This window comes from Methanococcus vannielii SB (assembly GCF_000017165.1).
GTDB classification, from domain to species: domain Archaea; phylum AGJL01; class Methanococci; order Methanococcales; family Methanococcaceae; genus Methanococcus; species Methanococcus vannielii.
Window position 1 is genome coordinate 979,722 of sequence record NC_009634.1, and the last position, 57,671, is coordinate 1,037,392.

The 57,671-nt window shown below is 31.7% G+C and carries 63 protein-coding genes and 2 tRNA genes (2 of these 65 cut by a window edge); 29 read left to right on the top strand and 36 right to left on the bottom strand.

Annotated elements, in window-relative coordinates; translation table 11 throughout:
• Both cobM and MEVAN_RS04930 read right to left on the bottom strand, forming a co-directional pair.
• Positions 1 to 496 carry the 5' portion of a precorrin-4 C(11)-methyltransferase gene (cobM, locus tag MEVAN_RS04925; protein ID WP_012065794.1) on the bottom strand. The gene continues 269 nt to the left of window position 1, outside the view, so 496 of the gene's 765 nt are visible here — the first part of the coding sequence; it begins with the start codon at positions 494 to 496; the stop codon falls past the left edge of the window.
• A gap of 70 nt (positions 497 to 566) precedes the next feature.
• A complete protein-coding gene (locus tag MEVAN_RS04930) occupies positions 567 to 1,772 on the bottom strand; it encodes an aconitase X catalytic domain-containing protein (protein ID WP_012065795.1) in 1,206 nt (401 codons plus the stop codon).
• A 99-nt stretch (positions 1,773 to 1,871) separates the two neighbouring features.
• Between MEVAN_RS04930 and MEVAN_RS04935 the strand changes: the two genes are divergently transcribed.
• On the top strand, positions 1,872 to 2,741 hold the full coding sequence (locus MEVAN_RS04935) for a coenzyme F420-0:L-glutamate ligase (RefSeq protein WP_012065796.1): 870 nt from the start codon (positions 1,872 to 1,874) through the stop codon (positions 2,739 to 2,741).
• Positions 2,742 to 2,778: 37 nt separating this feature from the next.
• On the opposite strand, the gene MEVAN_RS04940 is transcribed toward MEVAN_RS04935, so the two are convergent.
• Positions 2,779 to 4,461, bottom strand: coding sequence for a HEAT repeat domain-containing protein (locus tag MEVAN_RS04940; protein WP_012065797.1), 1,683 nt, complete (start codon positions 4,459 to 4,461; stop codon positions 2,779 to 2,781).
• Positions 4,462 to 4,787: 326 nt separating this feature from the next.
• Between MEVAN_RS04940 and flaB1 the strand changes: the two genes are divergently transcribed.
• Genes flaB1 through flaJ form a run of 11 tightly spaced genes read left to right on the top strand, consistent with a single transcriptional unit; the run spans position 4,788 to position 13,765 of the window.
• Complete coding sequence (flaB1, locus tag MEVAN_RS04945) at positions 4,788 to 5,435, top strand: flagellin B1 (protein WP_012065798.1); 648 nt, start codon at positions 4,788 to 4,790, stop codon at positions 5,433 to 5,435.
• A gap of 47 nt (positions 5,436 to 5,482) precedes the next feature.
• A complete protein-coding gene (gene flaB2, locus MEVAN_RS04950; RefSeq protein WP_012065799.1) occupies positions 5,483 to 6,151 on the top strand; it encodes a flagellin B2 in 669 nt (222 codons plus the stop codon).
• Between the two features lie 40 nt (positions 6,152 to 6,191).
• Positions 6,192 to 6,812 carry a flagellin gene (locus MEVAN_RS04955; RefSeq protein ID WP_012065800.1) on the top strand — a complete coding sequence of 207 codons (621 nt, stop codon included), beginning with the start codon at positions 6,192 to 6,194 and terminating at the stop codon, positions 6,810 to 6,812.
• 12 nt (positions 6,813 to 6,824) lie between these two features.
• Positions 6,825 to 7,388 (top strand): flagella accessory protein C, encoded by a 564-nt coding sequence (locus tag MEVAN_RS04960; protein ID WP_012065801.1) that lies wholly within the window; start codon positions 6,825 to 6,827, stop codon positions 7,386 to 7,388.
• Positions 7,378 to 8,391, top strand: a complete 1,014-nt coding sequence (locus MEVAN_RS04965; RefSeq protein WP_012065802.1) for a FlaD/FlaE family flagellar protein — start codon at positions 7,378 to 7,380, stop codon at positions 8,389 to 8,391. The genes MEVAN_RS04960 and MEVAN_RS04965 overlap by 11 nt, the downstream gene beginning before the upstream one ends.
• Positions 8,392 to 8,427: 36 nt before the next feature.
• Positions 8,428 to 8,835 (top strand): FlaD/FlaE family flagellar protein, encoded by a 408-nt coding sequence (locus tag MEVAN_RS04970; protein ID WP_012065803.1) that lies wholly within the window; start codon positions 8,428 to 8,430, stop codon positions 8,833 to 8,835.
• Positions 8,825 to 9,226, top strand: a complete 402-nt coding sequence (locus MEVAN_RS04975) for a flagellar protein F (protein WP_012065804.1) — start codon at positions 8,825 to 8,827, stop codon at positions 9,224 to 9,226. The genes MEVAN_RS04970 and MEVAN_RS04975 overlap by 11 nt, the downstream gene beginning before the upstream one ends.
• A gap of 38 nt (positions 9,227 to 9,264) precedes the next feature.
• A complete protein-coding gene (locus MEVAN_RS04980; RefSeq protein ID WP_012065805.1) occupies positions 9,265 to 9,717 on the top strand; it encodes a flagellar protein G in 453 nt (150 codons plus the stop codon).
• Positions 9,718 to 9,733: 16 nt separating this feature from the next.
• A complete protein-coding gene (locus MEVAN_RS04985) occupies positions 9,734 to 10,426 on the top strand; it encodes an ATPase domain-containing protein (RefSeq protein WP_012065806.1) in 693 nt (230 codons plus the stop codon).
• 12 nt (positions 10,427 to 10,438) lie between these two features.
• Entirely contained in the window at positions 10,439 to 12,079 is a 1,641-nt protein-coding gene (locus MEVAN_RS04990) for a type II/IV secretion system ATPase subunit (protein ID WP_012065807.1), read from the top strand.
• A gap of 9 nt (positions 12,080 to 12,088) precedes the next feature.
• On the top strand, positions 12,089 to 13,765 hold the full coding sequence (gene flaJ, locus MEVAN_RS04995) for an archaellar assembly protein FlaJ (RefSeq protein WP_012065808.1): 1,677 nt from the start codon (positions 12,089 to 12,091) through the stop codon (positions 13,763 to 13,765).
• Positions 13,766 to 13,853: 88 nt separating this feature from the next.
• Here the strand turns inward: flaJ and MEVAN_RS05000 are convergent, their stop codons facing one another.
• A complete protein-coding gene (locus MEVAN_RS05000) occupies positions 13,854 to 14,690 on the bottom strand; it encodes a UbiA family prenyltransferase (protein ID WP_012065809.1) in 837 nt (278 codons plus the stop codon).
• A 68-nt stretch (positions 14,691 to 14,758) separates the two neighbouring features.
• Between MEVAN_RS05000 and MEVAN_RS05005 the strand changes: the two genes are divergently transcribed.
• Entirely contained in the window at positions 14,759 to 15,580 is an 822-nt protein-coding gene (locus MEVAN_RS05005; protein ID WP_012065810.1) for a TIM barrel protein, read from the top strand.
• A 54-nt stretch (positions 15,581 to 15,634) separates the two neighbouring features.
• On the opposite strand, the gene MEVAN_RS05010 is transcribed toward MEVAN_RS05005, so the two are convergent.
• Positions 15,635 to 16,081, bottom strand: coding sequence for a UPF0179 family protein (locus MEVAN_RS05010; RefSeq protein ID WP_012065811.1), 447 nt, complete (start codon positions 16,079 to 16,081; stop codon positions 15,635 to 15,637).
• A gap of 108 nt (positions 16,082 to 16,189) precedes the next feature.
• On the opposite strand from MEVAN_RS05010, the gene glmS reads away from it, so the two are divergent.
• On the top strand, positions 16,190 to 17,989 hold the full coding sequence (glmS, locus tag MEVAN_RS05015) for a glutamine--fructose-6-phosphate transaminase (isomerizing) (protein WP_012065812.1): 1,800 nt from the start codon (positions 16,190 to 16,192) through the stop codon (positions 17,987 to 17,989).
• Here glmS and MEVAN_RS05020 read toward each other — a convergent pair.
• Entirely contained in the window at positions 17,976 to 19,262 is a 1,287-nt protein-coding gene (locus MEVAN_RS05020) for a phosphoadenosine phosphosulfate reductase domain-containing protein (protein WP_012065813.1), read from the bottom strand. The genes glmS and MEVAN_RS05020 overlap by 14 nt on opposite strands.
• A gap of 212 nt (positions 19,263 to 19,474) precedes the next feature.
• Positions 19,475 to 20,878, bottom strand: coding sequence for a single-stranded-DNA-specific exonuclease RecJ (gene recJ / locus MEVAN_RS05025; protein ID WP_012065814.1), 1,404 nt, complete (start codon positions 20,876 to 20,878; stop codon positions 19,475 to 19,477).
• A gap of 93 nt (positions 20,879 to 20,971) precedes the next feature.
• On the opposite strand from recJ, the gene MEVAN_RS05030 reads away from it, so the two are divergent.
• Positions 20,972 to 21,607: a hypothetical protein gene (locus tag MEVAN_RS05030; RefSeq protein WP_012065815.1), complete on the top strand. Its 636-nt coding sequence runs from the start codon at positions 20,972 to 20,974 to the stop codon at positions 21,605 to 21,607.
• A gap of 5 nt (positions 21,608 to 21,612) precedes the next feature.
• Here MEVAN_RS05030 and MEVAN_RS05035 read toward each other — a convergent pair whose 3' ends face one another.
• The 5 genes from MEVAN_RS05035 to MEVAN_RS08900 all read right to left on the bottom strand — a co-directional run bounded on the left by MEVAN_RS05035 (position 21,613) and on the right by MEVAN_RS08900 (position 24,902).
• Positions 21,613 to 22,293 carry a metallophosphoesterase family protein gene (locus MEVAN_RS05035; protein ID WP_012065816.1) on the bottom strand — a complete coding sequence of 227 codons (681 nt, stop codon included), beginning with the start codon at positions 22,291 to 22,293 and terminating at the stop codon, positions 21,613 to 21,615.
• A gap of 21 nt (positions 22,294 to 22,314) precedes the next feature.
• The gene (locus tag MEVAN_RS05040) at positions 22,315 to 22,539 is read right to left on the bottom strand and encodes a class III signal peptide-containing protein (RefSeq protein ID WP_012065817.1); all 225 of its coding nucleotides are present in this window, start codon (positions 22,537 to 22,539) and stop codon (positions 22,315 to 22,317) included.
• Positions 22,540 to 22,573: 34 nt separating this feature from the next.
• Positions 22,574 to 24,355, bottom strand: coding sequence for a DUF6541 family protein (locus MEVAN_RS05045; protein ID WP_012065818.1), 1,782 nt, complete (start codon positions 24,353 to 24,355; stop codon positions 22,574 to 22,576).
• A gap of 28 nt (positions 24,356 to 24,383) precedes the next feature.
• On the bottom strand, positions 24,384 to 24,617 hold the full coding sequence (locus tag MEVAN_RS05050; RefSeq protein WP_012065819.1) for a class III signal peptide-containing protein: 234 nt from the start codon (positions 24,615 to 24,617) through the stop codon (positions 24,384 to 24,386).
• A gap of 120 nt (positions 24,618 to 24,737) precedes the next feature.
• Positions 24,738 to 24,902: transfer RNA gene (locus tag MEVAN_RS08900), tRNA-Trp, on the bottom strand.
• A 55-nt stretch (positions 24,903 to 24,957) separates the two neighbouring features.
• On the opposite strand from MEVAN_RS08900, the gene MEVAN_RS05055 reads away from it, so the two are divergent.
• From MEVAN_RS05055 to MEVAN_RS05070, 4 genes are read left to right on the top strand one after another with little or no spacing between them, the layout of a single operon-like run.
• Positions 24,958 to 25,179, top strand: coding sequence for an AtpZ/AtpI family protein (locus tag MEVAN_RS05055; protein ID WP_232179323.1), 222 nt, complete (start codon positions 24,958 to 24,960; stop codon positions 25,177 to 25,179).
• A 9-nt stretch (positions 25,180 to 25,188) separates the two neighbouring features.
• The gene (locus tag MEVAN_RS05060; protein WP_012065820.1) at positions 25,189 to 26,268 is read left to right on the top strand and encodes an RNA-guided pseudouridylation complex pseudouridine synthase subunit Cbf5; all 1,080 of its coding nucleotides are present in this window, start codon (positions 25,189 to 25,191) and stop codon (positions 26,266 to 26,268) included.
• Positions 26,269 to 26,305: 37 nt separating this feature from the next.
• On the top strand, positions 26,306 to 26,512 hold the full coding sequence (locus MEVAN_RS05065; protein WP_012065821.1) for a 4Fe-4S dicluster domain-containing protein: 207 nt from the start codon (positions 26,306 to 26,308) through the stop codon (positions 26,510 to 26,512).
• A gap of 25 nt (positions 26,513 to 26,537) precedes the next feature.
• Positions 26,538 to 27,218 carry a hypothetical protein gene (locus MEVAN_RS05070; RefSeq protein WP_012065822.1) on the top strand — a complete coding sequence of 227 codons (681 nt, stop codon included), beginning with the start codon at positions 26,538 to 26,540 and terminating at the stop codon, positions 27,216 to 27,218.
• A gap of 17 nt (positions 27,219 to 27,235) precedes the next feature.
• Here the strand turns inward: MEVAN_RS05070 and comE are convergent, their stop codons facing one another.
• The 9 genes from comE to MEVAN_RS05110 form a co-directional block, all read right to left on the bottom strand.
• Entirely contained in the window at positions 27,236 to 27,802 is a 567-nt protein-coding gene (gene comE, locus MEVAN_RS05075) for a sulfopyruvate decarboxylase subunit beta (RefSeq protein ID WP_012065823.1), read from the bottom strand.
• Position 27,803: 1 nt separating this feature from the next.
• The gene (locus MEVAN_RS05080) at positions 27,804 to 28,472 is read right to left on the bottom strand and encodes a HisA/HisF family protein (RefSeq protein WP_012065824.1); all 669 of its coding nucleotides are present in this window, start codon (positions 28,470 to 28,472) and stop codon (positions 27,804 to 27,806) included.
• A gap of 240 nt (positions 28,473 to 28,712) precedes the next feature.
• Positions 28,713 to 30,017, bottom strand: a complete 1,305-nt coding sequence (locus MEVAN_RS05085; protein ID WP_012065825.1) for a formylmethanofuran dehydrogenase subunit B — start codon at positions 30,015 to 30,017, stop codon at positions 28,713 to 28,715.
• A gap of 24 nt (positions 30,018 to 30,041) precedes the next feature.
• Entirely contained in the window at positions 30,042 to 31,229 is a 1,188-nt protein-coding gene (vhuB, locus tag MEVAN_RS05090) for a F420-non-reducing hydrogenase associated-polyferredoxin VhuB (protein WP_012065826.1), read from the bottom strand.
• Between the two features lie 85 nt (positions 31,230 to 31,314).
• Positions 31,315 to 31,449 (bottom strand): F420-non-reducing hydrogenase selenoprotein subunit VhuU, encoded by a 135-nt coding sequence (gene vhuU / locus MEVAN_RS09045; RefSeq protein ID WP_012065827.1) that lies wholly within the window; start codon positions 31,447 to 31,449, stop codon positions 31,315 to 31,317.
• Positions 31,450 to 31,473: 24 nt separating this feature from the next.
• Positions 31,474 to 32,730 carry a F420-non-reducing hydrogenase Vhu subunit A gene (vhuA, locus tag MEVAN_RS05095; protein ID WP_012065828.1) on the bottom strand — a complete coding sequence of 419 codons (1,257 nt, stop codon included), beginning with the start codon at positions 32,728 to 32,730 and terminating at the stop codon, positions 31,474 to 31,476.
• 42 nt (positions 32,731 to 32,772) lie between these two features.
• The gene (vhuG, locus tag MEVAN_RS05100) at positions 32,773 to 33,636 is read right to left on the bottom strand and encodes a F420-non-reducing hydrogenase subunit VhuG (protein WP_012065829.1); all 864 of its coding nucleotides are present in this window, start codon (positions 33,634 to 33,636) and stop codon (positions 32,773 to 32,775) included.
• A gap of 100 nt (positions 33,637 to 33,736) precedes the next feature.
• Positions 33,737 to 34,141 (bottom strand): F420-non-reducing hydrogenase iron-sulfur subunit VhuD, encoded by a 405-nt coding sequence (gene vhuD / locus MEVAN_RS05105; protein ID WP_012065830.1) that lies wholly within the window; start codon positions 34,139 to 34,141, stop codon positions 33,737 to 33,739.
• Positions 34,142 to 34,335: 194 nt separating this feature from the next.
• Positions 34,336 to 36,312, bottom strand: coding sequence for a CoB--CoM heterodisulfide reductase iron-sulfur subunit A family protein (locus MEVAN_RS05110; RefSeq protein WP_012065831.1), 1,977 nt, complete (start codon positions 36,310 to 36,312; stop codon positions 34,336 to 34,338).
• Positions 36,313 to 37,112: 800 nt separating this feature from the next.
• Between MEVAN_RS05110 and MEVAN_RS05115 the strand changes: the two genes are divergently transcribed.
• From MEVAN_RS05115 to MEVAN_RS05140, 7 genes are all read left to right on the top strand, one after another.
• On the top strand, positions 37,113 to 37,649 hold the full coding sequence (locus tag MEVAN_RS05115; protein ID WP_012065832.1) for a CDP-2,3-bis-(O-geranylgeranyl)-sn-glycerol synthase: 537 nt from the start codon (positions 37,113 to 37,115) through the stop codon (positions 37,647 to 37,649).
• 222 nt (positions 37,650 to 37,871) lie between these two features.
• Entirely contained in the window at positions 37,872 to 38,066 is a 195-nt protein-coding gene (locus MEVAN_RS05120) for a symporter small accessory protein (RefSeq protein WP_012065833.1), read from the top strand.
• Entirely contained in the window at positions 38,067 to 39,668 is a 1,602-nt protein-coding gene (locus MEVAN_RS05125; protein ID WP_012065834.1) for a sodium:solute symporter family protein, read from the top strand. It begins immediately after the preceding gene.
• Between the two features lie 189 nt (positions 39,669 to 39,857).
• The gene (locus MEVAN_RS05130) at positions 39,858 to 40,340 is read left to right on the top strand and encodes a hypothetical protein (protein ID WP_012065835.1); all 483 of its coding nucleotides are present in this window, start codon (positions 39,858 to 39,860) and stop codon (positions 40,338 to 40,340) included.
• A 10-nt stretch (positions 40,341 to 40,350) separates the two neighbouring features.
• Complete coding sequence (locus MEVAN_RS05135; RefSeq protein ID WP_012065836.1) at positions 40,351 to 41,364, top strand: homoserine dehydrogenase; 1,014 nt, start codon at positions 40,351 to 40,353, stop codon at positions 41,362 to 41,364.
• A gap of 67 nt (positions 41,365 to 41,431) precedes the next feature.
• A tRNA-Sec gene (locus MEVAN_RS08905) sits at positions 41,432 to 41,521 on the top strand.
• Between the two features lie 28 nt (positions 41,522 to 41,549).
• On the top strand, positions 41,550 to 42,461 hold the full coding sequence (locus MEVAN_RS05140) for a hypothetical protein (protein WP_012065837.1): 912 nt from the start codon (positions 41,550 to 41,552) through the stop codon (positions 42,459 to 42,461).
• On the opposite strand, the gene MEVAN_RS05145 is transcribed toward MEVAN_RS05140, so the two are convergent.
• From MEVAN_RS05145 to MEVAN_RS05185, 9 genes are all read right to left on the bottom strand, one after another.
• Positions 42,458 to 42,916, bottom strand: a complete 459-nt coding sequence (locus MEVAN_RS05145) for a methanogenesis marker 9 domain-containing protein (protein WP_012065838.1) — start codon at positions 42,914 to 42,916, stop codon at positions 42,458 to 42,460. The two genes, MEVAN_RS05140 and MEVAN_RS05145, sit on opposite strands and share 4 nt — an antisense overlap.
• Complete coding sequence (gene arfB, locus MEVAN_RS05150) at positions 42,885 to 43,601, bottom strand: 2-amino-5-formylamino-6-ribosylaminopyrimidin-4(3H)-one 5'-monophosphate deformylase (RefSeq protein ID WP_012065839.1); 717 nt, start codon at positions 43,599 to 43,601, stop codon at positions 42,885 to 42,887. Before arfB ends, MEVAN_RS05145 begins: the two co-directional genes overlap by 32 nt.
• Positions 43,602 to 43,760, bottom strand: a complete 159-nt coding sequence (locus MEVAN_RS05155) for an RNA-protein complex protein Nop10 (RefSeq protein WP_012065840.1) — start codon at positions 43,758 to 43,760, stop codon at positions 43,602 to 43,604. It abuts the gene before it with no gap.
• An 8-nt stretch (positions 43,761 to 43,768) separates the two neighbouring features.
• A complete protein-coding gene (locus MEVAN_RS05160; protein WP_012065841.1) occupies positions 43,769 to 44,566 on the bottom strand; it encodes a translation initiation factor IF-2 subunit alpha in 798 nt (265 codons plus the stop codon).
• Between the two features lie 119 nt (positions 44,567 to 44,685).
• Entirely contained in the window at positions 44,686 to 44,871 is a 186-nt protein-coding gene (locus MEVAN_RS05165; protein WP_012065842.1) for a 30S ribosomal protein S27e, read from the bottom strand.
• A 22-nt stretch (positions 44,872 to 44,893) separates the two neighbouring features.
• Positions 44,894 to 45,175, bottom strand: a complete 282-nt coding sequence (locus MEVAN_RS05170) for a 50S ribosomal protein L44e (protein WP_012065843.1) — start codon at positions 45,173 to 45,175, stop codon at positions 44,894 to 44,896.
• Complete coding sequence (locus MEVAN_RS05175) at positions 45,132 to 45,719, bottom strand: hypothetical protein (RefSeq protein WP_012065844.1); 588 nt, start codon at positions 45,717 to 45,719, stop codon at positions 45,132 to 45,134. Before MEVAN_RS05175 ends, MEVAN_RS05170 begins: the two co-directional genes overlap by 44 nt.
• Positions 45,720 to 45,757: 38 nt before the next feature.
• Positions 45,758 to 46,507, bottom strand: a complete 750-nt coding sequence (locus tag MEVAN_RS05180; protein WP_012065845.1) for a DNA polymerase sliding clamp — start codon at positions 46,505 to 46,507, stop codon at positions 45,758 to 45,760.
• A gap of 97 nt (positions 46,508 to 46,604) precedes the next feature.
• Positions 46,605 to 47,495 carry a selenium metabolism-associated LysR family transcriptional regulator gene (locus MEVAN_RS05185; protein ID WP_012065846.1) on the bottom strand — a complete coding sequence of 297 codons (891 nt, stop codon included), beginning with the start codon at positions 47,493 to 47,495 and terminating at the stop codon, positions 46,605 to 46,607.
• A gap of 137 nt (positions 47,496 to 47,632) precedes the next feature.
• Here MEVAN_RS05185 and MEVAN_RS05190 point away from each other — a divergent pair, with 137 nt between their 5' ends.
• Complete coding sequence (locus MEVAN_RS05190; protein ID WP_012065847.1) at positions 47,633 to 48,595, top strand: PLP-dependent aminotransferase family protein; 963 nt, start codon at positions 47,633 to 47,635, stop codon at positions 48,593 to 48,595.
• A 168-nt stretch (positions 48,596 to 48,763) separates the two neighbouring features.
• On the opposite strand, the gene MEVAN_RS05195 is transcribed toward MEVAN_RS05190, so the two are convergent.
• The 6 genes from MEVAN_RS05195 to MEVAN_RS05220 all read right to left on the bottom strand — a co-directional run bounded on the left by MEVAN_RS05195 (position 48,764) and on the right by MEVAN_RS05220 (position 54,904).
• On the bottom strand, positions 48,764 to 49,108 hold the full coding sequence (locus tag MEVAN_RS05195; protein WP_012065848.1) for a roadblock/LC7 domain-containing protein: 345 nt from the start codon (positions 49,106 to 49,108) through the stop codon (positions 48,764 to 48,766).
• A gap of 12 nt (positions 49,109 to 49,120) precedes the next feature.
• Positions 49,121 to 49,597, bottom strand: a complete 477-nt coding sequence (locus MEVAN_RS05200; RefSeq protein ID WP_012065849.1) for a GTPase domain-containing protein — start codon at positions 49,595 to 49,597, stop codon at positions 49,121 to 49,123.
• Positions 49,598 to 49,604: 7 nt separating this feature from the next.
• Complete coding sequence (locus MEVAN_RS05205) at positions 49,605 to 50,630, bottom strand: H(2)-dependent methylenetetrahydromethanopterin dehydrogenase-related protein (protein ID WP_012065850.1); 1,026 nt, start codon at positions 50,628 to 50,630, stop codon at positions 49,605 to 49,607.
• Positions 50,631 to 50,680: 50 nt separating this feature from the next.
• The gene (locus MEVAN_RS05210) at positions 50,681 to 51,757 is read right to left on the bottom strand and encodes a class I SAM-dependent methyltransferase (protein WP_012065851.1); all 1,077 of its coding nucleotides are present in this window, start codon (positions 51,755 to 51,757) and stop codon (positions 50,681 to 50,683) included.
• Between the two features lie 4 nt (positions 51,758 to 51,761).
• Positions 51,762 to 52,082 (bottom strand): helix-turn-helix domain-containing protein, encoded by a 321-nt coding sequence (locus MEVAN_RS05215; protein ID WP_012065852.1) that lies wholly within the window; start codon positions 52,080 to 52,082, stop codon positions 51,762 to 51,764.
• A 167-nt stretch (positions 52,083 to 52,249) separates the two neighbouring features.
• Positions 52,250 to 54,904 (bottom strand): hypothetical protein, encoded by a 2,655-nt coding sequence (locus MEVAN_RS05220; RefSeq protein ID WP_012065853.1) that lies wholly within the window; start codon positions 54,902 to 54,904, stop codon positions 52,250 to 52,252.
• A gap of 177 nt (positions 54,905 to 55,081) precedes the next feature.
• On the opposite strand from MEVAN_RS05220, the gene MEVAN_RS05225 reads away from it, so the two are divergent.
• Together MEVAN_RS05225 and MEVAN_RS05230 are read left to right on the top strand one after the other, a co-directional pair.
• Positions 55,082 to 56,875, top strand: a complete 1,794-nt coding sequence (locus MEVAN_RS05225; RefSeq protein ID WP_012065854.1) for a hypothetical protein — start codon at positions 55,082 to 55,084, stop codon at positions 56,873 to 56,875.
• A gap of 66 nt (positions 56,876 to 56,941) precedes the next feature.
• Positions 56,942 to 57,671 carry the 5' portion of a MinD/ParA family ATP-binding protein gene (locus MEVAN_RS05230; RefSeq protein WP_012065855.1) on the top strand. Its footprint extends 65 nt past the window's final position, so 730 of the gene's 795 nt are visible here — the first part of the coding sequence; it begins with the start codon at positions 56,942 to 56,944; its stop codon lies off the right edge, out of view.

Sequence of the window (57,671 nt, forward strand, 5' to 3'; positions counted from 1 at the left end):
CAAGATAAATTGCCATTGTAGCGTTGTGTTTTGAAAGAGCGATTAGACTTTCTTTTTCGGGTTTTTTAGTTCGCCCTTCAGGTCTTGTAATAATTACAGTTTGTGATACATCTGGAAGCGTTAATTCGGATTTTAATGTTGCAGCGGCTGCAAAAAGAGACGTTACTCCAGGAATTATTTCTACATCTATATCATGCTTTTTTAATTCATCAATTTGTTCTTTTATTGCACCATATAAAGACGGATCCCCAGTATGAACCCTTACAACTGATAAATTATTGTTAATTCCATCTACAGCAACAGATATTACTTCTTCAAGTGTCATTTTTGCACTGTTATAGATTTTCGCATTTTTTATATTGTACTCTAAAACTTCAGGATTTACAAGGGAACCTGCATATATTAAAATATCTGCATTTTCAATTGCTTTTTTGCCCTTTATTGTAAGTAATTCCTTATCTCCAGGGCCCGCTCCAACAATAATCATTTTTTTCATAATTTCACCGAGTTATTATTTATTAATTCATTTAAAATTCATTTAAATTACTAAAATAAAAATTAATAAATTATTCAGTTGCTTTTTTTAAAATTTCGTAAGTTGTGCCATATATTACATTACTATTACAAAATCCGGGCAAATAAGTTGCAGCTTTTCCAGAATTTGTTGCAACGTTTTTATATCCCATATCTTCAATCGGGGCTACGACCATACATGTATCAATCACTAATTTTCCGCCTGCATCTTCTATTATTTTTGTATAGCCCATCCGGTCTGAAATTGCCTTCATGTGAATTGATGTACATACCCATACATCTATTTTAAATTTCTTATTTTCTTTTTTTATAAACTCTGAAACTTCCTTTATTTCATCAAGGCTACAGTGTGGGCATCCGATACATACTAAATCGGGTTTTTCAGAAGTTTTAAAGTAGTCATACTCTTTTTCAAAGTCTTTCTTTTCGATAGTTATTTTTTCCACATCTTCAATTAAAATTCCTAATTTTGCTTCCGGCGTTATATTTTCAACGTGATAAAGTGCAACTCCGCCACTTGCCGCAAGTGCTGCTCCGAGTGCTTTTAAATAGTCTGTTTTTATTGAATCGCAGTTTTTAAATTTAAAATAGGGAATTTTATTTTTAACAATTTTTCCAGTAATTCTTCCAAGTATTCCATAAAATGAAATTGAATCTTCTAATTCTATATCAACTTCAAAAATATGGGTTGGAACTCTATTTTCAGTTAAATGGTAGCCATAACATGGTGTTTTTCCAATAATTGCAGCTGCAAGTGCAGAAGGGCCCCCTTCTCGATTTGTTCTTGCACCAATTACTGAATTTACGTACGAAACTGCTGAAGATTCCGCCCAAGCAACGTGTGAACCAAAAATGGGCACGTTTCCCGTTAGATATGGGGTGCATGTGCAACTTATTTCAATTTCCATTTTTTTAAAACAATCTATTATTTCAATTTGTTTTTTTGCAAAATCTTTTGGAAAGTTCAACTCCTTATATCTATTTAAATCCATTCCCGCAGGATTTAGGGTTGTTGGCACACTTATTTTTATATTGTTATCTGCAAGGTCTTTTAAAAATTCTAAACCTTTTTCACCAATTGTTTTATAGGACACCCCTGAAACTTGGGCAGAATAAATATCTACCAATTTTTCCGCACCGTAAATATCGCCTAAAGACACTAATAAATTCATGCAAGTTTCTAAGGATTCCCCAAACTCGCCGTTATATATTTTTTCCTCTTCTCTTGTAAGATGCATGATTTTTCACCAAAATTATACCTACTAAAGTATATATCACTAAAATATAAAAGAATTACAAAAAATTTAAATTTTACGTAAAATTTTGTCGTGAAAAAAATGGAAATTACTGCAAAACCAATAAGAACAAGGTATATTGATAGGGGCGAGGATTTTATTTTGGAGTCTATTAGTTCGTTAAAAAAAGAAATTGAAAATGGACTTAAAATAAAAGATGGGGACTTTTTAGTTGTTAGCGAAAAGTTTATTGCAACAAGTGAGGATAACTTTGTAGATGAAAGTCTTTTTAAACCAAAATTTTTAGCTTATTTTACATATTACCTCTCAAAATACTGCTGGGGGTACATTTTAGGGCCATTACTTGGAACTAGAAAAGACAGGATTTTAAATTTACGTAAAATACCAAAAAAAGAAACATTAAGACATAAACAAGTTGTAATTGAAAATGTAGGGTTAATCTACGCATTAAAACCTGCATCAGAAGGAGGAATAGATTTAACTAATGTTCCTGGAACTTATGCTGCATTATTACCAAAAAATCCTGAAAAATCTGCTGAAAATCTTTATTTAAAAATTAAATCAGAGTTAGGGCTTGATTTAGTCATAATGGTAATAGATACCGATGCAACATACAAGTTTTTTAAGTGGTATGTAACAGCTCTTCCAATTGCAATTGATGGAATAATTTCAAAAATTGGGGTTTTTGGGTATATTTTAGGAAAATTTGGAAAGTTATTAAAAAATGGGGGACTTTGTGGGGCAACGCCTCTTGCAATTACTGGAAACAGTATCTATAAAACATATTCACTTGAAAAATTGCTAGATATTGCAGAAATTTCAGATAACTCACAAGTTCCATATACAAAGTCAATTCACGACTTAATGAAAAAATACAAAACATTTGAAGTCACTGTTGACGTTTTAAAGGAGATGGAACACAGCCCCTTAGTAGCTATAAGTTTTAATTAGGGCAAAAATAGCTTAAATAACTTAAAAATTGATAAATTTACCTTTTTTGTTCATTTAGAGTAGATTCTATTAAAGACTGAATCATTAGGTCGTGTGAGAGTTTATATATTTCGAATTCGTTTTTACTATCAATATCCAAAACTTCTAAAAGTTCCCCTGAAAGTGATGTTTCAACACATTTTTCTTTTGGTAAGATATAGACTTTTTTTCCATCTTCAAGTTCTACTTCAGTACATTCAGATTTTAAAGCAACAATTACTGGAGGTTCTTCTATTTTTGGGCGTTCTATTTTAAAGTTTTCATAAACAATATCTGATTTTTCAAACCTTTCTTGAATTAAAAAGCATAATTCTTCAATGTATTCTTTATTAAAGCTTTTTTTCCGAGCTTTAAGTTCTGATTCGATATCATTAAGTAAACTTAACGGATACTCTAAAATAACACTTCTTAAAAATTCCATGTTATTTTTTACTTTATCGATTGACCTTAAAATTATTTCAACAACTTTTACATCGATTTTTCCGGCCTTTACCATAGTTAAAGCGGCATCTTTTGACAGGTTCGCATCTGAAAGTTTTAATTTGATATTATTAATATATCTATTTACATATCTTTCATCATACTTTCCAAGGTTTCCAATAATTCTTAAAGCTGTTTTTGAAATTCTTATGTCATTACTATTTACTAATACGCATATTTTTTTGTAGTGCCTTACTACTGTACGTTTAGAATAAAGCGATAGATTGTAAAGTAACGTAATTGCAGGATAAACTACATCTAAATCATCATCTAATAGCGAATTTATATTTAAACCTTCAAACTTTTGAGGTTCTAAAAAACTAAGGCGGTTTAATGCTAAAATTGAGTATATTTTTAACTGTTTATCGTTTGAATGCACAAGTTCTATTATTTTTGAAATTGAGTCTTTAAACAATTCAGGATAATTTTTAGAAAAATTCCATATTGCACGAATCGAACTTCTTTTAACTTCTAAATTATCACTTGAAAGCGAATTTATAAGAATTTTAGCTGTTTTTTTATCGAGGGTAAGTTCATTAAAATTTCCCAAAACATTAATTGCAGTTGACTTTAAAACTTCGTCATTTGAATCAATACATGAAAATACATCATTTTGACTGTTTTTAATAATATCTGGATTAATTTCCCCAATACTATTTAAAATACCCATTAATACTGATTTTGACGTGATATTTTTACTTAAAATTTCTGAAAGGTTTATTTTTTCACTGCATTTTGAATTTAACATTATTTTTGAAATAGCGTATGCAGTAGCTATAATTACTTCAACGTTTGTATCATTTAAGCAGCTTTTAAGCTTTTCAAAATGTTCTTTTATAGGATTATAACATATTAGTCCAAAATCTCCTAAAAATTCAACTGCATTTTTCCTAATTCTCCAGTCAGGATTATCAAGCAGTTTTAAAATTTTTGGAATAAGTGGAAAAATTTCTTTTGGACTTGATTTTGAAATAACTTTTAAAGATGTAACTGCTGCAAAATTTAATTTAAAATCGCCTTCAAGTGCTTTTTCAAATTTTAAAAGTAAATGTTTTATTTTTTCAGGATTTTCAAAGCCGATTTTTCCAAAATTTAAAATGTCTCTAAAGTCTGAAAAATCAACTTCAAAATTTTCACTTTTAAAATTTTCTGCTATCTTTTTTGATTCTAAAAATTCAACTTGTCTAAATGAACCAATCATTTTTATCACGAAAACTTTAGTAATAATTTATTGGTTTTTTTTAGTTATATTTGTTTTTTGCATGTTATTATGTAGGTTAAGGTAAAAATTTAAAAATATTTTTAAAATAGGTTTAAAAAATAACATACATAAGTATCTACATAAACACCTACATAAGTAAATACACTCCTAAATGCTTAAAGAAGTGCAAAAAAAGTATATAATAATAAAAAACTACATATTTCTTCGGGAGTATCCCCATGAGGTAGCTACCTCAAAGGACGTAAACTAAAAATTTTCCTATCGGGAAATTCTAAATAAGAATTTTTGACCTTTGGAGGTTTAACATGAGTGTAAAAAATTTCATGAATAACAAGAAAGGTGACTCTGGAATCGGCACCTTGATTGTTTTCATTGCAATGGTATTGGTTGCTGCAGTTGCAGCAAGTGTTTTAATTAACACAAGTGGATTTTTACAGCAAAAAGCTGCAACAACAGGAAAAGAAAGTACTGAACAGGTTGCAAGTGGATTACAAGTAATGGGCGTAAATGGATACCAGGATGGAACTAATGATGCAAATGTAAGTAAAATGGCAATTTATGTAACCCCTAATGCAGGAAGTTCAGCAATTGACCTTACAAATTCAAAATTATTTGTAACCTACGATGGCCAGACCCACGTCTTAGCTTACGATGACGTTACAGACCTTACAACAGGTAATTCAGATATTTTCGATGCAATTAATGTTGGAACCCCTGCTTCTGAATTCCACGTTGCAGTACTCCAGGATAATGATAATTCAACTGGAAATGGAGTAATTAATAAAGGAGATATTGTAGCAATAGTAATTGAAACTAGCGACATTTTTGGCAATGACGGAATTCCTGAAAGAAAGAGTGTTTCTGGAAAAGTACAACCGGAATTTGGTGCTCCAGGAGTATTTGAATTCACAACACCTGCAACGTACACTAACAAGGTATTGGAATTACAATAAGTATAATTGGATATTAATAACACTAAACTCAAAAGAGGTAGAATTCTATGAAAATAACAGAATTCTTGAATAACAAAAAAGGTGCATCCGGAATCGGTACCTTGATTGTTTTCATTGCAATGGTATTGGTTGCTGCAGTTGCAGCAAGTGTTTTAATTAACACAAGTGGATTTTTACAGCAAAAAGCTGCAACTACAGGAAAAGAAAGTACTGAACAAGTTGCAAGTGGATTACAAGTTTTACAAATTATGGGTGTTCACGATTCAAGCAATATTACGAAATTAGCAGTATATATCGCCCCTAACGCAGGAAGTTCAGCAGTTGACCTTTCACAGTCAGTTGTTACATTATCAAATGGCGATGTAAAGTCTATCTTTAAATATGATACTACAGATGCTGCAGCAGATAAAAGTTACGGGGCCGTTAAAACGGGCGGTAGCTTATTTGCAGAGGCTACATTAAATATTTCAAATATGACAAATACTCAATTTGGAATTATTGTAATTCAAGATGCAGATGGCTCATGTAAGGCTGCAACACCAGTATTAAATAAAGGAGATATTGTAGCAATTGTTTTAAACTTAAATGAAACAATGACTGAACCTAGAACTGCAATTACTGGTTCAATCCAACCGGAATTTGGTGCTCCAGGAATCATCTCATTTACAACACCTGCAACATACTTAGATGGATCAACAGTTGTCCAACTACAATAAACTAAATTTTAGTTTATTTTTATCCTAGTAGGTGAAAATGATGAAAAAATTTTTAATGGATAAAAAGGGTGCTGTTGGAATTGGTACTCTTATTATCTTTATTGCAATGGTATTGGTTGCAGCAGTTGCAGCAAGTGTAATTATTAACACTGCTGGAAACTTGCAACACAAAGCTTCTGCTGTTGGACAAGAAAGTACAAAGCAGGTCGCAAGTGGATTACAAGTAATGAGGGTCGTTGGACATGCATCCAATAAAACCCAGCTCGATAAAATTGGAGCAATTGTAACGCCAAATGTTGGTGGAGAAATAGATTTATCTACTTCAATAGTAACGCTTTCAGACGGTAGTGCTAAACATTCTTTCGTATATGATTCTACAAAACATAAGTTAGTAGACAATGGGTCTGATAGTTTATTTAATGAAACATGGGCTACTGGAAATTACTTTGGAGTACTCGTACTACAGGATAGTGATGGTTCAGCTTCAGTTCCTGACAACCCGACTATAAATTACGGAGATAAAGTTATACTTACCCTTGAAATGGATATAAATGCAACTACAAAAGTTAGTGGTGAAGTTATCCCAGAATACGGTTCACCAGGAATTATTAACTTTAGAACGCAGTCAGTATTCATTGAAACGATAGTTACACTTCAATAATTGGTGATTATTATGCCCAATATCTCTGAAATTATTGAAGAGATCAAAAATAAAATAAAATTGGGCAAGAAGAAGGAAAATTTAGATGTTAAAGAAGCTGAAGATGACTTCAGCTTCACCCTTGAAGAAGATATAAATGCTGAATCAAACGACGATTTAGTTGCTGCAAACGAAGAACTTCTTGCCAAAATTGGGGAACTTGAATCAAAGTTTCCAAAAATTGAAATGATGGTCACAAACTTAAGAAAAGAAAATGAAAACTTAAGAAGCGACATTCAAAATATTAATGAAAATTTCCAAGACATGATGGCACTATATGAAGTTGTTTCAAATCAAATCAATCCATTTATCGGGATTTCAAAGATTACGGCAACAAGTATGGAAAAAGTAGAAAAAATGGAGACGGAATCCAAAAACCTGAAAAAAAGGGTCGAGGAACTTCAAAATGACGTTGTAATATTGGCAAACGTCTACTTAAACCAAAACCATATTGACTTGGATGGAGTTATTAACGAAGTGCTTGCGGAAGAAGAATTCTCTAAAGCAATTTTAGGAGAGGATTCCGATGATTGGTAATGTTAAAATGGATTATGCATCCGTTTCAGAAGAATATCTTACCGAGAGTGAAATGGAAGAATATCTAGACGAATTGCGTTCTAAGATTCCTTCGTTTATTATCGAACTCTTGAAAAATAACTTGAAAAACAGAAAATTAACAAGACCCCAGCTTGATAAAATCGTTGGAAGAGTTTCTGACCTTTATTTTGGTAAAAAACCTGAAGATAAAAAGGCTGCAGAACTTACAAATAAAATTAACGATTTGAGTCAAAAGTTAGATGCATTAATGAAGGTTGCAACAATTTCGTCTGCAACAAGAGTTTCTGATGACATTAAAAAAGAGCTTGACGACCTTGAAACAGTTGAAGAATTAGAAACTAAAAAAGTCGTTGAAGAATTAGAAATAAATCTAAAAGACAGTCAAAAAACCAGTTCATCTGAAGTCTTAATTGATGAAATGGATTCTAATAGCATAAAACTTGAAGAAGAACCTTTAATTGAATATAAAGAAGCACCTTTAAGTGAAGTTAAACCAGAACTTAATAAAAAAGTTGAAACTGAGCCAAAAGCTGAAATTAAAGTTGTGCCAAATGTTCCTTTGGAAGTTGAGGAGGGAATTAAAATGAAACCAGAATTAGCACCTGTAGTTGAAAAAGCATCAAGACTAGAGGAATTACCTGAAGACACACTTTCAACAATGCTCGTATTTAAATGGTTAGAATTTTTAATGAGTAGAGTTGGAACAAGTAACTTAATTGATATACTTGACTACTATAACAATTTAGGATGGATATCTGGAAAAGCAATCAGTAAATTAATGAAAGTATCTAAAAACATGAAGTACTTTCATGATGACATTGAATGGAAAGCTAACGAAAAAATGGCTCCAGAAGACCACGTTGTATCATTATTATACATTGAAAAATTAGCTGGAAGGCCAATTGCTGTTGAAGAATTAGAAGGAATGGAAAGAGAAATCAACAGGATTAAAAAATGGGCTGACGAATTACAAAAGATGTAACTATAAATGAATATAACTAACAAGGAGTGAACAACTATGAACACTGCAACACTGTCATCAATATTACTTGAAACCCAAAAACCTGCTAAGTTAGATGCAATTCCTGATGATGCATTTTCGTTAGTATTTGCATTCAAATGGTTAGAATACCTTTCTGAAAGAGTGGGTCAATCAAATCTTCCTGACATTTTGGAATTTTACTATAATTTAGGATGGTTATCAGATGATGCAATATCAGGTCTTTTAAAATTCTCAAAAGGAATAAAAGTAGATGATGATGATATTTCAAGTCCATCTGGAAAACTAACAATTGCTGACCATTTAGTATCATTATTGTTTATCGAAAGATTAAACGGTAAAAAAATATCAAGTGAAGTTTTAGACAAACTTGAATGGGAAATTAGAAGGATAAAAAGAGGAGCAGAGCAATATTATGGGATTTAGTTCAACTGCGGGACTAACGCTGTTACTGACTACGGTACTTATCTGCTCGATATATTTATACAGTACTGTAGACCTAACGTCCTTAAAAGTAAATGGTGCATATATTGAGCACTCTAGTTACTTGAAAAATAAATTAGATGAAAATATAAAAATTAGTGTTAGTAAGTTTGGCGAAAAAACAAACATTACCCTTTTAAATCAGGGACAACTAACTCATAGCATTAATGACTGGAATGTACTATATAACGGAACTCCCGTAAACTTTGATATAACAGGCGATTATTATCTAGTACCCCTGAACAATGTTACTATATCGATAAATGAAACATCGCCTGGAAGAATATCGGTAGTTTCAGAGTACGGTAACCGTTATTACCACAATTTAAATTAAAATCCTTATTTTTAGGATGTTGCGTTGGTGATTTAGAGATGGCATCCAATGTTTTTTCAGAAATAATTATATTTGTTAGTGTTTTAATAATTACGGCCGCAGTAGCTGGGCTACTTGCAACAAGTACTCACAAAATTTCCCTAGGAATAAGTAGTAAGGGAGATACTCTTTCAACGCAACTTTCACAGGACTTTGAAATAATAAATGATCCTGGAAAAATTCCAAGAGATTCAGTTAAAGGGGAAAGTACAATATATGTTAAAAATACTGGAAAAAACCCGTTTTCAATAAATCCTGATGTCATATCGGTAATGATTAATGGAGAAATTATGAGCATTTCAAATTCTGCCGTATTTCAAAGTTCTAGAACAGTTCTAAGGCCTTCTGAAGTTGGAGAAATTAATATTACGTATAATAACAGCGGCTACCATACTATAAGGGTAATTTCAGAACAAGGTGTTTCAAGAACGCTAAAAGGTAAAATCGATTAAATCGCTGGTGGTCATTTTGAAGCTTGCAAAGATAGAACTAAGTAGAGATGATGTACATAAAAGGCTTGGGGGAGGAATTCCTTTTGGAAGCATCATCTTAATTGAAGGAGAAGAATCTTCTGGAAAATCAATAATTTGCCAGCGATTAGCTTACGGATTTTTGCAGAATTCATATTCTCTTTCATACGTATCAACGCAACTTACGACCACCGAATTTGTAAAGCAGATGATGTCACTAAAATACAATATAAACAAAAAACTTTTAAGCGGAAACCTACTCTATATTCCAGTATATCCATTAATCTCTGAAAATTCAATAAAAGAAGATTTTATAAAAAAAATAATGATTACTAGAGCATTTTACGAAAAAGATATTGTTTTATTTGATTCTATATCAACACTTGTTTCAAATGATGCAAGTGAAGTTCAAATTACTGATTTAATGGCGTTTTTTAAAAGAATTGCTTCAATGAATAAAATTGTAATTTACACTGTAAATCCAAAAGAACTACCAGAATCAGTTCTTAGGATACTTAGAACTTCTGCAACAATTGTTATAAAAACTGCGATATTTTCATTTGGTGGAAGCGTTAAAAATTCCGCTAAAATCGAAAAATATAACTTTGCAAGAGGCTCATTCCAAAAAGTTATGGTATTTAGAGTCGACCCAGGACTTGGAATTGCTGTAGAAATATCCTCGGTAGCATAAAGGTGGTAGTAAATGGCTGATGATTTTAAAATTGCACAACAAACAAACCCCCACTTGAAAAATTACGTTGAAAAATTCAAAAAGGCATATATGAAGATTCCAGAATTTGTTCCAAGTCTTTCAAGGGATTTTAAAGAAATAAAATATCCGAATATCATTTATCCAATTGGAGACCCGATATTTATCCACCTTTATGGCTCCCCAACTACAAAAACAAGATATATTGCAATTGAACCAAAATTATCGGGTTCTGAAGAGCGTAATAAATATTTCAAAATTTTAGATAAGATATTAGAGTATGCACCATATAGTGATATTCCTGAAAACGATGAAGAGTTTGGAAAAGTTATAACAAAATTATTTGATAGCGTAACAAAATTAACTGAAAAAAAGGAAGTAAAAAAGAACGGAATTATTTCAAAATTAACTGATTCTGGAAAAATAGGTGTCAGTAAACCAGAAAGGGAAAAATACATCTACTTAATAAAACGGGATTTAATAGGGCTTGGAGCACTTGAACCAATTAAAAGAGACCCATATATTGAGGACATCCACGTAATAGGTTCAAAAAATTGCCAGTTAGTTCATAAAATATATGACATGTTACCATCAAACATCGAGTGGGAAGAAGAAGGTGACCTTTCAAACTACTTAAAAAACATGTGTGAACGGATTGGAAGGCCGGTTTCAGATGCAACACCGATTGTTGATGGTTCGCTACCTGATGGGTCAAGAATAAACATTCTTTATTCTTCAGACGTATCTTTAAAAGGCCCTTCATTTACCATTCGTAAATTTACCGATGTTCCAATAAGTATTACCCAGATTATCAGCTGGGGTACTATGTCTGCACAAACTGCAGCATATTTATGGCTTTGTTTAGAATATGGAATGAGTATATTTATCTGTGGTGAAACTGCATCTGGTAAAACTACCACCTTAAATGCAATTTTACCATTTATAAAGCCTAAATCAAAAATATTTTCATGTGAAGATACTTCAGAAGTAAAACCTCCAAATCCTGTATGGCAGCAGCTTTTAACCCGAGAAAGGGGCCCTGAAGAAAGTAGGGTAACATTATTTGACCTTTTAAGAGCTGCATTAAGATCAAGGCCAAATTACATTATTGTAGGGGAAATTAGATCAGTTGAAGGTGCAGTAGCATTTCAAGCAATGCAGACAGGTCACCCTGTAATTTCAACGTTTCACGCTGCAACGGTAAGAAAAATGATTCAAAGATTAACTGGTGACCCAATTAATATTCCACAAACTTTCATGGATAACTTAAATGTATGTCTATTCCAGCTTGCAGTTTATGCTAGGGGGAAATTTTTAAGGCGTGTTGTAACGGTTGAAGAAATTGAAGGATATTATAAAGAAGTAGATGGCGTAATTACAAGAGGCGTATTTGAATGGGACCCTCAAAAGGATATTCATAACTTTACAGGCTTAAATAACAGTTACATTCTTGAAGACAAGATTGCAACAGTTGCAGGGTATGAAGACCCACGGGAAATTTATGATGAACTTGATTTAAGAGTAAGAATTCTTGAAGAAATGATTGCAAGAGGAATATTTGGATATTACGAAGTTTTAGATGTTATATGGAGTTTTTACGAAAAAGGATTGGAAGGACTCCCATTCCAGGTTTAAGGTGTTTTTATGTTTTTTGACATACTTCCAAGAGTAGGTTTAAAACCAAAGGAGTATATTTTAAAATTCATACTTCCTGCATTTATAGTATCGTTGCTTGTAATAGTTCTTGGAATAACTTACTTTACAGGATACACAAGACTTATTGTGTTACTACTTCCTCTCCTTTTAATGGGTAGTGCAATAGGGTATCCATATATTGAACTTGATTCTCAAAGACAGAAAATTAATGAAAGACTCCACGTATTTATTACCAAATTTGGAGTTTTATCAATAACCGATTTAGAAAGAAAACATTTAATGCACCTATTATCTACTGAAAAGGAAGAATTAGGCCAACTTGCAAACGAATCACATAAAATATACGTGCTACTTAAAAGATGGAACCAGTCATTAGCAGAATCTTGCCGTTTTCTTGCAAATAGATGTCCGAGTAGCCAATTTGGGGATTTTTTAGACCGTATGGCGTATTCAATCGATAGCGGTCAGGAATTAAAGGAGTTTTTAAGTGGAGAACAGGATATTATAATGGAAGACTATTCAGAATTTTACAAACGAGCATTATATTCTCTTGACATGTTTAAAGAGATGTATGTAAGTGCTGTAACGTCCGTATCATTTTTTGTAACTTTTGCAATAATTGCACCATTTTTAATGCCTTATGACTTCGTTACAATGGTTACTGTCGCACTTTTAGGTTTCATACTAATTGAAGTACTTTTAGTATATGCAATAAAAAATAAACTCCCTTATGATAGATTATGGCATACCGGAGAAAAACCAACTAGAATCGACTTAAAACTTAAAAAATGGTTAACAATTTCCGTTTTAGGAACTGTGATACTTACTGGATTTTTAATATGGGGAAAATTTATTGGAGGAATCCCACAAATAATGAGTTTACCTTATCAAGTATTATTTGCTCTTGGAGTAACTCCTCTTGCAATTTCAGGATATATTGCACAGGTTGAAGAAAATATAGTAATTAGAAAAGAACTTAATTTTCCAGACTTTTTAAGGTCTTTAGGGGACTCCGTATGTGCTAAAGGGGGGGGAATGACTGAATCACTCCAATATCTTTCATCAAATGACTTTGGCCCACTTACAAAAGATTTAGAAGGACTTTATAAACGGGTTTCTATTCGAATAGACAGTCAGAAAGCATGGCGTTACTTTGGTTACGATACCTGTAGCTACCTTATACAGCTTTTTTCAGAAATGTTTGAACGCTGTACATATCTTGGAGGTAATGCGGGAGAAGCATCTAACATAATAGGTAAAAACTTTCGTAAAATTATTAATCTTAGAAGGTCAAAATATCAAAATGTGAACCAGTTTGCAGGCATAATGTATGGACTTGCTGGCGGTATGGCACTAACGCTTTATGCATCTTCCGGAGTAGCTTCAATGGTAAATGGACTTTATACAAGTTTAGAAGTTCCTGATACCATGTTAGGTATTGTAAATACCATTACTCCAGGAGACTTTACATTAATTTCGTACCTAATATACAGCGTTTTAGTAATTTATTCAGTAGTTTCAGGATATTTAATAAAACTAATGGATGGCGGACATTATCAAGTTTCATTACTGCATTTTGTTATAATGCTATGGGTTGCATCAATTGTTGGATATGTTACAGAAATCATGACCGAAGGACTACTTGGTTCAAGTTTACCAATCTAATTTAGTATGGTTTAGTATGGATTTGTTAAAATCTTAATCTAAAATACCTTTTAAAAAAAGTACTTGATTTAAAGTTATTAATTTAAAGTTATTTAAAAATCGAGCCGATAATAAACGCAATCAAAACAAAGTTTGTTATCAATTTTATATTTTTTGAAGTTTTTCTTGCTTGTTTTTTTGAAGGTGCGTTTAAAAGATTAAAAAACCCAGCTAAAAACATTAAATTACATATTAAAATCATTAAAAGGTAATAAATTCCAAAAATTCCTGTTAAATAGGGTAAAAAGCTTAAACCTATTGCAATAAGGAGTAACCCTAAAGAAATATAAATTGACTTTTCACCGTATTTTATTGGTAGTGAACTTACTTTTTCTTTTAAATCACCTTCTATATCCTCATAGTCTTTTATTATTTCTCTTGCCCACATTGAAAACATGGCACATGAAAATAAATATAAGGATACATTAACATTTCCTACCGCAATTCCCCCAAATATAAATACTGAACCTGTAAGATATGCAACAAGCATGTTTCCGATAATTTTATTTTTTTTATAAATTTTTGCGTATTTTTGTAAAACTACAGCATTTAATACCGCCATTAAAAAACAATATATATTAAAAAGAGATATTATAAGCCCGAATATCATTATCGAATATGAAAATACTTTTGCATCAGTTAAACTAATCCTTTTTGAAGGTATGGGCCTAAACGGCTTATTTATCCGATCTATTTTTAAATCATATATGTCATTTAAAGAATTTCCAAAGCCACATATAAAAAATACGACTAAAAATGCCAAAATCAGTGGAAATAATGCACCAAATGTAAAGTTAGATGCAATTAATCCTGAAATTAACGCTCCAAAGCCTGCCGTTAAACAATTTTTTAACCGGATAAGTTCAAAGTACGCCTTTAAATCCATGTAATTCACCCAAACGATATATAGTTTAAAACTAAGATAAAAAGCTGATAGTTAAAATATGTGATAACATGCTATACTTTGGAACCGCAGGAATACCGATAAATGCAAAAACTACTGAAGATTCATTTAGCTATTTAAAAAATATCAATCTTGATGCAATGGAACTTGAATTTGTAAGAAGTGTAAATCTAACCGAAAATAAAGCTAATGATTTAAAAAATAAGGCAGGCATAATATTAAGTGTTCATGCCCCGTATTATGTAAATTTAAATGCAAAAGAACCTGAAAAAATAGTTTCGAGTATTAAAAGAATCGTTGATTCGTCAAAAATTCTAAATATTTTTAATAATAAAAATCCTGAAAATAAAAATGTGGTTTTTCATCCAGGATATTATTTAAAAGAAAATCCAGACAAAGTTTATGAAAAAATAAAATTAAATATGTTAAAAATTATTGAAATACTGATTGAAAATAAATTTAACGTAAAACTAAGGCCTGAAACTACTGGAAAAACTACGCAGTTTGGAAGTTTAGATGAATTGATAAAACTTTCAACTGAAATTAACGTACTACCTTGCATTGATTTTTCACACGTTTTTGCAAGAAGTTTTGGAAAAATTAACGATTACAATTCATTTTACAGCATACTTTTAAAATTAGAAGAAAATTTAGGTAAATTGGGAATTAAAGATATGCATATCCATATTTCGGGAATTGAATTTGGAAACGGCGGTGAAAAAAATCATTTGCCAATAGAAAGCTCTAATTTTAATTATGTAGATGTTTTAAGAGCGTTAAAGGATTTTGATGCATCTGGAACTGTAATTTGTGAAAGTCCAAAGCTAGAATACGACTGTCTTATTTTAAAAAAGATTTATGAAGAACTTTAGTTTATTCTACGTATTTTATTTTATTTTATTTTATTTTATTTTTTTATTAACGCTCTATTTATTGGACTCATCCAAAGAAATTATTGAAACTTTTTTAAGGGAGTGTCCTTTTTGGCAGTCTATTTTTTCAGAAAATATTGAAGAAACCTTGTATTTCCCAGAAATTCCCTCAGGATGGCACGAAAGGTAATTTTTACAGCACACTTTATCACATAAAACATTGGCGTGTGTCAAAGTTACTCCTTCGAGTGCTTTTTTAGATTCAATTAGTATTGTAAATTCTGCAGGGGCTACTTCAACCACTTTTACGCCGTTTTCATGAACAGTACAGGGGTGATTTGCCGACCTAACACTTACAATTTTATACCTTGCCCCAACGTCTAAATTATTGTGGCATATCCTTTTAAATCTGCATGACTCGCATTCATTCAAATGACCAAGATAAATAAATTCATTTCCAGTTTTTGCAAGCTCGCTACCAATTAAAGTTATTTTCTTCATAATTCTCACCAATAATAAGCTCAGATAATTATTATTAAAAATATTAATCGAAATTATATTATATAAATAATGTCAAATAATATTAAGTCAAAAAGTTAGGTGTTATAAATGTGCGGAATAATCGGTTATATCGGGAATAAAAAAGCTTCAAATGTAATTTTAAATGGTTTAAAAAGGTTAGAATATAGGGGATACGATAGCTGCGGTATTGCTTCAATTTTTAACGATATAGAAGTTAGAAAAAATGTTGGAAAGGTACTTGAGGTTTCAGAAAAAGAAAATTTCCCTGAAATGAACGGTAATATTGGAATAGGCCATAGTAGATGGGCAACACATGGGAAAATTACAAAAGATAATTCTCACCCTCACTTTGACTGTACTAAAGAAATCTGTATTGCACATAATGGAATTATTTCAAATTATAAAGAATTAAAAGAAACATTGATACAAAATGGCCATATTTTTACGTCAGAAACTGATACTGAAGTTATTCCACACATAATAGAAGAAGAATTAAAAAAATTTAACGAATTAAATGAAGAAAATTACATTTTAGGAATTCAAAATGCAATTAAGAGATTAAAAGGAACTTACGCTCTATTAATCCTCCATAAAAAATTTCCAGATATGCTTGTTGGAATTAGGAATGAAAGTCCGCTTATTTTAGGAATCTCAAAAGAAGAATGTTTTATTGGAAGCGATATTTCTGCATTTTTAGACTATACTAAAACCGCAATTCCGTTAAATGACATGGATATTGCAGTATTTAATAAAAAAGGAGGGAAGAATATCGATTTAAAATTATTAAATAACGGAAAAATTGTAAAAAGAGATGTTTTAAAGCTTGATTGGGATATTGAAAGTGCGGAAAAAGGCGGTTTTGAACACTTCATGTTAAAAGAAATAATGGAAGAACCTGAAATTTTAAAAAATTCAATTGAAATTTCAAAAGGAGAAATTGAAGAACTTTCAAAGGCAGTTAATAATTGTGACAAAATTTACATCACTGCAATGGGAACGTCACTCCATGCGGGAATGGTCTTTGAATACTGGTTTTCAAAACTTGGAAAGTTAGTAATTCCTATTGATTCATCAGAATTTTTAATAAAAGGAATTGTTGATGAAAAAACACTTGTAATTGGAATAACACAAAGTGGGGAAACATACGATACTATAAAAGCGTTGAAATATGCGAAAGAAAAAGGTGCAAAAACTGCCACAATTGTAAACGTTCTTGGAAGTACTGCAACTAGAGAAGCAGACATAACTATAATGATGGGTTCAGGAATAGAAATTGCAGTCTGCGCTACAAAAACATTCATGTCCCAGTTAGTGATATTATACCGGTTATTTATCGAGTATGGAAAAAACATTGGAATAGACATGTCTAGTTATGAAAAAGAACTTTTAAATATTCCAAAATATATTTCTAAAGTTTTAAATGAACGTGAAAATATAAAAGAGCTTTCAAAAAATTTAAACGCTAAAAATTACCTGTTTGTATCAAAAGGAATAAATCTTCCAAATGCCCTTGAAGGTGCTTTAAAATTTAAAGAAATTACCTATTTACATGCAGAAGGAATGAGCAGTAGTTTTTTAAAACACGGAACGATTTCTTTAATAGATGAGAATATGGATACAGTTGCACTACTTCCTCCAACAAATTCAGAACTTTTTAGTTCCGTTACATCAAATATTGAGGAAATAATGGCAAGAAAAGGAAAGGTAATTTCAATATCCCCAATAAAAAATGACGAATTAACGATAAAAGTTCCAGATGTACTTGAAGAGATAAGTCCTTTTATTTATGCACCTGTTTGTCAGCTTTTAGCATACTATAAAGCTGTTGAATTAAAAAGAGATGTAGATAAGCCTAGAGGGCTTGCAAAAAGTGTTACAGTTGAGTAATTCTTTTTATTTTTTTCTTTCTTTCACCATTATATCCTAATTCATCTTCAAGTTCTACCATTTTTGGAGGAAGTTCTTTCCATCGCCAAAATCCTCTTAAAACTTCTTCTTTTGGATAATATTTTTTCAGATATTTAACCCATCTTTCAAAATGGTCAGGATATAGTTCTTCTACCCTTAAAAATTCGCTGTTTAATGCAGACGGGCATAAATAACACCCTATTCTTTCAAAACCTTTATCGTACATCGGATTATATAAAATATCATTTGAATAAATGTATGTCCAAATATCTAAAGAGTTCCAGTCAAGTATTGGAAATACGTTAGTCTGAAAATCGATAAATCCACTTTTTCGTTCGTAATCCAAGTTTGCACGTGCAAAACTTTCGTATTTTCTTGAACCATCAATCGTAAGAACTTTTCTATTCCCATACTTTTTTTTCAAATACCTTTTTAAAGGCATTAATTTACAGGCACTGTTGCACCATCGGTTATCTTTTGTTGGAATTCCCTCTTTTTCAAGATTATCCCAAAAATTGTCTCCATCAACGGTGTCAATTTCAATATCGTATTTTTTTGAAAAATCCTTAACGTATTGAATTGTTTCAGGATATTCTAATCCAGTATCAATAAATACAACGTCCATTTCAGGCATTACTTCTTTTGAAAGTAAAGTACATACTGAACTATCTTTTCCGCCACTAAATGAAACGTTTATTACGTATCCTTTCTTTTTATATTTTTCAATTGTTTCTTCAAGTATGTTTATTGAATTTTCAACCATTTCATTCATTCTTTCCTTATTTTTTTCTAAAAATTCAGGCATTTTTTCAATTTCAAGTTCCTTTTTCCTTGAAAGGTCTTTTAATTTTATACGGTCGTCTTTTCTAACGCCTACTCCTAAAAAATCACCGATTGTTATGCCCACATATTCAAAATCATTTTTTAAGAGCGCATTGTACTCCTCAGGGTTTTCCAATAGTTCTTCTTTTATATATTTTCCTTTAAGTCTTTTTTTCGTGTATTTCAAAGCGATTTTTGGTTCAGCTATCGTGTAAAAATAAGGAGATGGCACAAATTTCCATTCAAGGTCGTGTAAATCAAATTCAAGTGTTCCAATTTGATCATTTCCAATGTATACTCTTTTTCGATAGTCTAATCCAGAAAGTTTTTCTAAAAGAATTACGTCGTCTTTTTGAAAATTTTGGCCAGTTAATTCATTTAAAACTTTTAATTCATAATTAGATGCAAATTTCGTGTCTTCATCAAACATTTTTGGTTACCTGTTCTTTTTTACCATTTAAAATTTATCTAAGATTTATCTAAGATTTATCTAAGATTTATCTAAGATTTATCTAAGATTTATCTAAGATTTATCTAAGATTTATCTAAGATTTATCTAAGATTTATCTAAGATTTATCTAAGATTTATCTAAGATTTATTTAATTTTTAAGTAGGTACTTATCAAATTATAATTTATTTAACTATAGTTTTTCTTCTAAGTATTTAACAAAATCTCTGGTTTTTGGGATATGTGCACCACATGCAAATTTATGCCCTCCGCCACTTCCACCAACTTTTTTTGATGCATAGCTTATTGCACTTGCTAAATTTATGTCCTCTGCAAAAGATAAAAGCTTTGGACACCTTGCAGAAACCTTATAGCCATTATTCATTTCAGAAACTGCAAATATTGGTTTTGTCCAGTCTACCTTTTCAATTGAATAACTCATTCCAGCAACAATTCCAACAATATTTCCTTTTATCGCATTTTTATCAACTTCAAAATACTGGAATTTATCTTTTTGAATTATTTCTACGTCATTTTTCAAAAAATCCATTGCACTTGCAAGATTTTTTTTGTGTTTTTTAAGCATTTTTAGCATTTTATCATAATTTTTATCCCTGTCTCCTTTTAAAACTTCTAAGGGTACGCTATATTCATCATACCTAGAACAGCCATTTATGCATGTTGAAAACTCTTCAAGGTTTTTTAAACTCGTTTTAAATTCTTCAGATTTAAGTTCGTAGCTTTCTCCAAATATTACTTTTGGAAGATGTATTCTCCACGTTATTGGGAGATATCTACTGCATTTATGTAAAAATTCGGTTCCAATTATTTTTTTTTCATGAAAAGTTAGTTCACATAAGTAATTTTTTGGAAGAATATTCGTTCCATGCTTTTTATTTACCATATTTATAAAATTAATTATTCTTGAATCGTTATCTGTTAAATCTGTTCTAACATCTGTAAAATATTTAATTGAAGTAAATAAAGGCCTTGTGTGTTTTCCATAAAACTGTAAATCTGGTGATATTATAATATCTCCAAATTCTACTGCATCTTTTAAAATTACATCCTTATTTAACCCTATAAGGTTACCTTCAAGGTTTTGAACGTCACCAACAGCACCCAAAACTGCATATTTTGCTAAATCAGTAAATCTAGGATTACATACTTTTGCAAATAAGTAAGATACGCCTGCGCCACATATTTCTTTCCCCCCATCAATTCCATCATTATGGGGATTTACATTTATTATATTTTCAGGAATTTTTTCATTTGAAACTATGTGATGGTCTAAAATTATAATGTGAGGATTTTTTTTAATTTCAAATAGTTTTTCTTTTATTAAATCAATTTGTCCGCTTCCCAAATCTGCAAAAATTATTAAATCGTGTTCAAATGGGATTTCGTCTATTGTTTCGTAGTCAATTTGCCTTAAAAAAAGAAATTCTGCACTGATATTCAATCTTTCAAGAACTTTTTCCAAGATAATTCTTGAATTTAGTCCATCAGTATCGATATGGGTACAGACCAATATACTCTTATCACGATTTTTTCTAAGCGTTTTGACTGCTTTTTTTAAATTAGACAAATATTCCATTAATAACACCGGCTACGTAAATTATAACACTTTATATATTATAAACTTGATATATATGAATAATTGACCTTTAAAAACTGTTGAAGGATATTTATGGATTACCAGACGTTGTTTATTGTTTTTATTTCAGGAATAATAGGGTATTTATTTTTAAGGTATTCAAAATCTATTACGTTATACCATGTTGTACTTATCATAATGAGTATTATAAATTCTTATGTAGTTTTCCAAATAATTTTAAATTCTGGCCTTTTAATAAATATTATCCCAATTTTAGGATTTTCATTTATAACGATAGTAGTATTTGAAATTTCTAGGGCTTACTTTGATAATTCGCTTCATTTAGGGCTATCGGGATACAGTGACTTTAAAGAATACGGTCTTGAATACTATTTAGTTATAGTACTGTTTTATTCGGCACTATTGTTTGTATTTTTACTCTATATTGTTCCTTTAGGAAAATTAAGCATTCTATACCTATCGGCTATAATTTCAATAACTTCATTGCTACTTTTTGGTAGGAGTATTGTTAGATACTGGGCTTTTGAACTTTACCTTTTAGTTTATATAGTACTTACAGTGTGGCTTATTCTCTTAGAATTTATAGAAATAAACCACTATCCAGTTATAATTTTACCTTATGTCTTTATTTTACTATACTACTTTTCTATGCGGTCACTTATAAAAGAAAAAGCAGATAAAAGAACATTATTTAAAAGACGGCTTTAAAAAATTTATAAGTCGTATATTTCTAGATTTTTAGACTTTGTGTCATATATAAAAAAGCCAATAGATGATGGATTTACTATTAAAGATTTTCCAAGTTTATCTATACACCTACTTTCATGAATGTGTCCGCATACGCATAAAACAGGTTTAAATTCTTCAATTATTTTCCTAATGCTTAAACTTCCAACATGACCTTCAAAAGAGCGGTCTGCCATTGTATTTTTTGGGGGGGCATGGGTTAGAAGTATAAATTTATTTTTGATGTTTTGTTCAAAGCCTTTTATCGCATTTAAGAATTTTAAATAAATTTCTTCTTCGCTGTATTCATTTGGACTATTTATTGGAGTTATGTTTGAGCCACCAATTCCAATTAAAAATAAATCGTCAATTTTTAATATTTTTTCGTCAATATTTAAATTAAACTCGTTCATTTTTTCAATTGTTTCTTTATCATCCCAGTTTCCGGGAATTAAAAAAATTTTCACTGAATTATTTAAATTTTTTAAAAATTCAAGTAATTTTAAATTTTTTTTAAAAAAATCGTCTTGATTGTTTTCTTGATTGTTTTTAACAAAGCTGTGCTTTGTAAAATCCCCTGAAATTAAAATAGCGTCAGGTTTATATCTTAAAAGCTTGTCAAAATTAATTATACGGCCATGTATATCAGTTAATCCAATTATTCTCATTAAAATCACAAAAAAGCTATTTTATTTAGTAGCGTTTGTAAGGGCTTTTGTAGCATCTGCTATTGCATCAGATAATGCTTTTGTAGTTGAATTTGTACTTTCAAGTACTTTTTCACTTGAATCTTTAACACTTCTTGCATAGTAATATGCTGCAATTGCTGCAACTGCTACTGCTGCTGCAACTAAGATACCGATTTCCATTGAAACCTGACCTTTATTTGAAAAAAGTTTTTCTAAAAATTTCATTCTTTCACTTCAAAAAATAATTTTGTTATTTTAATTATATCACTTCAACAATATATACATTATTCTTTTGGTATCTTATTTTAAAATAATCCTCATTTTTGAAAAAATCGGTACAATATTTCCCTAAAATTTCAGAAACATATACATATCTGATATTATTTTCTTTGCAGGTTTTTGAGTAGTTATCGTGGTCTTTTTCATCTATAAATTTTGCAATTTCATATAATGTAGTATCCCCTATTGAAAAATTACCACTTGAAAACTTAGTATAATAAAATGCAGGCTGATTACTCGTATATATTGGTAAAAATTGGCCTGCATCTTGTCCAAAATTTAAAAATGTTTCATTAAATATTTCATTTTTATTTATCCAATCAAACGCCATTAAATCGTCCCCGGAAACTACATATTGTTCTTTTAAATATTCCGGTATTATTTGCGAATTTGCGTATGCTGATGAGAATATTATACAAAGACTAATTAAAATAAATAATACTTTTGAAAAATTTTTTTTAAGCATATTGAATATAGAATATGCTCCAAAACCGTAAAATATAGGCATTATCGCCTGAATATTATACATCATCCTGTTTGATGCATACATTGTGTTAAAAAATGGAATATTAAAATGGATAAAATGACTGTTTATTAATATTGCAAGTAGTAATACTGGAAATATAGCCAAATAATAAAGTTTGTTTTTTAGTAGACTATATATTCCAATTAAAAATAAATAAGTTAAAAATATGGAAATTAAAAACGTAAGTTCGTTATCAAGAGCTACTGTATATACTGGATGCTTTGTAAATAAATAAAATATTCCAAAACCTGCAAAAATGTTATGTATGATTACATTTAATGGTTCAGAAATAATATTTGAGCTTTTGCTGTATGAAATTATTTCTTTTGAAAGTTTTTTAGAAATCAGTATGAATGAAATTAATGATGAACCAAAAAAATATATTAAATAATTTTTTATCGAAGTATAATTTTTAAATATGGTTTCATGTATTAAAATTGAAACAATGAATAAAAATATCATTAAAAATGGTATAGTGTGCGTATAAGCTGTGGCCATAAGTACAAATGAAAAAAGGAATAGATAAGTAGTCTCTTTTGAATTAAGATACCGTATTAAAAAAAATACTGAAATTAAAAATAAAGAGTAAGCAAGATAATTTGGATAGAGTACATAAATAATCCCGTAAAAAACACTTCCAGATATTACAAAAGGTGCTGTAAAGTATCCTAATCCTTTTTTTATGGCCTCACCAATTAAATAAAAACCTGTTACCATTAAAATAAGCATAAAGTACATTAAAAAATTAAATGCGCTTGGAATGTCGCTTACTTGAGTTAAAAAAAGATACGTAAATGAATGGTATCCTGATGGGTAATTAATATAATTTAAGTAAGGAATTTCTTTAGTTTCGTAAAATATATTTTTTTCTTCAAAAATAGCTTTTAGTTTATAGCTGTGAAATTGCGTATCTGTTTTATTTAAAGGATTTTCTGGAAATATCATAAATCCAGTAAAAATTGCAAAAATTGAAATTAAGATTACGAACAGGCCGGAAATTTTATTTATTTTTAAATTTTTAACTGAAATTTTTTTAAAATTTAATATATTAAAAAAAATTAAGGGAAGTAAATAATATATTTTAATTAAATTAATGTCAAAAACAGACATTAAATATGATAAAATTACAATATAAGATACAGCTAAAAACGGAGTTGTCAGTAATCTTTCTTCGTTTTTTAGGGGATTTACCAAGTATAAAAGTACCAGAATTGTTAAAAAATAAAAAATGTCCAAAAAAACACCAAAAGTAAAAAATGAATATTTAAGGTGTAAAGGTAATAATATTAGTTAAATTACCTGTTGCCTTTCCTGCAATATCCGTTAAAGTACTTGTTGTACTACTAGCTTGTTGACCTGTGTCAACTTGTGATTCCCTAACATTTTTCGCATAAAAGTATGCTGCAATTGCTGCAACTGCTACTGCTGCTGCAACTAAGATACCGATTTCCATTGAAACCTGACCTTTATTTGAGGAGAGTTTTTCTAAAAATTTCATTTCAACCACCTGAACAGTGTTATATAAATTCAAAGAAGTATATTAAATCAAAGATATATATAATTATTCATTTAAAATTTGACAAAATAGGAATTAATAAAATCAATTGTCTAAAAAAAGTGGAAGTACTGGGATTTGAACCCAGGTCCAGGGATTTCTCCTGCATCGGGATTTAGTCCACGCAACAAAATAGTTTTGTGCGCCTTAAAAAGCATCCCTGCTTTTTAAGAAGTCCATATAGGCACTTGGAGTCCCCGATGATGGGCCAGTCTACACTATACTCCCGTAACTTACATTATAAGAATAAAAAAGGATATATAAATAGTTTACGATTTTTTAAATGTTTGGAAAAATGATAGACCTTGCTTTTGAAATAGTTCTTCCGATAGCCTTTGGAATTATAATAGGTTATATACTTAAGAATGCATATAGTAACAACTGCTTTGTATTAATTGGATTTTTTATAGGAATAGTTATAGCTGCATTTAGATTCTATAGATTTATGAAGAAACACCAAACGCAGTTGAAAAGTAAAAAAGCGAAGAAAAAAGTTTTAATTTAAATTAGGGTGATGATTTTGGAATTAATCGTAAAAGAAGAGTCAAAGACAAATTATGAACATGGTTGTGAGCCATATAAACGAGATATTAAAACGCTTTTAAATACTGGCGTTGTTGTAATTGATAAACCATCTGGCCCAACGTCTCATGAAGTTTCTGCATGGGTTAGAAACATGTTAAAATTAGAAAAAGCAGGCCACGGCGGAACTCTTGACCCAAAAGTTACAGGGGCACTCCCAATTGCTTTAGGGGGTGCAACAAAGTGCGTATCAATTTGGCATATTCCCCCAAAAGAATACGTCTGTTTAATGCAGTTACACGACGATGCTAAATTGGAAGATATAAAAAGAGTTTTTAATGAATTTACTGGAAGAATTCACCAAAGGCCTCCTTTAAAAGCTGCTGTAAAGAGAAATTTAAGAATTAGAAAAATTTATGAAATTGAAATTTTAGAGCACTTTGAAAGAAAAGTACTTTTTAAAACAAGATGCCAATCTGGAACATACATTAGAACACTTGTAAGTGATGTAGGAGAAGCTTTAGGGACTTCTGCACACATGCAGGAACTTAGAAGAACCATAAGTGGCCCTTTTAATGAAAATGAAGCAGTTTATTTACAGGATTTACTTGATGCATATATATTTTGGAAAGAAGATGGAAATGAGGAAGAGTTAAGAAAACTTGTAAAACCGCTTGAATACGGATTACAGTATTTAAAAAAGGTCGTTATAAAAGATAGTGCGGTTGATGCAGTTTGCCATGGTGCTCAACTTTACGCATCAGGAATATCAAAAATTGAAAAGGGAATTGGAACTGACGAATTAGTTTTAATTGAAACATTAAAAGGCGAAGCTGTTGCTGTTGGAAAACCCTTAATGAATACAAAAGACATGTTAAAAGCAGAAGAAGATGTTGTTGTAGATATTGAAAGAGTAATAATGGAAACTGGAATTTATCCAAGAATGTGGAAAAAAAGAAATAAGCAAGGTAAACCTACCCCTAAAAAAATTGATGCTGTAAAAAAAGATGTGAATAAAGGATTAAATAAAGATGAGAAGAAAGATATAAAAAAGAATCAACTAAAGATATAAAAAAGATATTAATAAGAATAAAAAATAGGTGTTTATCGTGGAAATTGTAATCGATGAAAACTACTGTAAAGGCTGCGATATATGTATCGATGTCTGCCCAAAGTCAGTCTATAAAAAATCCGAACAGTTAAATAAAAAAGGAATTTACCCTCCAAGGCCAGTAAATAATAATGAATGCGTATACTGTAACCTCTGCGTTTTACAGTGTCCCGATCAAGCAATATTTATTGAAGCTAAAGAATAATCAAGACACTTTTTTCGTGAAAAAAATGCATGGAATTGCAACAAAACTTTCAAAAATAAATTATGACTATGAAAAATTGCTTGAAATAAATAATTCAGTTTCTAAATCTTTTGAATACCATGTAATTGATGCAGAAACTAGTTTAATAGATGAAGAAAACCTTGAAAGTTTAAAAAAAGCTGTTTTAACAATTCAAAGTAAAAGAAAAGATGCTTTTGAAATTTTAGAAAAATATTCCTCTTATAACTTTGATTTGTGTATTGTTTTAGGAAATAATGCTTATTTATCTAAAAAAGAAGCGTTATTTAAAAAAGAAAGGATTTTAGAAGTAATTGATAAAGCTCTTAACTATAAGAATAATATATGGGTTGGAACTGAAGGCGTTGAAAAAATTGTAAAAGATACGGTTGAAGAAAATAATTTAATCTCTTATTACGTAAATGGATGCGAAAATCCAGATATTTTATCTAAAAAAGCTGTTTATTTACCATATTCTATAAAAATAACTGAAAATATACTTTTTTCAATGGAAGACTACCTTAAAAGGCGAAAAAACTATATTGGAAATTGGAAAGACTTTTTAATTTCGCTAAAAGATGTAAATGTAAATTTAAAAGAACTTTATAGATTTAAAGACCACATATTAATAGGTTATCCAATAATACAAGATTTTGAAAACATTTTAAGTTTTAAGAATAAAATTTAAAATTTAGATTTACTTAATTATTCTTTTTTTAATGAATTCATAAATCTGTGCTTTATTTCAGTTGGAACAAGTGTTATATTTGGAACGTTTTCATTGTGTGCCCTTGCTTTTACTAAAATTACATTTGTGCCACGTTCGTTTAAAACTTTTTTTAAAGCGTTCCTTAGCTCAATTTCATTTATAACTAATATCGAATCAATTGCGCATGCTTTTGAAACTTGGTATAAATCAGTGCATGAACTGTGTGTTTTTTGGTTTCCAGTTGAACCGTATGCACAATTATCTACAATAAATAGTAAAAAGTTTTTTTCTGTCGTTTTTCCAATTGTTGCAAGAGAACCCATGTTCATCAAAACTGAACCATCACCATCAATTGCAATTACCTTTTTTTCTATTGAAAGTGAAATTCCATGTCCGATAGATGATGACAAACCCATCGATCCTAACATGTAGAAGTTTTTTTCCCTATCCTTTATTTTAAAGAGTTCTTTACTTGGAATTCCGATGTTACAAACGACTATTTCATCGGTTACATATTCCATTAAAATTTTAATTGCGTCATATCTTGTAAGTTCAAATTCCATACTATTCCCCATATTTTTGAATGATTTTTTTTAAATCAAGCGTTCCATTGTGAATTGTGGTTCCAATTAAAACTCCAAAAACTCCAATATCATTTAATATTTTTAAATCGTGTTCAGATTTTATTCCTCCGCCAACATAAATTGGATTTTTAGTTTTTTTAACTATATTTTTAATTAGTTCAATATTTACCCCATTTTGAGTTCCAACTGCTGAAATATCTAAAATAATAAGTGGTGTTTCAATATTTATCCTACTTAATAGTTCATCTAAATCGTGATTTAAAAGTATGCCATCTTTAAAATCAAGGCTTAAAATTATATCTTTTTCATTTAATAATTCATAATCTTTTAGCGTTTCTGTACCCAAAATTATTTTTTCAAAATTTCCCTTAACATTTTTAAAATCATTATAATCTTTAATTCCAACATCTACAATTTTAAAGATATTTAACTCATTAATAGTTTCAAAATTATTTCCAAAGTTCATTATTGAATCTAAATCCGCAATATAAACTTTTTTTGCCCCGTTTTCTTTGTAAATTGAAACTACATCTTTTGGAATTGAAGAACCTAATATAATTGAATTTATTGGAAAATAATTATTTCTATCTCCGCTCTTTCCAGAAACCGCTAAACCATTTTTTAAATCAATAACCGGAATAATTTCCATTTTAATCACTCGAAATAGCTGTTTAATGTAAAATCATGTAAGAAGTAATAATTTAAAAAAAATTATATAAAAAATGTTTAAAAACTTTTGTATTTTTTAAATTACGTATTTTTTCTGTAAATTTTGGAAAAAAACAAGCGAAAAATAATTTTAATAAAAATAGTTTTTTGTTGAACGGTCCTTTAAAAAGGTTCCCTATTCAACGTATCTGTCTTTTCAGGTGTAGGATACCTAATTTAGTTATAACATTTTGTCGACGTTTTTAATTAACATCTTAATTATTTCTGCGTCAGAAAGTACTCCTTCTGGAGCTTCAACGACTTTTCTAAGTTCAATCGGAACTCCATCCATTCTGTATGCAGTTCCAGTTACTTCTAACCCCGTTATTGCAGGCGGGATTATAATGTTTGAAATCACTGATGAAGGCGTTTCGTGAGGATCGATACATACTAAAGGTATTTTAGCCATGTGCTGTACTGCCTTTTGAGGGAAGTGCGCACCTGCATCTGATGCAATGTTTATCATCATATCAGTTTCCCCCCTTTGAAGAACATCGTTTGATGCTGTTTCTCCAGGGTTGTACCTTGGGTATCCTCTTGAAAAGTCTACACCGTAAGGGTATCCAGTAACCCATGTAGATACTTGGTTAAACCCGTTAACGTTGTAGTGGCCCCTCATCGGAGTTAATGTAAACTTAGTGTATGCGTTTAAATCAATTATTAGCTGGATAGCGTTGTCGATAATTCTGTGTTTACCTCTACTCATTGTAACACCCATCGCAAAGAAGAGTGAACCAAATTGAGCGCCTTTACAGATATCTACAGCTGCATATATTGTTTCAGTTGGAACTCCAGCTACTTGATCGGCTTCAATTTTAAAGCCTCTTAATGCAGCCCTTAACGCACTTACAAGTTCGTAATCCTTATGAGGTTCTACTTTGAGGTGAACGTCAGCAAGTTTTGCTGAATCCGTTGTTCTAGGGTCTACAACAATTACTTGCCTATCTTTTCGCCCTCTGTCCCTAAAAAACCCTCTAGGGTATACGGAGTACCTGCTCATGTGCCTTGGGTGAGCATGCATTGGGTTTGAACCCCAGAACAAGACAACGTCTGCTCTGTTTTTAGTTTCTCCTAATGTTGAAACAGGGTATCCTACATCCTGTACTGCTAAAAGTGAAGGTCCGTGTCAAACACTTGCCGTGTTATCCAAGATTGCCTTTGTCTTTTCTCCTAATAATACACCTAATTGTTGTGCATGGCATTCTGCTGAACTCCACCCGTAGATGAGAGGTAACTTTGCTTCGACAAGAAGTCTTGCGGTTTCTTCAGTTGCAGTTTCGTAATCTACTTTTTTAAATTCATCTTTTTTATTTTCTCTCATTAAAGGGGATTCATATCTTACTGCCCCTTCAAAGTGCATGAATTTAGCATTTCCGATTCTGCATGCATTTCTCGTCCCAACAACGTGATTGTGATCCACCATAACTTCAATGTCGTCACAAAGGGTTCCACAAAATGGACACACTACATTTTTAAATGTTTCCACTATTATCACCCAAAAAGGGAATATTTATTTCAATATCAATGCTTCTTTTTTGGCCTTATTACATGCTTCAATGCATTTTAAACACATTACACAGTAGCCTTTAAGAGGCATGTTAGCTTCACCGGTAAGTTCCAGTGTTTTTTGTGGACATATATTTATACAGTCACCACATTCATTACATAATGAAGGGTTAAATTCCACTCTTGTGTATTCCTTACCCTCATGAGCAATTTTACCCATTTTTAAAGCACTTGTTGGACATTTAATCGCACAAGCACCGCATCGAATACACATTCTGTATTCGTTTGCTTTATCGGTCTTTTTCTTTGAAGGTAATTCAAGTCCTTTAGGATTTACAACGTTAATTGCTCCTGTCGGGCATTTAACTGCACAAGGTCCACAATATGTACATTTTTCTTCTAACCACATTAGTCCGTCTTCGGTAACGGGCTTTGAAGGTGCATATTCAACTTCTAATTTTATTACATCTACTGGACAGCTTTCTACACATAAACTACATGCAGGACATGCGACTGGCAATTTAATGCTTAAATTGTTAGCATCATATTCTATCATTGAACCAGGGCAGACTTCAACACATTTTTCACAGCCAATACATTCTTCAGAATTAACTGTAAATGATTTGATATTTTTCTGTCTTTTTTGGGGTTTTTTTCCCGCAACAAAGATTGCATTCCAAGGGCATGTTTGTGAGCAGATTGTACAGTAAATACATTTATTTGTATCGATTACCGCAGTGTCTTCAATTGATATTGCATCAACTGGGCATTCTGGAACGCATACTCCACACGCTACACAGTCTTTTGTAACTGCGATAGGCTCATTTGGGATTATTACGTCTTTTTTAGGTTTATCGATTTTTCCAGGAAGTGAAATTATTTCAACAGGACAGATATCTACACACTTCTCACAAAGTACGCAATGGCCTTTTGAGTAAGGAAATCTGCCGTCTACTTTTTTAATTCCTGTAGGACATGCCTTTTGACATGCGCCATCTTTATCACATTTGGTTCCATTGAACACTAATTTTCCGTCTCTTTCAGTCAGCGCCCCTGTAGGGCATGCATTTGCGCATGAAAAGCATTGAATGCATGTCTTGAAGGGAGCGATCTCTATTGCCTCAGTAGGACATGCCTTTGCACAGGCATTACAAACAAGGCAAGCATCCTCTTGAATAAATATTCCTGCCAAATGACAACCCCCTAAAAATTTTTAAAATGTATGGGGCCTTCTAATGAAGGTTCCCTAGCCTCCCAAATTGGGTTCGGTTAGAGAATTATTCTTCTTTAACTACTTCAAGGATGATATTTCCTTTTTCATCCTTTACTATCATGTGCGCTGCACATGAGTATCATGGGTCATACGCCCTTAATACAATTTCGATCAAATTCAATTTTGTTTCATCTACCATTGTTACCACCAAGAGGAACTTCAATTATTTGAAGACCACACTTGCAGCCTGCTGGATTGCTTTTTCCATTGTAGGTACATTGTGTGTCGTTGCTACAATCATGTTTGCCTTTACAACAATTCCGTTGTCATCAGTTTCATAATTGTGGAATAACGTACCTCTTGGAGCATATACTACTCCGACACCATTTCCTGCTTTTGGTTGAACCTCTGCTTTGATGTCGGTTGAGGTAATTTCTGGGTCTTCCAATAGTTGTTTGGTTCTTTCGCATGCACTTAGTAACTCTATAAGTCTTGCTTGGTTGTATGCTAAGGACTGGTTTGCAGGCTTTCCAAAAGTTTCTACAAATTCTTTCCTAGCTTCCTCAGCAAGTGGCGTAGCCATTGAGTCACATACGTTAATCATTGCAAGTGGACCTACCCTATAAAGACCATCAGGATACCCTACTTTTTTATTGTACGGATACTTTACATAGCTATGGTCTACAGTGTGTTCACCAAGGTAATCAGTATATTCTGAAGGTTTGAAATCCATGGTTTCTTTTCCGTCAGGTGACATGAATCTTAACGTGTCGCCGTAGAAATTGTGTTTACCATCTTTTACTAAACCTAAATACCAGGTATCGATTACACCAAGTGTTTTTATTGTATCTAAGTATTTTTCGTTGAGGGACTTCATTATAGCGAGTCCTTCTTGGCCAAATTCAATCATTGCATCCATTTCAGTTAGGATTTCGTCCCTTTTTTCTTCGGTGAAAACCTTAGCTTGTCCGCCAGGAATACCAGTTACTGGGTGAATTGGTCTCCCACCTACGGCTTCAACGATCGTTTGTCCAAATCTTCTCATTGCGATTGCTTTTTTAGCAACTTCTGGAGCTGCGCCAATAACTCCAATAATATTTCTTACTGCAGGGTCTGCATCGGGGCCAAGTACAAAGTCAGGAGCTGCCAAGTAGTAAAAGTGTAAAGCGTGTGAGTGAATCATGTTACCCAAGTGCATTAATTCTCTCAATTTTTCCGCTGCGATTGGGATTTGTGCCCCCCACGCTGCATCTACTGCTTTAACACTCGCTAAGTGGTGAGCCGTCTGACAAATTCCACAAATTCTTGGAACAATCCTTGGTACTTCCTCTGCAGGTCTTCCTACAACGAATTGCTCGAAACCTCTAAGGGCAGTAATGTTTAACTTTACATCCGTTGGTTTTCCGGAATCGTCTAAGGTTATAGTAACCTTACCGTGCCCTTCTAAACGGGTTAGAGGTTCGATTGTAACCTTACCCATAGAGTCACCATCCTTAATCTCAATTTTTAATAATTAAGATACTTATTTCTGAACTTTTTTAGAAATTAATGCTGCAGGTAAAGAAAACCTGTTAAGTAGCCCTACTTTATCAGGAATTTCTAATGCTGGGGCCCCTGCATTTGCGTATGTATTTGCAGTGGACGCTGATTGGTCTAAAACTGCATCAGTTTTGCCATAGCAGCCCCTACAAGGCATGTTTGCAGAAGGACACATTGCACCACATCCTGATCTTGTACCCATACCTACGCATGTGTAACCCTGTTCAAAGAGACATGTTTCATTGTCAGGTGTTCCTTCAAATGACCTTTTGAATTCTTTTGGGAATACATTTTCTTTTTCCCTCGGACATTCGTCACATACAATTTTCTTAGGTAATTCAGGATCTTTTCCATTCAACAATGCAACAATTGCTGCTGCATTTAATGCTGGTTTTGGAGGGCATCCTGGGAGGATATAATCAGCCTTAATTACATCAGTTACAGGTTTTACAGTATCTAATAATTTAGGTATTCCATTTTCAGGAATTACGCCAGGATTATCCGTTGTTTTCGTGTAATATGGCGTAGTATTTATCTCTTCGGTTTTGTACAAATTTGCAAGTCCGGGGATGCCACCGTAAACTGCACAGGTTCCCCATGCAATCACTACTTTTGATTTTTCCCTAATTTCGTGCATTAAGTGCTCGTCGTGTTCGTTTCTTGCACCGCCTTCAATACAAAATACGTCAACTTCGGGGATTTCTTTTACGTCTGCAACTATTGGAGCGTAAACTATGTCCAAAGCTGGAAGAACGTCCAATAATTGTTCGTGTAAATCAAGTAGTGATATATGGCATCCGGAGCATCCGCAAAGTTGTATTAAGCCCAGCCTAACTTTATCTGCCATTTAATCACCTTGTGATTGATAAAAATTCCCTAAACGGAGGGCAGTCTTTTTACGAGTCCGTTTGGTTTCTCGTAAAATTCATTCTCTTTTTTTAGCTTATTTAAGCTTTGAAAGGATTTGGTCCTAGTTTTTTAACTCTTTCGGTCATTTCTTTAACTGACTCGGTAAACTTAACTGCATCAGCACCAGACATGAAAAACATTTCAAGTCTTTCGCCGTTGATTCCAAGTTCATCTAAGAGCTGTTTTCCAAAGTTAACCCTTTCTTCAGCTTTGAAGTTTCCAGTTTCGAATGCGCATTCGTTTGGCTTTCATCCTGCAACAAATACTGCGTCAGCACCTTTTTCAAATGCTCTCAATGCATAGGTAATGTCAAATTTACCTGTACATGGAACTCTGATTGGCCTAACTGATGCAGGGTATTGCATTCTGCTTGTACCTGCCAAATCCGCTGCACCATATCCTCACTGGTAACATACAAAGGCCATAATTACGGGTTCAGCCATAATATCCCTTTTTCAAGTTTTTTCATTTTTAAGAGATTAATCCTGATTCATCAAAACTCCCCTGGTATCTACCTTCGGGTCGTTTGTCACCTGATATTAACTTTAACACCATTTCCTAACTTTAATTTGCTGAGAATTTAATATTCATATATTTTATTTAATAATATTTCCATTCCAGGTTCTTTGTGCTTAAATTATTTTTCTAACATCTTTACTGCATCGAGAATACCATCGATTGCACCAATTATCTGTTCGTCTCGGTAGTATCTTAACTGCATTGCACCGCTTGGGCATACTGCAGCACATGAACCACAACCCTTACATGCAACGTCGTCTGAAATTGCTACCAAGTGACCTTCTTTTTCTTCATAAGTAATTGCGTTATATGGGCACATTAAAGCACAGACTTTACAGCCACCGCATACTTCTTCGTTAACTGTTGCCCGAATCATTTCAATCTTGAACTGACCTTGTGACATCGGGATTGCAACAGCACTTGCGGCACCTTTTGCCTGAGCTACTGTGTCAGGAATATCTTTTGGTCCTTGAGCGACCCCTGCAATTGCAATACCGTCAACTTTCGTGTTAACAGGCGCTAATTTAGGGTGTAATTCTTTAAAGAATCCTTCTGGGCCCCTATCTATACCGAGCATCTTTCCTAATTCTGCGGCATCTTTTTTAGGCTCTAAACCTGCGGATAGAACAACTAAATCAGCGTCAATCTCTAAAATTTCCCCCATAAGGGTGTCTTCTACCCTTACAGTTAAGTTTTTAGTTTCAGGATCTTCGATAATGTTAGCCGGTCTTCCCCTAATGAATTTAACTCCAAACTGGTCCTGAGCTCTCTTGTAGTACTCTTCATACCCCTTACCAAAAGCCCTGATATCCATATAGCAGACATATACTTCTGCGCTTGGGTCGTGCATTTTCATTAGCTGTGCATTTTTCAATGCAAACATACAGCATACTCTTGAACAGTATGGGTTTCCTACTTTCTCATCTCTTGAACCTACACACTGTATAAATACAGTTCTGTGAGGGTGTTTACCGTCACTCGGTCTGATTTCATGCCCATGGGTTGGCCCAGCAGGATTAATCATCCTTTCAATTTCAAGAGTTGTGATTACGTTTTCGTAAACTCCATATCCATATTCTTCTTTTCTTCTAGCATCAAACTCATCATATCCAGTTGCGGTAATTATTGTACCGACTTTTATTTTGAGCTCTTCTGGCTTTTGACCGTATCTTACTGCGTCAGCACAGCAAACTTTTGCACAAAGTCCACAATCAATACAATGTTCTTTATCGATTGTGTAAAGTAACGGAACCGCTTGAGGGAATGGAACGTATATTGCTTTTCTTGTACCTAATCCTAAATCAAATTCATTAGGCACTTCAATTGGACATGCTGAAGCACATGCACCGCAACCGGTACAGGTTTTTTCATCAACAGACCTTGGTTTTTTCTCGATTGTTACTTCGAAGTTTCCGATGTAACCATCAACATTTTTAATCTCAGCAAATGTAATCAATTCAACGTTAGGGTGGTTAGCTACTGACACCATTTTTGGTGCAAGAATTCACATTGCACAGTCATCTGTTGGGAAAGTCTTTGCAAGTTGCGCCATCCTTCCCCCAATTGACTCATCTTTGTCTACAAGATAGACTTTAAAGCCTTGGTCACCAAGGTCAAGCGCAGATTGAATACCTGCAATACCTGCACCGATAACCATACAGCTTTTATCTACTTCTACAATTTTTTGAGGAACGTCTTCTAATTTCTTAGCTCGTTCTACCCCACCAGCAACTAATTCACATGCTTTTTTAGTTGCTATTTTCACATCGTTCATGTGAACAAATGCGTCATGTTCTCTGATATTTACAAACTCTAAATAGTACGGGGATAAGCCCGCATCGTGTAGGCAACCTCTAAAGGTTGGCTCGTGGATCTTAGGCGTGCATGCTGCAACTACAATCCTGTCCAATCCGTGCTCTTTGATCGCATCCCTAATAAGGCCTTGACCTGGGTCAGCACACATGAACGGGTAACTAGCTGAAACTACTACACCGTCTAATTTAGAAGCGAAATCCTTTACAACTTCACAATCCACTGCACCATTGATGTTTGCACCACAGTAGCAGACGAAAACCCCTACTTTGGGGTCACTCATGGATTCACCTCCACATATAACAAGTAAGGTAATTGGTATACATTTATACTACACTCACCTCATTATAAAAAGATACATTCTTGAAATTCCTAATACTGCCCATTAATATTAGATATTATAATATGGGGCCTAAAACTAATTAATTCAATAATAAAAAAATATTTTCTATAATTCTAAAACCCCCATAAAGATTTGTATTATATGGGCAATTAACAATATTAATTAGGCGATGTAATGTCTTTGTAATAATATATAATATTAAAATAAGTATAATCGTTATTGAATAATATTTTAAAAAAGTCATTGATTAAGCAACCATAAAGTTTAAATATATTAAGTTTGAAGGTATACTTTGCACGGTGTGGGACAGTAGTGAGATTATTATTTTAAACCCCCCTCATACCCCCACTTCACTACTGATAACACCGTGTAGGAGATTTATATCTCCTAATCCCATTCCCACCCCTCATATGAAAAATACGCTTTTAATTACCTTTAACAAGTTATAATAAGTTTTAACAATTTACAAAAACATTAAAATTATAAAAATTAGAACATAACCCCTCCCCGTTCTATTTTTAGAGTAAATCATACTTTACATAACATAAAACCACCCCCTATTTCTTACCCCTCTAAACGTTTATTTCTTTTTTTATTTTAAAATTATTAAAAAATTTATTATTCTTTTGTTATTAGTTTAAAATTCTAAACTTTAAAAATAAAAACTTTTTATTTAGTAATCTATAAATACTGTACGAAATACTATTTTAAGAGTCAGTTCTCTATGTGCGAGGGATTTCATGGATTTAATTAATTTATTATTTGTATCATTTTGGTTTATATTGCCAGCATACACTGCAAATGCAATGGCATGTATTTTTGGTGGTGGAAAACCTGTTGATTTAAATAAAAATTTCATAGACCAAAAAAGATTGATAGGAAATGGTGTAACGTACAGGGGAACCTTTTTTGGAGTATTTTTTGGAATCGTTACTGCAATTATACAATATTTAGTCTCAAATTTAGGTTTTAAGTTTATTTTATCGTTTAATTTTACCCTTATTGAATATGTAATTATTGGATTTTTACTTTCATTTGGAGCCCTTTTTGGAGACATGTTTGGAAGTTTTTTAAAACGAAGATTAGGGTTTAAACAAGGACAGTCGGCACCAGTACTTGACCAAATTACGTTTATTGTATTTGCATTAATCTTTGTAAGTTATTATTACCTAGTGCCGTCCAAAATTTCGATAACTCTCTTAATATTGTCCCCGGTAGTCCATATTTTATCAAATATAATTGCATATAAGCTAGGGTTAAAAAAAGTATGGTGGTAAATCCCCTTATTACATATATTTCTTTTTTTGAATATGCCCTAAAACCTTTACATATTTATATAAAAAATCCCAAAATGTTTTTGAGGTAAATGCCTCTAAAATATATTAAAATGTTTTTAATATAGTATTTTGGGGTTATTCGTTATTTTATAAGTTAAATAAAGTTTAAACACATTTTTTGCACTTAATTAATTCTTAAAATTAAATCTTAGGAGGAATTATATGTTGGGTATAAAAGACCCCGTGGTGCTACTTGCATACTTACTCTGTATTGGAAGTACGCTTTTATGCATTATTTACGGGGTACTTAACTGGAACAAAGGTTCTGAAACTGAACCTGAAGAAATTCTTGAAGGTCAAAAATGGGAATGTGAAGAAGAGAAAATGGAAAAGGATGAACTTGGAACGGTGGTATAAATGGACATCGTTCTTTTAAACGTCGTAATTTTAATATATCTTCTAGTTGTAGGTTATCTTGGATACAAGGGTTGGAAAACTACAAAATGCGCAGAGGATTACATGGTTGGAGGTAGAAAAATCCATCCCTTTGTAATGGCAATGAGTTATGGTGCAACATTCATAAGTACTGCTGCAATTGTGGGATTTGGAGGAATTGCTGGAATTTATGGCATGAGTTTACTGTGGTTGCCATTTTTAAACATTTTTATAGGGGTTTTAATTGCATTTGTTTTTTTCGGTAAACGAACCCGTAAAATGGGGCATAACTTAGGTGCACTAACATTTCCAGAATTACTGTCGAAAAGATTTGAAAGTAAATTTATACAGTGGTTTTCTGGACTTTTAATATTTTGTGCAATGCCGATATACGCAGCTGCGGTTTTAATTGGTGCTGCACGGTTTATAGAAACAACTCTTGGAATTTCTTTTGAAATAGCTTTGCTAGTATTTTCTATAATCATTGCTGCATACGTTGTAATGGGTGGTTTAAAAGGGGTTATGTATACAGATGCATTTCAAGCGTCCATTATGTTTTTAGGGATGCTTTTTTTACTCTATAAGACTTACTCAATTCTTGGAGGAGTTACTTCTGCTCATTTGGAAATTACGAATTTTACGCCATTAATTTCTGGAAATCTTATTGAGATTGGACATTTGGGACTTACTTCAATGCCAGAATTTGGTTCGCAGCTCTGGTGGACGATTGTTTCGAGTATAATTCTTGGAGTAGGTACCGGAGTTTTAGCACAACCTCAACTTGTTGTAAGATTTATGACGGTAAAAAGTAATCGAGAGCTAAATAGGGCCGTTTTAATAGGTGGTATCTTTATTTTCGTTGCAACAGGTACATCATATGTTGTAGGAGCACTATCAAACGCTTACTTTATGAATACTGAAGGAATACTATCAATTGCTGCAACTGCAACTGAAACATTCCCCAAAGGAAATGTAGACAGTATAATACCATTATATATTAATAAAGCCATGCCTGAATGGTTTATCTACGTATTTTTGGTATCATTACTTGCAGCTGCAATGTCAACTCTTTCAAGCCAGTTTCACGCTCAGGGAACGTCTATTGGTAGAGACGTTTATGAAACAATAACTGGAAAAAAAGGAGGAAATTCTGTACATATAACTAGAATTGGGATTATTTTTGCAATTGTAATTGCAGTAGTTTTAGGATACGTTCTTCCCGGTGGAATTATTGCCAAAGGAACTGCATTATTCTTTGGACTATGTACTGCAGCATTTTTACCAATATATGCACTTGGATTATTCTGGAAAAGAACTACTAAGGAAGGTGCCATTTCAGGACTTTTATCCGGAACCTTTTCAAGTATTTTCTGCCTAGTGTTCCTGCATAAAGCGGAAGCTGTTCCGTTAGGTATCTCAAAAATGCTATTTGGAAGAGAAGTTTTAATTTCTTCGATGCCTTGGCCTTATGTTGACCCAGTACTGATTGCATTTCCAATTTCATTTATTGTAACAATTTTAGTAAGTCTTTTAACAAAAGCACCGTCTAAAGAACATTTGGATAAGTGTTTTAAGGGAATTTAAATTCCCGTTTTTTTAATACCCTCCGTTTTATTCTTTTTTAAATATTTTAAAATAGTTATCTAACTTTAAGGTATGCTTATTTTTTCAAAAACTGCTCTTTAACGGATGTTGATGTATATATAGTTGTTTTGCATAATTGAAGACTATTGAAAATATGTTGGTTGTAGCCGAATTATCAATGGTGAAAAAATGATATTTCTTGATTTAGAGCTTAAAGATTCCCCTGGAGAGCTTTTAAAAGCATTGCAGCCAATTTCATCTGCAGGAGCAAATATTTTTAGTGTAATACATCTTCGTGAAAATAAAACTGATGATGGAAGAGTTCCAGTAAAAGTCGTACTTGAAAAGCTAAATGAAGATATTTTAAACACTATCGTCTTAGACCTAGAAAAATTAGATGTGGTCGTTGCTAAAATTAATGAAAAGGTTAAAAAGATAAATTTTGATGTTGTTGTAATTGGGCATATCGTTGATACGGACGTACTTGATACGATAGACCGGTTAAATAAAATAGGGCTTGTTGTAGACTTAAATCTTACTATGCCAACTCCTGAAGCGGAATCTTCTGCAAAAATGAGGGTAATTGTTGATAGTGAAAATTTAAATCAACTATATGAAGAATTTGAAAAAATATCAAAAGAAAAAGGTTTGTTATTTATTAAATCATGCTAGGGGATATTTTATGAAGATTATACTTGTAGGATTTGGAGTTATTGGAAAAGGTGTTTTAAAGGTAATAAACCTTAAAAAGAACCACCTTCTTGAAAAATACGGGCTTGATTTGAGCGTTGTTGCAATTTGTGATAGCAGTGGAGCTGCGATAAATAAGGAAGGTCTTGATTTAGAACTTGCTTTAAAAATAAAAGAAGAAACTGGAAAAATTGCGAGTTATCCAGAATTTGGACAAAATATCGGAATAATTGAGGTTATAGAGTCAGTTCCCGCAGATATTGTTATTGAAGTAAGCCCAACAAATATTCATACCGGAGAACCTGCAAAATCGTACATGTTAAAAGCTTTCGAAACTAAAAAACACGTTGTTAGTGCAAATAAAGGGCCTTTAGCACTATTTTTCAAGGAAATTACGGGAGTTGCAAAAGAACACGGGGTAATTTTAAGATATGAAGCATCAGTTGGCGGTGCTACCCCCATAATAAATCTTGCAAAAGAAACACTTGCAGGAAATCGTGTAAAGTCAATAAAAGGAATTTTAAATGGCACTACAAACTATATATTAACAAAAATGGAAAAAGAGCAGCTTGATTTTAATACTGTTTTAAAAGAGGCTCAAGAACTTGGAATTGCTGAAACAAACCCTCATCAAGATATAAGCGGACTTGATACTGCTGCAAAGCTCGCAATATTGGCAAATTCAATTATGGGGCGAGAAGTAACAATTAATGACGTTGTTCTCGAAGGAATTACTAGAATAACTCCTGAATCTCTTTTGATGGCAAATAAAGGGGGCTATGCGATAAAACTAATTGGGGAGGTGACTGATAAAAAACTTGAAGTTTGTCCAAAATTGGTACCTATTGACCATCCTTTAAACGTAAAAGGGAGTCTTAACGTTGCAATGTTTAATACTGACCTTGCAAACGATATTGTAGTCGTAGGGACGGGAGCAGGTGACGTTGAAACCGCTTCTGCAATTTTAAGTGATATTTTAAATATTCACCAGTCATTAAAAAAATAAAACTCATTTTCTAAATTCTATATAGAATACTTTATATACTTTTAAAAATAGTTTATAATTACTTCGTGGCACGGGGTGCTTATCTTGGTAGATGAGGGCGGACTTCAGATCCGTCGAGTTCCGTCGGAATTCGGGGTTCGATTCCCCCCCTGCGCCGTTTTTTATGATTTCATGGTGACTTTTACATGGAAAAAATTTATTCTAAAAAAGGAGGAATCCTTGAATTAAAGGAATTGATTGCTATTTTACACGATTTTACCGGGATAATCTACCTAAATGATGCAAAACTATTTTATATCAATTCAAAACTAGTATTTTCAAGCTATAATCGTAGAAAAATAGATTTAAAGGGGCTTCTCAATGAATTATCAGATAATTTCCATATTGAAGTATTTAAATCAGGATATAATGAATTAAATAAAGTTTTAGATTCTGAAATTTCAAATTGTACGGCTGAAAATGTAAAAACCCGTATTGAAATGGATGAAGAAGTATTCGTGGATATTTATAATAATATCGAAAAATATGCCGGCCAAGGGCTTTTTAAAATTAGTTTAATCCCTAGAAAATATAAAGAAGAACAAGGTTTAATTATTTTTTCAAACAAAGATGAAATTCTTGCAATTTACTTTAAAAAAGATAAAATCTTACAAGGTTTAAAGGCATTAAATAAAATAAAAACAACTTTTGCAGTAAGCGATGTTAAATTAGTTTCTGAAAAAATATCTAAAAATGATTTTAATCGAATTTTAAAAGAGTATTCAGAATCCCTATTAAAACATTTTGTATCTTACGAAGAGTTAATGGAAACGGTAAAATCAAGGGCCCCAAAAATAGTAAAAAATGATTCATTACATAATGTTTTTTCTAAAGGGCCCGTAATTATTGAAATTGTGGAAAAAAATGCGTTTATTGTTTCAAAAGATGAAGTTCCCGTAATGGCATTTTTAGAAGAATATGAAGGAGATAAAGCATTTCGAATGATAAAAAATTTCTGTATATTAAATAATACTGAATTTAAAATATATGAAATAACGGAAAATGAATTTAAAATGCTGAAAGAATTTAAAAACGCTAAAATAAAAGAAATTTATTAAGAAATAGTTATTTTTGCAATTTCGTAAGCCTTTTTTAAGTCTCCCGTTTCTAAAATAGCTTTTTCTGCAATATCTTTTGGAATTCCTTTTTCAGTAAGTGTTTTTACGCCTTCTTTTAAAAATTTGGTTTTTTTGAGTACTTCAATAGACAAACTTTTTTTAAGTTCCATATATTCGTCTTCACCCATTTCTATTGCAAGCATTGCACTATCTCTAAAAGGACATGGTTTTGTAATTTTGCAGCACCATACAAGACTTCCAAAGCAGGTATTCTTACCATATTTAAGCCGAGTTTCATTTCCAAATTCCTGCTTAATTTTTGAAAATTCGTCGTTAGTCATTTCTAAAGACTTTAAAGCGTTATGTAATGGGCAGTATTTTACAGGAGGGCAGCAAAATGCAAGTCCCCGTAAATCTCCACCCCTACAAACGTGTGATGGGGAGTCTTCCCACATTTGAATCACCTTCGCTCATTTTCTTCACTATTTCAACGTGATTATTGATTAAATTTTTTAAAAGAGTTTTACCGTAATTTTTATCAAGAAAAATTGCACCTTTTTCTTCTAAAATTTTTGCTTCGTTGTCAATATCAGTATTTTTCAGTCTTGCTTCTGTTAACCCTATCATCCCTATTTCAGGATAAGTTTTAAATGAGTGAGTTTTCATTTTATCCTCGGAAAGTATTCCAACAGCATAGCCAATTGCAATTTCTTCGAATGCAGCGTGCGTAAAACATACGTTTTCCAAAATTACGGAAGTTTTTTTATCATTTAACTCTGAAATTAAATCCTTAATAAGAGTGTTTCCGCCATGGCAATTTATTATTAAAAACTTGTTGATTCCAATTTTTTTGGAATGTTCAATCATAATCTTTATGTATTCGACTACTTCGTTTGGAGAATTATGGATTCCGTGTTTTACGTAACTGTATTCGGTAGATGGAATTACTACTCCTAAAAATTTAGCCCCCGTTAAAATTGAAACGTTTAATCCAATATATGATGCTATTTTTGCATCGGTATCTATTGGTAGGGCTGAGCCATGATTTTCAAGAAAAGATCCAAGTGCAATAATGCCAATTTTATGGACTTCTTCGTTTAAAATATTCCCTGAATTATATCGTAATTCCATTTTATCCATCTATTTTTTTAAAGATTTTTTGAGCATTCTCCGGTATTTTCCATATTTATCTACCGGGGAAAACCTTGGAGGTTTGACAGTACCTGCTTTTTCATTACAGTCAATACAGTACTCTTTTAAAGTATATTTGCCACATTTTGGACATTTTTTCATCTGCATGGTATCGATTACTCCTCTACCCTAACAAAACTACCCTGTCCGCCCTTGTAGTCTTTAATATACTCAATTGCTTCTTCTGCAACTCTTCTTAAAACTTCTTCACCACTCTTATAATCTGGTGCAATTACTTCTATCCGGTATTTTGGAGCCCCGACATACGTAATATTCACCTTAACGTCTTCGTAAGGGTTTGCTTTGAAAGCCTTTTTAAGACCGTTTTTAATTACTTTTACCCCTGAAGGTTCCGTGGTTGTAAGTGTAAGAATTCCATCGACTTTAACGTTTGAAAGTTCGATGTTTTCACATGCAACTTCATAAATCATATCTGCCCATTCTTTAGAAACCGGAGTTTCGAGTTCATCTAATACTTCTTTTCCTTCAATTACCATTGATTCAAATGCATCGTAAAGTTCACCGAATTTATCAACTAACAAGTAACCTACAGCTTCCCATCCATCTTCAAGGGTTTTTCCAAGCTTTTCAGATGCAAATTGGAGTAATTTTTCAGCTCTTTGGAATTTTTTCCATTCTTGAACCTTAGATTTTTTTTGTTGGTCAGTTGCACGTTTTAAAGAAAGGTCTATCTGGTTTTTACCGGGATTTACCCTCATTACCTTTGCAACTACTCTTTGACCTTTTTTAATGTGGTCTCGTATATTTTTAATCCATCCTGAAGACACTTCAGAAATATGAACCATTCCCTCTTTTCCAGGGTACTCTAAAAGCTCGATAAATGCACCAAATGCTTTCACATCAGTAACATTTCCAATAACAATATCTCCCTCTTCAGGAAAATCTTTCCGCATAAGTTCCACCTTGATTAAATTATAAATAGCATACTGACTAGTTTATACACAATATAGTATTTAAATACTTATAAAACTATTCAAGCTATTTTAAAAATTTTTGAAAAAAGAAAAAAGATTTACTGTAATACTTCTAAAATCTTTGCCTTAATTGCCCCTTTTGAGGCTTTTGGTTCAGCAATGATTTTTCCGCATGATGTACACTTTACTTCAGTTGCAGGGCATCCAAATATAACCTGTTCGTTGCTACAGTCTGTACACTGAACTTTTAAGAATCTGCTTTTAGGTTTTGAGATTAATTGCATTTTTTCTCACCGTTTTTCTTAATTAGTCTACCAATTCAAAAATCCTTGCTCTAAAGCCGCCGTTACTCCTTTCGTGCATTTTTCCACATTCTGCACATTTGTATCGTAAGTCCAATTTTTTAATTGGCTTAGCTCCACCTGGTAACGGTCTTGGGTATCCTCCGTACCCCGCAGTTACTCTTCTAAACTGCCTTTGGCCCCATTTCAATTCACTAGCTTTTCTTTTTTTAGCTTTCTCTACTGTATGGGCAGTATGCTTCTTACAGTATGGACAGTACCTTTTTATCTTTTTTTTCATCTTCATGGACATTCACCCGTTTAACCACATTGTGTTTCTCTAAAATCTTTGAAAATTTCCTATCCAAAGAGATAATGTCATTCTTGTTTAAAATATACTGCAAATTCCCGTCCGTAAAGCATGGGAACTTAGTGATGACTCTTACAATATCAATATCACTTTCAGTATTTATAGGTTTTGGTTTTTGACATGCACCTTCATTTTCATGCCCCGTATCTAAATTAAGCTGATTTTTAAATTTTTTTTTATCAATATCCTCTTTTTTATAGATATCTTCAATATCTAAGCGACCAAAGAGGATATCTTCAATAAATTTTAAAAGCTTTTTTTCATCCTTTGTAGTATTATTTGGGCTTTCCTTGAGGCAGTTAATTTTGTAATAACGAATGTTTAAAAGTTCCATTAAATAATATTTCGTCCTTTCAAGTTTAAAATTGTCGTCTATTGTTTCAATATATTTTTTTGCATCAGGGTAAAAATTTTCAGGTAATTCCCCTAAACCCTCTTTTAAAAATTCGTTAAAAAATGCATCCCTTATTTTTTTATACATGTCTTTCACTTTTTAAAAATCAAAGTAATAAAGTTAAATTAAGATTCAATTCTTGGTGCAAGTAAAAATACAAGTTTAGAACCGCTAACTTCATATTCAATTTTTACAGGCATGTCTGAACCTAAGTATATTTTAAGAATATCTTCTGCTGAAGTTGATTTTGTTAAATCTTTTAAATAGGCTAAATTAAATGTGCTTTTCGAAGGTTCTGACATTTTAAATTCAGTTAAAGTTTCATATTCGTCATTGTTATTTTCAAATACAGTTTCACTCTGGTTTAAATCACCTTTTGAATAGATTACAAATTTATCTTCATCTACTTTAAGAGTTATGTGATCGTTTACTAGCTCCGCATCTTTTAATGCTTCAACAAATGCCCCTGCCTTAATTGAAACCTGATTTGGATAGGATATATCTGGAACTTTTAAATTACTTGATGAAACATCATATAATGCAATTGAAAACTTTCTTGTAACATTACTTTTAAAAGTAACATTTAATTTATTTTTTTCATCATCAAGCTCCAAAATTAGCTTTTCATCCCCCTTACTTCTTGCAATTATCTTTTTTAATGCTTCTAAATCAATACCAATATCATGAATATCTCCCTCATAACTCTCAAAAACTTCTTTTGGCATCCCCATACTTACGAGGGCAACGTGTGATGGATCCATTGCACTTGCTTTAATTCCGGTTTCATCTACTTCAAAACAAATTTCGTCTACTAGGTTGCTTGTCGCATTTATAACTTTTTTAAAATCCCTTGAATTACATGTAGCTTTAAACATCTATTCACCAGTTAGTTTTATCTGTATGAATTATTACAAACCTATTTTGTACAAAAATATATATGGTTTTTTAAGTGATTTTTATAAAAATTCAAAATTACTGGCCAGAAACAAAGTCCCAAAAAGACTTTATTGCACTTGGATTTCTTGGTTTTTTACCCTTTACAAGGTATAGGTATCTTGTAAGGTCTAAATCTTCAATCGGCACTATCTTTAATTGCCCGGATTCAGCTGCTTTTCTTGCAGGAATTTCTGAAAGAATACTTACCCCATAACCTTCGGAAACTGCGGTAATTATTGAAGAAGTACTTCCAAGGCTCATTACTATGTGTAAATCCATCATTGAATAGCCTTTTTCTTGTAATGCATCTACCAAAATTTCTCTAGTTCCCGAACCTATTTCTCTATCAATATAGTCTTCTTTTAAAACGTCTGCAAGTTTTGCAACCGATTTTTTTGAAAGAGGGTGTTCTGATGGAACGATTAATACAAGCCTGTCTTTTCCGATTACTATACTTTCATATGTTTTATCGTAAATATTCCCTACTGCAATTATATCAACTACCCTATCCTCTAAAAGTTTAAAACACTTTTCAGAATCAGTAATCTGTATTTGAAAAGAAACATCCTTATATTCTTTAGTATAGTCTTTAAGTATACTTGGAAGAAGGTGTTCTCCAGGTGTAGTACTTGCTGCAATTTTTATTACTCCTTCAGGATGTTCATGGAGTATTCTCATCTGTTGCTTTGAGTTGTTTATACTTTCAAGTATTTTTTCGGAATTTTCATAAAGGATGTTTCCTTCAAGCGTTAAATCTACACCTTCAGGAGTTCTTAAAAATAGTTGTGCATCAAAATACTTTTCTAAAACAGATATGTGGTTACTTACTGTTCCTTGGGTAACACCAAGTTTTTTTGCAGCCTTAGAAAAGCTTTTAGTCTTTGAGGCGTAAATAAATGTTTGAAAATAACTAATTTTTGGATCCATAATCTATCACATTTGCCTTAATTCTTAACTTAAGATACTATATACTTATTAGAAAAACTAATATATATATCATTCGAATACTATTCTTAAAATCATATAAAAAAATTATGATAGTTATGTTATTTTCTGGTGATAGTATGATTATACCTCATAGAAAACCATGTATCGAATCCCAAATTCGAGTAAAAGGGGATTTAGAAGAATTGAATTATATTTTAAATGACTTATTAGCTTTTAAAAAGGAATTAACAGTACTTCCTTCCGGAAACTCTGCAATAAATATTGCTTCAAAAATAGTTTCAAGATTAAACATTAATTCAAAAACATTAATTCCTGATATGGGCGGTTGGAAAGGCTTTGAAATATATTCTAAACTTAATGGGTTAAAAATTGAAGAAATAGAAACTGACCTTGGAATTATAAATATTGAAACATTGGTTGAAAAATTAAAGGATAATGATATAAAATCGATTTTTTTAACATCTCTTGCAGGATATCTTGCGCCACAACCTTTAAAGGAAATTAAAAAAGTTTGTATGGAAAACGAGGTTATTTTTATTGAGGATATTTCTGGAAAAATTGGAGGGGACTCAGGATATGGGGATATTATTGTCTGCTCAACAGGTTCGCCAAAAATAATAAATTGTGAATACGGAGGATTTTTAGGAATTTCAAAAGAATTAATTGAGAAAATGAAAGAAAATAACATTAAAGAAGATATTAAAAATATTTTAAAGACTTATAAAGTGCAGAATATCTATGGTAGTTTAAAGGAAGAATCTTTGCGTTCAAAAAAAACGTATAGGATGTGTAATAACTTCTCAAAAATATTAAAGGATAATATTGAAAATGCATATTTTAAAGATTTAGAAGGCATTTCAGTCTTTGTAGAATGTGAAACCCCAAAAGATATCGTTAAAAATGTTGAAAAAAATCTAAAACTTGATAATGGAAAATCATTGTTTACTTTGTGTCCATTGTATGAACGAATATTTAAAAAAGGATTTGTAATTGAGGTAAAAAAAATGGATGTTTTAAAAATGGAGTATTCAGATATTGATGGAATCTCATTAGTCTTAAATAAATTTTTAAATGGGTAAATTATATTGAAAAAGAGTGTGTATGAACAGTAGTGAGATTATTTAACCCCCTACTGCTGAAAACATTTAAAATCCATATCCCCAATACTTACGTATTGTCTCATAAGTATATATGTATTATTATTTTATCCAAATAGCAAATATTGTAAAAAAAAAGAAAATTAAATTTTAAAATGCAGCTTTTATTTTTTCAGTAGCTTTTTTCATTGAAATTCTAATTAATCCTAGATTAACTTTTGAATCGGCTAAAACTACTAAAATACCTTCACCTGCATCGGTCATTAGAGTTTTTCCAAATTCTCCTTCAACCATCATTTGTTCAAGGTTTCCTTGATTAATTTCATTTGCAGTTCTTTCCGCAGAACCAAATGCAGCTGAAGCCATTGCACCAATAAGTTCGTTATCAAGGTTTGATGGAATTTGTGATGCAATAACTAAACCGTCTTTTCCAACAACCATCGAACCTTTTATGCCCTCGGTTTTACTCAAATCTGCTAAAATTCTATCTATCATACTATTACCCCACTAAATAATGTTAAGTTGATTGAATATTTCAGATAGTCCCTCTTTTCGGCGTATTGACCCATGAATAATATTTTGAATATTTTCATCTAAGATTACTAGTGATTTCTTAATTTCTAATGCGTTTGATTCATTACATAAGTCCATTTTATTAATAAATACCGAATAAGGAATTTTTCTTTTAGAAAGCATTTTTATTATTTCTAAATCTACGTTTCTAAGGCCAATTGTGGCATCAAGAACCAAAATTCCGTAGTCGGCACCTTCTATTGCAACTTCTCTCATGAACCCAAATCTTTCTTGTCCGGGAGTTCCAAAGAAATGCAATTTTTTATCTAGAAGTTCAATTCTACCATAGTCAATTGCAACAGTAGTTCCTTTATGCTCCACTTTTGAAACATTTTTAATTAAGGCATCCATGAGTGATGTTTTACCAACGTCTTCTGAACCCATTACTACAATTTTAAGTTCTTTTACCATACTACACCTATTGGAAGAGCTTCCTAGTACTTCTTTTTATTGCACCATTTGCTGCAGCCCCGCCAATTAACGTTTCTAATTCTTTAACAAGAGATTGCGCTGCAACAAGAGTTGTAGGTTTTATTTCTGCATTTTCAGATGCGTGCTTTAATTCACCATCTAAGCTCTTTAAAATATCGAGTGCTGCATCTAAATCTTTTTGTTTTTCAAGTAGATGCATTGATGATGCAGTTTTTGTAAGTAATTCTGGATTTAACGCTTTTAAAAGGCCATTTACTCCCGAAGTTTCAACTAAGGATGCCATTGTTTGTAAAGTCATTAAAATTTGCTGTTCTACCATTTTCTTTGGAGCTTTAATAATTTTTGTTCCAACCGAATAGTAATCTAAAACACCTGAAAGTGTAACTGCAGTTAATAGTGAACCCATGTCTGAAACCGTTGCTGAAACATCTGCAGGGATTAAATAAGGCACTTTGTCCACACTTTCAGTAAGCCGTACACATTTTTGTATCTGTTCATCATTTGCATATGAAGTACCATTTGTAGCCTTATTGCTTATTACATAGTGCCCATGTTGAGGAGTTCCCGGAACTGCTGCTGGGTGCATTGAAGTAATACCTATGTCTTTTCGTTTGGTTCTTAATTCAACTTCAAGCATTGCGTATAATGTAACAGGAGAAACTGTGCATGTATTTGCAATTATTGCATTTTCTGGAAGATGAGGTAAAATTTTTTTAGCGATTTCAACCGTTTTTTTACCAAACGGAGTGAAAAATATTGCGATTTCTGCATTTTTTGAAGCTTCAATATCGTCAGATACAACATTTACTCCTGCACTTTCAACAATACTCCATTGTTCATCGTTTAGGTTTGATTTATTAATTTCTGCTAAAATAACTTCGTGGCCAGCTTTTGCAAATTCTATCGCCATTCTGCTCCCACCATAAGGGGCAGTACCACCAAACGATTCAGGTAACTTTAGTTGATTAACATAAAGATTCTGGTTACCCGCACCATATACCGTAACTTTCATTAGACCACCTTTAAAAAATAAAAACGTAACTATTATAGGCAGTCAAATTATTAAATCCTTTCTATTACGATGCAATTATTACCTAATAACTCATAATTATATCCATAGCCTAAAATTTCTAGCTGATTTAAAATGTCTTTCCTTGAGTTGTAACCTTTAAAGTACTTATTAAGGCCCTTATAAAATTCAAATAAAGGCGTATTTACTGCAGGGTTTTCAGTGAAAAATTCTTCCATTATAACAAGTTTACCGCCTTTTTTTAGCGAATCCATCATTTTTTTAAGAAATAAATTTTTAGAATCTGTATAGGATAAAGTGTGGGCACATATTACATAATCATACGTATATTTAGAAATTGTTTCACAAAAGTCTAAGGGCTTTAGTGAAGCACAATCTAATCCATTTCTTTTAAGCCTTCCTTCTGCAATTTTTATAAGTTTTTTTGAGACGTCAACTCCCATATAGTACCCGTTTGGGGATAATTTTGAAGCATAATATTGAGGGGCTCTTGAACCACACCCTACTTCAAGAACACTATCTCCATCTTTAAGATCAAGGTATTCTGAAATTACATCCCTACATGTTTTCATGTAGTTCGTGTTTAACATTATATCCCAAATATCTGCATCCTTTTTAAAATTTAAAACAACTTCTGGATGTTCATATCCAATAAGTGCATACTGAACTAAACTAGATATAAAATCATAATTAGAAAAATGGTCTGAAATAAGTTTTTCATGATCAGGATATATTGAAGAATATTTAAAGCTAGGATTTAACTCTAAAAATCCATCATCAGTTAGAAATAGCATTTTTAAAGCCAAAGCTGTTTTAACATATTTATTTATAATGTCTTTGTTTGGATACGGCAGTATATTTTCAACAGTATCTAACTTGGGCCTATTATCATCTATTGCTTTAAATATTCCAAATTTTAAGCCCTGTCTAAAAAATATGCCTATTAATTCATTATTAATATATTCAACAGTATAATTTAGTGACTCTACTTTCTTTTTTATGCCGTTTACTTCAATGATTCCGGTTTTAGAATGTTTCAAAAGTTCGCCCTCTGAAATCATATTCATACTCACCCCTGTTTCTTTCCCATATATTTCGGATAGTACCATAATTTCACCAATTATTAGTGGCAGAATCGTAGTCTTTCAGATATTCTACAATGTTTTTTCCGTAATGAGTCATCTGGTAAACTTTCATTCCTTCTTTTCCATCACAGGTTACGAGACCAAGCTCGATTAATGAAGAACTACCATTGTATCTATTGCCCATTCCTTTTAAACACCCTAATACATTACTTGGATCTGATTTAACTCTCCTAGAAAGTTCTGAAAGATAAATTCCATGGGGGTGGATATCATATAGAAAATATACTATTTTTTTTCTAAGCTTGCTCTTGTTTAGAGATCTTATTATTGTAGGATTAATAAATATCATGTCTTCTGATCCCAAAAAAGACACCTCGGGGATAGGATTATTAAATTTAAGTATTGATTTAGTTATAAGATATATCTTAATATGGGGGTTATTATAGATAGAAATAATTATAGCCGTTAAAATATATATATGAATGATATTGGAATTACTAATTACCCATATTATCCTTAAGATACGAATCCGCCGATAAGTGGTATTTTTGAAATCATATTCTTTACAGAATTCATAATATTTTGAATCATTGTTAGTTCAGGTTCTAAAGTATCTTCCCCACCGTCCATATTAGGAACTTCATGGTTAATTTCTTCATTATCCGCAATTTCTGGGAAATTAATCCCTGGTGGACTGTTTTCAACATCTATTACATCAGAATTTATTTTTAAAGATTTTTTAAGCTCTATTGGAAGATAATTTCCAGATTTAAGTGCAAAATTAGGAATAGAAACCCTAAAAGTTATTTCATAGCTTTTTTCAGGGTCAAGTTCATTTAATTTTATATTTAAAGGTTTAGATTCTGTTGAGTGTATCATGTCTTGGTAATTTGGACTTTTATATATGGTATTTTTGTTTTCCTGTATTTCGATATTGTAATAGTACGTTATATTTACTGGGTGATTGCTAGAAAGTCCTGAAGAAATTATTGCGGTTACGCCAGATTCAGAATACGTTAAATCTTTTATATTGAGTGGTGAAACAACTTCAGTAACTTTATTCATGCTTGTTGGAACCTTATTTAAAAGGTCTATTGCAGAATACCGTCCGATATTCGAATTAGGATTAATATTTCTTGACACTGTTCCAAATCCTTCGGTATATAATATTTCAACGTTTCCAAAATCATCAGTTGTAACTGCGTGAAATAAGGTATAGCCTAAAAATCCTTCTTCAAAGAAGATATCAAATTCAACCGTTTGAAGAGGATCATTACTATTTCGGTTATTAACCGTGACGATTTTTTCCTTCGAAGTAGCTTTCAATACCCCTTTTGAATCGTAAACGTCAACCCACATTCTGTATGTTGCAGGTATTGAGATTTCATTATCTAGTGCAACTATACAAGTATTATTATATCCTGCAACAGGGTAATTAACAAATAAACCTCCGCCGTGATTTACAGTTGAAATTTTTGGCATTATTGTATTATTATACCAAACTTTTTTAACGTTTAAAAGATTTTTCGCATTAAATTGGAAAAATGTACTTTGGGCAGTTACTTTACGGTTATTATCTGTTGCAGCGCCATCAACATCAATTATAAATTCTATCGGGCCATTTACTTCCCTGTTAAATACTATTGGAAGTTCGTATGTATTTTTTGAATTTGGTGCTATTCTAAATGTTAATGGATCATTTACTGTAAATATCCCTTGTTCATAGGTATTTTTTTCATTATACCTATTTCCAATGTAAACTTTTCCAACTAAAGTACGGTTATAATTATTTTTTAAAGTTACATTTACAGTATAATTTTTCCCAACTACCACGTTTCCAGAAAGCCTACTTGAATAGCTTAATAGTTCATCATTTGGAAGTGAGATATTATCAATTATAACTGGATAAATTGCTTCTGGCTCTATCTTTAACTTTTCTTTTGAAGAGTAAACATAGTGTTTATCGGAATATACCTGAATTTTAAAGTCCGTATCAGAAATTTTCGATAAATACGGGATATAAATAGTTTCACTAGATAAATCATCTATTTTAACTGATTTAACTGTTTTATACCCACTTGGACTTTCTAGTTCAACAGTTACATCTGCTCTTTTATTATGATGGTTTCTAAGTTGTATTCGTAAAATTGAAAGATATGGCTCATTTGCCATATAAGCCCGTGGAAGAATGTTCCTAGAAGGAATATTCGTATTTAAAGCACGTTCAATTCTTTCATCATATATTTTTGAACTATCATAAAATTCTTTCACGTAATTTCTGCTACTTTCATTTATATCTTTAAAAAGTTCGTATTTTTCAACAGATACTGGAAGCTTAAATATTTTAACTGTTTTTTTGTAATTATAAGATATTAATCCATTATTGTTTACCCTCGTAGTTTCCTCAAGTCCATCAGTATATCCATGTAGCCCCATTACCTCAGTATGAACCTGAATTTTAAATTCATTTTCATCGATATTGATATCAGGAATTTTAAAAAAAACTTCCTTTTCAGAATTTTTCGGTAAATATACTATTCTTTTATCGTCCTTACCATTGTAAATTATCTTTTTGTCGTTTGCATTTTTAGCGTCATTTGAATCTTTCGTATAATCTTTTGAAACTACACTAATCCATGTTTTTACTTCATAATCAGATTGCGATCTAGGATTACTCTTTAAAGTTACAGTATACCAGTTACTAGTTACTATTTCAGTGTAAGGTGCCCCGGGGGCAGTGTAACTCGCCTGACAAGTTATATTTTTCACATCAACCGGATTTACAACGTTTACGTTTATTTTTTTAGATTCTATCTTTTTGCCGTTTTCATCAGTCAAAGTAATTGTAACACTATGATCACCTACTTCAGTAAATTTAAGTCTTATTTCAATAATTTTTTCGTGGTGAGAGTTCGGTATAATGGGTATTAAAGGTGATTCAAAGGATTGGCCTTCATATTCAGCTTTAACTCTTACATTTCTTTGGTAAGGATCATAATTTACCAGACCAATATTTATGGAAGGATTACTTGGATCTATGTAAATTTTTGGAGAATCAGGGTTATCTCCAACTGCCCATATCTTATATATTGCAACTCCATCCTTATCTGCCCCATAAGTTACGGAAAGTGTAATAAATAATATAAATAATATTGTTCCAGTCTTTTTCATAATATCTTCCCAAAAAGCGATGAATGTAAAAGGAATCGTTATTTTAGATAAAATAAGTATTCCGTTTTTAAAATAAGTTTTGTGTAATTAGTTATGTAGGTTTGAAAAGCGTGAAATATATTAATAACTGTAAACATATTAAGTACGATATTAATTTAATTATAATGCGGTGAGTTAATGAAGCTAAAAATTTTTGGCTTGGTATTAATATCATTCATGTTATTAGGTTCAGTAAGTGCAATTCCCTATAAATGGGCATCTACTACCCCTATTGCTTATGTTGATATTTCAAATATTCAAGATATAGAGACATTAGATTATTATTTAAATTCAGACAGTTTTGTAGTAATATACGCTGGAAAAAACTTTAAAATGGATAAAAAAAATAAAGAGTTTATTAATTATATCGGGCTTGTTGAATTAAACTCTATTTCAAGTAAAATACCGGATTTTAGCAGTATGCCTTTTTTAACACAAGGAAGTACCATATACCCTAAAAATTACGTTTACCGTGATAAAAACGGTGTTTATATCTTTGTAAGTTCAGATGTTGAAGCTAAAAATGAAGTAGGTATTTTTACATCAAATATCCCTTCTAAAATTTACAATGATGGATTTTACGAAATAAAACCAAAAAAGTTATTTATTCCTTATGATATTGACCTTGAAAATAAAGAAATACTTGATTTTATTGGAAATTACGTTTCTAAACATGGCGAAACCTTCGCATATATAAATAAGGTTCCTTCAGGGTACGACAATATAGTAATAAGTGCGGTTGCTGTTCAAAATTTAATTCCTGAAAAATCTGGAAGTTATGCAGTTTCCGTTTCCGGGCGAAAGATTAATGTTGAACTTAGAAATGAGCAGACTTTAAATGAAAAAATAAGAAGAATAAAAACAGTTTCTGAATTATTAGGAATTCAAACCACATATATCACAACAGGTTCCGAAAATATTCACGTTATAATGGATACAAAGATAAGTGATGCTGAAAAGGAAGAACTTTTAAACGATTATTGGTTTAAAAAAAGATATGGTGAATTTTATACCCATATTAAATACAGTGAAAAAGAAAATTTGTATAAAAATAATTACGATGTACTTGCAATGAGTTATTACCCTATTATGTACATTAATAAAGCGCCAAACACATTAAATAATGACCCCTACGGAGGATACTATCCAAAAACCGTGTCTTATTCCGGAACTGAAAGTACAGGTTACTGGAATGAAGGCCCAAAATCTGAAAATTACTATTACCGTTATGATGGAGAAGAATATTGGAATGAAAAAGAAACTGTTTCAAGAAATTACTGGTCTGTCAATGGTGAATTTGCAAGTTTAAGTCAAGAAGCGGAATTCAATAATAGATATGAATATTTTTCAAATTGGTATGTAAAAAATTATGCTTATGCAATGGCAGAAGGTACTGATGGAATTTTATTATTTTCAAGTGATAAAACACTTTTAGATTTAGTATTTAGTAGGGAAAATAAAGATATTTCTTGGAGCTTAAATCTCAAAGGTGTAGATTACGTAGTTGTTCCTGACCATATGGGTTATGATAAAATAAATGGAGTTTCAGTTATAAAAGTACCTGGATTAAATAACAATGATATAAATGGAGTCCATTTTATTAATGAGATATATATTAAACCAGAAAATGAAAATTATGGGGTATATGTTGCAGATATTATTGAATTTGATACCAATAAACTATATACTCTAAATGATGAAAATATATGGGTTTGTTCATTTAAGGAATATGCAAAATGGGCTGAAGAGTACAGAACTTCATCTATACTTATTAAAAACGATACAATATATGTTAAAGCAGACGATTACGCTAAAATAACAGTATTTAAAAATAATATAGTCCCTGTAAAAAATACAATTACCGAAAGTTATAATTCATCTGGAAAGCTTGTTATAGCAAATGCACCTGAAATAATCCAATTAAATAGCTAAAAGAAAGTTAGAATTATAAAAATTGAATTTTTAAATTTAGTTTTTTAAAATTTAGGAAGTGGTATAATGAGACTTGGATTTTATAACGTTCAAGGTGGAACTGGAAAAACTACAATTGCAGCAAATATTGGCCACTATTTAAGTGATAAAGCAAAAACGGTATATGTTGACTGTGATATATATGCAGGATGCGGTGCACTACTTTTTGGATTTGAAAATACGCCCCATACATTAAATTCTTATCTTTCAGGAAACAGTGCAATTTCAGATATTATCCATCAATATGATGACCTTTCAGTTATTGTTACAGATTCTACACCAGATTCATTTAACACAGAAATAAGTCAGAAAAGAATACTTGAATTGATTCGTATGTTAAACGATACTTACGACATTGTTTTACTCGATCTTCCTCCAAATATTACTGAAGGGAATTTATTATTTTCTTCATTGAATCTTGAGGAAAAAGTAGTAAACAAGATGATTGTAGTTGCAGAAGACAGTATTCCGGGAATTGCAAATACGTTAAAAACAAAGGAACTACTTTTTGCTATTGATATTGATTGTATTGGCGTAATCGTAAATAAATTCCGTAATATAGTAGATTTTGAAGAGGTGCTTGACGATACTATTGCAGTACTCCCATATGACTTAAAAGTTGAAAACCAGTGGATGGAAAACATTCCTGCAATTCAAAAAAAGTCCAAATTTAGTAAAGAATTAAGTTATCTAGCAGAAGACCTAGCGGAAGTATATATTAAAAAAGATCTTGCAGCAGTAAGGGCATTAAAGGTTG

Coding starts and splice junctions, on each gene's coding strand:
- flaB2 (WP_012065799.1), top strand. CDS start 5,483: ATGAAAATAACAGAATTCTTGAATAACAAAAAAGGTGCATCCGGAATC.
- MEVAN_RS05195 (WP_012065848.1), bottom strand. CDS start 49,108: ATGATAGATAGAATTTTAGCAGATTTGAGTAAAACCGAGGGCATAAAA.
- MEVAN_RS04940 (WP_012065797.1), bottom strand. CDS start 4,461: ATGATTGGTTCATTTAGACAAGTTGAATTTTTAGAATCAAAAAAGATA.
- MEVAN_RS04990 (WP_012065807.1), top strand. CDS start 10,439: ATGGCTGATGATTTTAAAATTGCACAACAAACAAACCCCCACTTGAAA.
- MEVAN_RS05050 (WP_012065819.1), bottom strand. CDS start 24,617: ATGAAATTTTTAGAAAAACTCTCCTCAAATAAAGGTCAGGTTTCAATG.
- MEVAN_RS04955 (WP_012065800.1), top strand. CDS start 6,192: ATGAAAAAATTTTTAATGGATAAAAAGGGTGCTGTTGGAATTGGTACT.
- arfB (WP_012065839.1), bottom strand. CDS start 43,601: ATGGATAAAATGGAATTACGATATAATTCAGGGAATATTTTAAACGAA.
- MEVAN_RS05125 (WP_012065834.1), top strand. CDS start 38,067: ATGGACATCGTTCTTTTAAACGTCGTAATTTTAATATATCTTCTAGTT.
- MEVAN_RS05020 (WP_012065813.1), bottom strand. CDS start 19,262: ATGTTTGATGAAGACACGAAATTTGCATCTAATTATGAATTAAAAGTT.
- vhuG (WP_012065829.1), bottom strand. CDS start 33,636: ATGGCAGATAAAGTTAGGCTGGGCTTAATACAACTTTGCGGATGCTCC.
- MEVAN_RS04960 (WP_012065801.1), top strand. CDS start 6,825: ATGCCCAATATCTCTGAAATTATTGAAGAGATCAAAAATAAAATAAAA.
- MEVAN_RS05070 (WP_012065822.1), top strand. CDS start 26,538: ATGCATGGAATTGCAACAAAACTTTCAAAAATAAATTATGACTATGAA.
- MEVAN_RS05145 (WP_012065838.1), bottom strand. CDS start 42,916: ATGTGGGAAGACTCCCCATCACACGTTTGTAGGGGTGGAGATTTACGG.
- MEVAN_RS05160 (WP_012065841.1), bottom strand. CDS start 44,566: ATGCGGAAAGATTTTCCTGAAGAGGGAGATATTGTTATTGGAAATGTT.
- vhuA (WP_012065828.1), bottom strand. CDS start 32,730: ATGGGTAAGGTTACAATCGAACCTCTAACCCGTTTAGAAGGGCACGGT.
- MEVAN_RS05165 (WP_012065842.1), bottom strand. CDS start 44,871: ATGCAATTAATCTCAAAACCTAAAAGCAGATTCTTAAAAGTTCAGTGT.
- MEVAN_RS04980 (WP_012065805.1), top strand. CDS start 9,265: ATGGCATCCAATGTTTTTTCAGAAATAATTATATTTGTTAGTGTTTTA.
- MEVAN_RS05225 (WP_012065854.1), top strand. CDS start 55,082: ATGAAGCTAAAAATTTTTGGCTTGGTATTAATATCATTCATGTTATTA.
- MEVAN_RS05155 (WP_012065840.1), bottom strand. CDS start 43,760: ATGCAGATGAAAAAATGTCCAAAATGTGGCAAATATACTTTAAAAGAG.
- MEVAN_RS05055 (WP_232179323.1), top strand. CDS start 24,958: ATGTTTGGAAAAATGATAGACCTTGCTTTTGAAATAGTTCTTCCGATA.
- MEVAN_RS05035 (WP_012065816.1), bottom strand. CDS start 22,293: ATGAGAATAATTGGATTAACTGATATACATGGCCGTATAATTAATTTT.
- MEVAN_RS05120 (WP_012065833.1), top strand. CDS start 37,872: ATGTTGGGTATAAAAGACCCCGTGGTGCTACTTGCATACTTACTCTGT.
- MEVAN_RS05200 (WP_012065849.1), bottom strand. CDS start 49,597: ATGGTAAAAGAACTTAAAATTGTAGTAATGGGTTCAGAAGACGTTGGT.
- MEVAN_RS04975 (WP_012065804.1), top strand. CDS start 8,825: ATGGGATTTAGTTCAACTGCGGGACTAACGCTGTTACTGACTACGGTA.
- MEVAN_RS05040 (WP_012065817.1), bottom strand. CDS start 22,539: ATGAAATTTTTAGAAAAACTTTTTTCAAATAAAGGTCAGGTTTCAATG.
- MEVAN_RS05080 (WP_012065824.1), bottom strand. CDS start 28,472: ATGGAAATTATTCCGGTTATTGATTTAAAAAATGGTTTAGCGGTTTCT.
- MEVAN_RS05175 (WP_012065844.1), bottom strand. CDS start 45,719: ATGTATAAAAAAATAAGGGATGCATTTTTTAACGAATTTTTAAAAGAG.
- MEVAN_RS05210 (WP_012065851.1), bottom strand. CDS start 51,757: ATGGTACTATCCGAAATATATGGGAAAGAAACAGGGGTGAGTATGAAT.
- recJ (WP_012065814.1), bottom strand. CDS start 20,878: ATGGAATATTTGTCTAATTTAAAAAAAGCAGTCAAAACGCTTAGAAAA.
- MEVAN_RS05030 (WP_012065815.1), top strand. CDS start 20,972: ATGGATTACCAGACGTTGTTTATTGTTTTTATTTCAGGAATAATAGGG.
- MEVAN_RS05170 (WP_012065843.1), bottom strand. CDS start 45,175: ATGAAGATGAAAAAAAAGATAAAAAGGTACTGTCCATACTGTAAGAAG.
- MEVAN_RS05180 (WP_012065845.1), bottom strand. CDS start 46,507: ATGTTTAAAGCTACATGTAATTCAAGGGATTTTAAAAAAGTTATAAAT.
- flaB1 (WP_012065798.1), top strand. CDS start 4,788: ATGAGTGTAAAAAATTTCATGAATAACAAGAAAGGTGACTCTGGAATC.
- comE (WP_012065823.1), bottom strand. CDS start 27,802: ATGGAATTTGAACTTACAAGATATGACGCAATTAAAATTTTAATGGAA.
- MEVAN_RS05060 (WP_012065820.1), top strand. CDS start 25,189: ATGATTTTGGAATTAATCGTAAAAGAAGAGTCAAAGACAAATTATGAA.
- MEVAN_RS05190 (WP_012065847.1), top strand. CDS start 47,633: ATGATTATACCTCATAGAAAACCATGTATCGAATCCCAAATTCGAGTA.
- MEVAN_RS05215 (WP_012065852.1), bottom strand. CDS start 52,082: ATGATATTTATTAATCCTACAATAATAAGATCTCTAAACAAGAGCAAG.
- MEVAN_RS05115 (WP_012065832.1), top strand. CDS start 37,113: ATGGATTTAATTAATTTATTATTTGTATCATTTTGGTTTATATTGCCA.
- MEVAN_RS05010 (WP_012065811.1), bottom strand. CDS start 16,081: ATGAAGAAAATAACTTTAATTGGTAGCGAGCTTGCAAAAACTGGAAAT.
- MEVAN_RS05130 (WP_012065835.1), top strand. CDS start 39,858: ATGATATTTCTTGATTTAGAGCTTAAAGATTCCCCTGGAGAGCTTTTA.
- MEVAN_RS04930 (WP_012065795.1), bottom strand. CDS start 1,772: ATGCATCTTACAAGAGAAGAGGAAAAAATATATAACGGCGAGTTTGGG.
- MEVAN_RS05185 (WP_012065846.1), bottom strand. CDS start 47,495: ATGGATCCAAAAATTAGTTATTTTCAAACATTTATTTACGCCTCAAAG.
- MEVAN_RS04935 (WP_012065796.1), top strand. CDS start 1,872: ATGGAAATTACTGCAAAACCAATAAGAACAAGGTATATTGATAGGGGC.
- MEVAN_RS05000 (WP_012065809.1), bottom strand. CDS start 14,690: ATGGATTTAAAGGCGTACTTTGAACTTATCCGGTTAAAAAATTGTTTA.
- MEVAN_RS05220 (WP_012065853.1), bottom strand. CDS start 54,904: ATGAAAAAGACTGGAACAATATTATTTATATTATTTATTACACTTTCC.
- MEVAN_RS05205 (WP_012065850.1), bottom strand. CDS start 50,630: ATGAAAGTTACGGTATATGGTGCGGGTAACCAGAATCTTTATGTTAAT.
- MEVAN_RS05005 (WP_012065810.1), top strand. CDS start 14,759: ATGCTATACTTTGGAACCGCAGGAATACCGATAAATGCAAAAACTACT.
- MEVAN_RS05140 (WP_012065837.1), top strand. CDS start 41,550: ATGGAAAAAATTTATTCTAAAAAAGGAGGAATCCTTGAATTAAAGGAA.
- MEVAN_RS04970 (WP_012065803.1), top strand. CDS start 8,428: ATGAACACTGCAACACTGTCATCAATATTACTTGAAACCCAAAAACCT.
- MEVAN_RS05135 (WP_012065836.1), top strand. CDS start 40,351: ATGAAGATTATACTTGTAGGATTTGGAGTTATTGGAAAAGGTGTTTTA.
- flaJ (WP_012065808.1), top strand. CDS start 12,089: ATGTTTTTTGACATACTTCCAAGAGTAGGTTTAAAACCAAAGGAGTAT.
- glmS (WP_012065812.1), top strand. CDS start 16,190: ATGTGCGGAATAATCGGTTATATCGGGAATAAAAAAGCTTCAAATGTA.
- MEVAN_RS04965 (WP_012065802.1), top strand. CDS start 7,378: ATGATTGGTAATGTTAAAATGGATTATGCATCCGTTTCAGAAGAATAT.